Annotated in this window: 39 protein-coding genes and 1 riboswitch (2 of these 40 only partly in view); of the genes, 25 read left to right on the top strand and 14 right to left on the bottom strand. The window is 71.8% G+C overall.

All coding sequences use genetic code 11. The features are described from left to right. Positions 1 to 165: the 3' end of a GMC oxidoreductase gene (locus ACZ42X_RS26200; RefSeq protein ID WP_468294797.1), read on the top strand. It extends 1632 nt beyond the left edge of the window; the window shows 165 of its 1797 coding nt (coding positions 1633-1797); its start codon lies beyond the left edge, outside the window; it ends in the stop codon at positions 163 to 165. Positions 166 to 231: 66 nt separating this feature from the next. Here the strand turns inward: ACZ42X_RS26200 and ACZ42X_RS26195 are convergent, their stop codons facing one another. Further along, on the bottom strand, positions 232 to 1368 hold the full coding sequence (locus tag ACZ42X_RS26195; RefSeq protein ID WP_468294794.1) for an LAETG motif-containing sortase-dependent surface protein: 1137 nt from the start codon (positions 1366 to 1368) through the stop codon (positions 232 to 234). A gap of 893 nt (positions 1369 to 2261) precedes the next feature. After that, on the bottom strand, positions 2262 to 9266 hold the full coding sequence (locus tag ACZ42X_RS26190) for a polymorphic toxin-type HINT domain-containing protein (protein ID WP_468294791.1): 7005 nt from the start codon (positions 9264 to 9266) through the stop codon (positions 2262 to 2264). A 431-nt stretch (positions 9267 to 9697) separates the two neighbouring features. On the opposite strand from ACZ42X_RS26190, the gene ACZ42X_RS26185 reads away from it, so the two are divergent. Beyond that, positions 9698 to 14470 (top strand): FG-GAP-like repeat-containing protein, encoded by a 4773-nt coding sequence (locus ACZ42X_RS26185; protein WP_468294789.1) that lies wholly within the window; start codon positions 9698 to 9700, stop codon positions 14468 to 14470. Positions 14471 to 14851: 381 nt separating this feature from the next. Here the strand turns inward: ACZ42X_RS26185 and ACZ42X_RS26180 are convergent, their stop codons facing one another. After that, positions 14852 to 15142 carry a chorismate mutase gene (locus ACZ42X_RS26180; protein ID WP_361421181.1) on the bottom strand — a complete coding sequence of 97 codons (291 nt, stop codon included), beginning with the start codon at positions 15140 to 15142 and terminating at the stop codon, positions 14852 to 14854. A gap of 310 nt (positions 15143 to 15452) precedes the next feature. On the opposite strand from ACZ42X_RS26180, the gene guaA reads away from it, so the two are divergent. Together guaA and ACZ42X_RS26170 are read left to right on the top strand one after the other, a co-directional pair. After that, positions 15453 to 17036, top strand: a complete 1584-nt coding sequence (guaA, locus tag ACZ42X_RS26175; protein ID WP_361421179.1) for a glutamine-hydrolyzing GMP synthase — start codon at positions 15453 to 15455, stop codon at positions 17034 to 17036. 182 nt (positions 17037 to 17218) lie between these two features. After that, positions 17219 to 17731 (top strand): DoxX family protein, encoded by a 513-nt coding sequence (locus ACZ42X_RS26170; protein ID WP_468295214.1) that lies wholly within the window; start codon positions 17219 to 17221, stop codon positions 17729 to 17731. Between the two features lie 156 nt (positions 17732 to 17887). Here the strand turns inward: ACZ42X_RS26170 and ACZ42X_RS26165 are convergent, their stop codons facing one another. Continuing rightward, the gene (locus ACZ42X_RS26165; protein ID WP_468294786.1) at positions 17888 to 19237 is read right to left on the bottom strand and encodes a PspC domain-containing protein; all 1350 of its coding nucleotides are present in this window, start codon (positions 19235 to 19237) and stop codon (positions 17888 to 17890) included. 153 nt (positions 19238 to 19390) lie between these two features. On the opposite strand from ACZ42X_RS26165, the gene ACZ42X_RS26160 reads away from it, so the two are divergent. From ACZ42X_RS26160 to ACZ42X_RS26150, 3 genes are all read left to right on the top strand, one after another. Then, positions 19391 to 20668 carry a PspC domain-containing protein gene (locus tag ACZ42X_RS26160; RefSeq protein ID WP_468294783.1) on the top strand — a complete coding sequence of 426 codons (1278 nt, stop codon included), beginning with the start codon at positions 19391 to 19393 and terminating at the stop codon, positions 20666 to 20668. After that, positions 20665 to 21471: a LuxR C-terminal-related transcriptional regulator gene (locus ACZ42X_RS26155; protein WP_468294780.1), complete on the top strand. Its 807-nt coding sequence runs from the start codon at positions 20665 to 20667 to the stop codon at positions 21469 to 21471. Before ACZ42X_RS26160 ends, ACZ42X_RS26155 begins: the two co-directional genes overlap by 4 nt. 93 nt (positions 21472 to 21564) lie before the next feature. Beyond that, the gene (locus tag ACZ42X_RS26150; RefSeq protein ID WP_468295211.1) at positions 21565 to 22740 is read left to right on the top strand and encodes an alpha/beta hydrolase; all 1176 of its coding nucleotides are present in this window, start codon (positions 21565 to 21567) and stop codon (positions 22738 to 22740) included. Here the strand turns inward: ACZ42X_RS26150 and ACZ42X_RS26145 are convergent. Beyond that, the gene (locus ACZ42X_RS26145; protein ID WP_468294777.1) at positions 22695 to 23531 is read right to left on the bottom strand and encodes a GNAT family N-acetyltransferase; all 837 of its coding nucleotides are present in this window, start codon (positions 23529 to 23531) and stop codon (positions 22695 to 22697) included. The two genes, ACZ42X_RS26150 and ACZ42X_RS26145, sit on opposite strands and share 46 nt — an antisense overlap. A 12-nt stretch (positions 23532 to 23543) precedes the next feature. Next, complete coding sequence (locus ACZ42X_RS26140; RefSeq protein WP_468294774.1) at positions 23544 to 24623, bottom strand: C40 family peptidase; 1080 nt, start codon at positions 24621 to 24623, stop codon at positions 23544 to 23546. A gap of 291 nt (positions 24624 to 24914) precedes the next feature. Between ACZ42X_RS26140 and ACZ42X_RS26135 the strand changes: the two genes are divergently transcribed. Continuing rightward, positions 24915 to 25268 (top strand): hypothetical protein, encoded by a 354-nt coding sequence (locus ACZ42X_RS26135; RefSeq protein WP_361421155.1) that lies wholly within the window; start codon positions 24915 to 24917, stop codon positions 25266 to 25268. Positions 25269 to 25323: 55 nt separating this feature from the next. Here the strand turns inward: ACZ42X_RS26135 and ACZ42X_RS26130 are convergent, their stop codons facing one another. After that, a complete protein-coding gene (locus tag ACZ42X_RS26130; protein ID WP_468294771.1) occupies positions 25324 to 26328 on the bottom strand; it encodes a C40 family peptidase in 1005 nt (334 codons plus the stop codon). Next, a riboswitch (cyclic di-AMP (ydaO/yuaA leader) is annotated at positions 26327 to 26483 on the bottom strand. (Overlaps the previous gene by 2 nt.) 198 nt (positions 26484 to 26681) lie before the next feature. Here ACZ42X_RS26130 and pcrA point away from each other — a divergent pair. Beyond that, on the top strand, positions 26682 to 29135 hold the full coding sequence (gene pcrA / locus ACZ42X_RS26125; protein WP_468294768.1) for a DNA helicase PcrA: 2454 nt from the start codon (positions 26682 to 26684) through the stop codon (positions 29133 to 29135). 12 nt (positions 29136 to 29147) lie between these two features. Here pcrA and ACZ42X_RS26120 read toward each other — a convergent pair whose 3' ends face one another. Together ACZ42X_RS26120 and ACZ42X_RS26115 are read right to left on the bottom strand one after the other, a co-directional pair. After that, entirely contained in the window at positions 29148 to 30488 is a 1341-nt protein-coding gene (locus tag ACZ42X_RS26120; RefSeq protein WP_468294764.1) for a M23 family metallopeptidase, read from the bottom strand. A 229-nt stretch (positions 30489 to 30717) separates the two neighbouring features. Continuing rightward, positions 30718 to 31485, bottom strand: coding sequence for a lipase family alpha/beta hydrolase (locus ACZ42X_RS26115; protein WP_468294761.1), 768 nt, complete (start codon positions 31483 to 31485; stop codon positions 30718 to 30720). A 198-nt stretch (positions 31486 to 31683) separates the two neighbouring features. Between ACZ42X_RS26115 and ACZ42X_RS26110 the strand changes: the two genes are divergently transcribed. Beyond that, positions 31684 to 32091 (top strand): cobalamin B12-binding domain-containing protein, encoded by a 408-nt coding sequence (locus ACZ42X_RS26110; RefSeq protein WP_468294758.1) that lies wholly within the window; start codon positions 31684 to 31686, stop codon positions 32089 to 32091. A gap of 547 nt (positions 32092 to 32638) precedes the next feature. Here the strand turns inward: ACZ42X_RS26110 and ACZ42X_RS26105 are convergent. Next, a complete protein-coding gene (locus ACZ42X_RS26105; RefSeq protein ID WP_468294755.1) occupies positions 32639 to 34213 on the bottom strand; it encodes a DUF5691 domain-containing protein in 1575 nt (524 codons plus the stop codon). Positions 34214 to 34238: 25 nt separating this feature from the next. Beyond that, positions 34239 to 35696, bottom strand: a complete 1458-nt coding sequence (locus ACZ42X_RS26100; protein ID WP_468294752.1) for an SWIM zinc finger family protein — start codon at positions 35694 to 35696, stop codon at positions 34239 to 34241. A gap of 119 nt (positions 35697 to 35815) precedes the next feature. On the opposite strand from ACZ42X_RS26100, the gene ACZ42X_RS26095 reads away from it, so the two are divergent. The 7 genes from ACZ42X_RS26095 (at position 35816) to sucD (ending at position 45105) form a co-directional block, all read left to right on the top strand. Next, positions 35816 to 36985, top strand: a complete 1170-nt coding sequence (locus ACZ42X_RS26095) for an ATP-binding protein (protein ID WP_468294749.1) — start codon at positions 35816 to 35818, stop codon at positions 36983 to 36985. Then, complete coding sequence (locus tag ACZ42X_RS26090) at positions 36982 to 39426, top strand: DUF5682 family protein (RefSeq protein ID WP_468294746.1); 2445 nt, start codon at positions 36982 to 36984, stop codon at positions 39424 to 39426. The genes ACZ42X_RS26095 and ACZ42X_RS26090 overlap by 4 nt, the downstream gene beginning before the upstream one ends. After that, positions 39423 to 40610, top strand: coding sequence for a VWA domain-containing protein (locus tag ACZ42X_RS26085; protein WP_468294743.1), 1188 nt, complete (start codon positions 39423 to 39425; stop codon positions 40608 to 40610). The genes ACZ42X_RS26090 and ACZ42X_RS26085 overlap by 4 nt, the downstream gene beginning before the upstream one ends. Before the next feature lie 101 nt (positions 40611 to 40711). After that, positions 40712 to 41650, top strand: coding sequence for a hypothetical protein (locus ACZ42X_RS26080; RefSeq protein ID WP_468294740.1), 939 nt, complete (start codon positions 40712 to 40714; stop codon positions 41648 to 41650). A 118-nt stretch (positions 41651 to 41768) separates the two neighbouring features. Beyond that, complete coding sequence (locus ACZ42X_RS26075; RefSeq protein WP_468294738.1) at positions 41769 to 42680, top strand: hypothetical protein; 912 nt, start codon at positions 41769 to 41771, stop codon at positions 42678 to 42680. A gap of 341 nt (positions 42681 to 43021) precedes the next feature. After that, positions 43022 to 44200 (top strand): ADP-forming succinate--CoA ligase subunit beta, encoded by a 1179-nt coding sequence (sucC, locus tag ACZ42X_RS26070; protein WP_361421118.1) that lies wholly within the window; start codon positions 43022 to 43024, stop codon positions 44198 to 44200. Between the two features lie 20 nt (positions 44201 to 44220). After that, positions 44221 to 45105 carry a succinate--CoA ligase subunit alpha gene (gene sucD, locus ACZ42X_RS26065; RefSeq protein WP_361421115.1) on the top strand — a complete coding sequence of 295 codons (885 nt, stop codon included), beginning with the start codon at positions 44221 to 44223 and terminating at the stop codon, positions 45103 to 45105. Positions 45106 to 45212: 107 nt separating this feature from the next. On the opposite strand, the gene ACZ42X_RS26060 is transcribed toward sucD, so the two are convergent. Then, a complete protein-coding gene (locus ACZ42X_RS26060) occupies positions 45213 to 46640 on the bottom strand; it encodes a helix-turn-helix domain-containing protein (protein WP_468294735.1) in 1428 nt (475 codons plus the stop codon). A 116-nt stretch (positions 46641 to 46756) separates the two neighbouring features. On the opposite strand from ACZ42X_RS26060, the gene ACZ42X_RS26055 reads away from it, so the two are divergent. Then, entirely contained in the window at positions 46757 to 48325 is a 1569-nt protein-coding gene (locus ACZ42X_RS26055) for a cell division protein PerM (protein WP_468294733.1), read from the top strand. Positions 48326 to 48337: 12 nt separating this feature from the next. Here ACZ42X_RS26055 and ACZ42X_RS26050 read toward each other — a convergent pair whose 3' ends face one another. Beyond that, complete coding sequence (locus tag ACZ42X_RS26050; protein ID WP_468294730.1) at positions 48338 to 49162, bottom strand: hypothetical protein; 825 nt, start codon at positions 49160 to 49162, stop codon at positions 48338 to 48340. Positions 49163 to 49390: 228 nt separating this feature from the next. Between ACZ42X_RS26050 and purN the strand changes: the two genes are divergently transcribed. Both purN and purH read left to right on the top strand, forming a co-directional pair. Continuing rightward, positions 49391 to 50008, top strand: coding sequence for a phosphoribosylglycinamide formyltransferase (purN, locus tag ACZ42X_RS26045; RefSeq protein WP_468294727.1), 618 nt, complete (start codon positions 49391 to 49393; stop codon positions 50006 to 50008). Next, the gene (gene purH, locus ACZ42X_RS26040; protein WP_468294724.1) at positions 49995 to 51572 is read left to right on the top strand and encodes a bifunctional phosphoribosylaminoimidazolecarboxamide formyltransferase/IMP cyclohydrolase; all 1578 of its coding nucleotides are present in this window, start codon (positions 49995 to 49997) and stop codon (positions 51570 to 51572) included. The genes purN and purH overlap by 14 nt, the downstream gene beginning before the upstream one ends. A gap of 71 nt (positions 51573 to 51643) precedes the next feature. Here the strand turns inward: purH and ACZ42X_RS26035 are convergent, their stop codons facing one another. Then, complete coding sequence (locus tag ACZ42X_RS26035) at positions 51644 to 52231, bottom strand: hypothetical protein (protein ID WP_468294721.1); 588 nt, start codon at positions 52229 to 52231, stop codon at positions 51644 to 51646. Between the two features lie 238 nt (positions 52232 to 52469). Here ACZ42X_RS26035 and ACZ42X_RS26030 point away from each other — a divergent pair, with 238 nt between their 5' ends. The 5 genes from ACZ42X_RS26030 to ACZ42X_RS26010 form a co-directional block, all read left to right on the top strand. Beyond that, positions 52470 to 53333 (top strand): bifunctional methylenetetrahydrofolate dehydrogenase/methenyltetrahydrofolate cyclohydrolase, encoded by an 864-nt coding sequence (locus ACZ42X_RS26030; protein ID WP_468294718.1) that lies wholly within the window; start codon positions 52470 to 52472, stop codon positions 53331 to 53333. Positions 53334 to 53356: 23 nt separating this feature from the next. Further along, the gene (locus ACZ42X_RS26025) at positions 53357 to 54346 is read left to right on the top strand and encodes a DUF3017 domain-containing protein (RefSeq protein WP_468294716.1); all 990 of its coding nucleotides are present in this window, start codon (positions 53357 to 53359) and stop codon (positions 54344 to 54346) included. 71 nt (positions 54347 to 54417) lie between these two features. Further along, positions 54418 to 55641: an NADP-dependent isocitrate dehydrogenase gene (locus ACZ42X_RS26020; RefSeq protein ID WP_468294714.1), complete on the top strand. Its 1224-nt coding sequence runs from the start codon at positions 54418 to 54420 to the stop codon at positions 55639 to 55641. A 353-nt stretch (positions 55642 to 55994) separates the two neighbouring features. After that, positions 55995 to 57101, top strand: a complete 1107-nt coding sequence (locus ACZ42X_RS26015) for an XRE family transcriptional regulator (protein ID WP_468294712.1) — start codon at positions 55995 to 55997, stop codon at positions 57099 to 57101. A 229-nt stretch (positions 57102 to 57330) separates the two neighbouring features. After that, positions 57331 to 57671, top strand: the 5' portion of a protein-coding gene (locus ACZ42X_RS26010) for a malate dehydrogenase (protein ID WP_468294710.1). 649 nt of this gene lie beyond the right edge of the window; only the first 341 of its 990 coding nucleotides appear in the window; the start codon lies at positions 57331 to 57333; its stop codon lies off the right edge, out of view.

Here is a 57671-nt window from a genome sequence, read left to right as displayed (position 1 = left end):
TCCTTCTGGCCCAACAAGGGCGAACCGGACCCCCGCCCCCGCCAGGGCGCCGCCTACGAACGCCTCACCCCGGTCGAACCCACGTCCCCGGCGGTCCCGGCGGACGCCTTCGCGGCGCTGAAGCTCCCGTTCCTGGGCATCCCCACGGTCCCGCCGAAGGCATAACCGGACACACGAGAGGCGCTGCACCCCCCTCCGAGTGCAGCGCCTCTCTTGTCTGTGTGGTGCTGGTTACGCGGTGGCGCCGCTGTTGCGACGACGCATCGCGAAGACGACACCGGCACCGGCGACGATGGTGATACCACCGGCGATACCGATCACCGGCAGCATCGACGACGAACCGGTCTCGGCGAGGTTGCCGGTGACGGGCAGCGGCTTGGCCTCACCCTGCGGCTTCACGTCGGTCTTCGGCTTCTCGCCGGAAGGCTTGGCGTCCTCGACCTCACCCGGGGTCTTGCCGGCCGCGAGGACCTGGAACGGGTACATGTCGCCGTTCTCGAAGCACTTGTACGACTCGTCCTCGGCGCCGTTGTCGTAGGCACCGACGGCGATCGCCAGGCCGTCGCCGGCCGGCGCGCCCTTGTCGATCTTCACGCGGAGGTCGATGGTGACCTGCTTGCCGGCGTCCAGGTCGAACTGGCCGAAGAAGACGCCGTTGTTGACGCCGCTGCCCTCGAAGTCGTTGATCCACTCGCCGGACTCGGGGTCCTTGTACTCGAAGTGGGCGTACTCGTCGACCAGCTTGTTCGTCTCCTCGCTCTCCATCTCGTCCGCGTAGGTGGCGGCGGTGAAGACGTTGAGGTCGCGGATGTCCTGCTTGCCGGTGTTCTTCACGTTGAACGTGAAGTTCTTCCAGCCGCTACCCGCGGTGATCTTGTTCGGGAAGCCGCCGAGCGAGACCGAGACGGAGCCCTCCTCGCACGCGAAGTCCTCGTCACCCTCGCCCTCGCCCTCCTCTTCCTCGGCGGGCTTCTCGGCGGGCTTGTCGCCGGTGGCGGGCTTCTCGCCCTCCGCGGGCTTCTCCGCGGGCTTCTCGCCGGTGGCCGGCTTCTCACCCTCGGCCGGCTTCTCGCCCTCGGCGGCGGGCTTCTCGTCCTCCGTGGCCGGCTTCTCACCCTCCGCGGCGGGCTTCTCGCCCTCGGTGGTGTCCGCGTCGTCCGGGGTCGTCGAGCCCGGCGTCGTGGTGTCGTCGTCCGCCGTGTCCGGCGTCGTCGTGTCGGGCGTGGTGGTGCCCTGCTCCCCGGCGCCGCCGGTAGAGGTCGTGCTGGTGGTGCCGTCCGTCGCGTACGCGGCCGGAGCCGCCAGGAAGGCGGCAGGGGCGATGACGGCGGTCGCGGCGGCGACCGCCATGGCGCGGCGAAGCTTCATTCAAGACCTCGTGGTCTGGCGTACCGCATCACGCGGCACGGAGTCTGGCGGGCCGCCTCCCGAGGTGGGGGTGTCACGGGTGTGGCCGTTGTTTCGCATGCATGACCCGTGACGGGTGGGGATGGTTGTGCGCCAACTGGCGAAAACTTTATGTGGCCTGCGTCACACGAATGGCCCAGCGTCCGGCCGCCGGACTTCGTACCAGTACACCTTGTCGGCATTGGTCTCGAAGCAGGGAAGGGGTTCGTCGCCGCCGCGCAGCTCTTGCAGGACCGCTGATACCCCTCTGTGAAGAAGTCCCCGGCGCCCATCTGGAGACTGACCGCAGGACTGCGCTCCTTGACGTCTCGGCGACCATGTGCCGCTCCCTTTGGCCGCTGAGGCCCGGCAGCTTGGCCCGTCAAGGAGGGCACGCATTCGGCGAGGTCGCTGTCCTTCTACCCTGCATCGCCTCTGTTCTCCTTCCCTGGCGTTCCGTGAGCTTCTTCTCCAGTGTCAAGCCATTGGCGACCTCGTCCGACCCATGACGAACCCCGAGATTCACCCGCCGCAGCCGTTGACGTTGTCGTCAGTGTTGCCGCCAAGAGCTGCCAAAAAGCCCCACCAGCATTCCGCAGGTGGGGCTTTCGGTAATTTGGAGGGTTTATTCTAATTACTCTCCGCGCCGCCTGGGGGGCGCGCTATCTCCTTCGCATAATCGATCGCTACGGCCACGACATGCGCGTCGGCCATCCTGGATGTCGGCATGAGGTAGAGGCCGTCCGCAGCGTCTATGCGGATTTCGCAAACGCAATCTCCGGTATCCATGGCGCGGCATTCGACATACTTGGCATCTTCATGAATGCTGGCCACAAGGAAGAGGCGATACCTTTGCCCTGCGATTTCTACTACCCTCACCCGAGGAACCCTTCGAATGTGAGCCCGCCTCCGCGCATACTCCAGCGTGCGCCGTAGCTACCGTCTGGATGCCATATGTCGCGAACCGTGCCGCCATAGTGCGCTGATGCAGAACCCACCGTGTCTGTGCTGCCTGGATTGGTCAGCAGCTCGAGGATCATATTGTCGCCTACTTCAGTCCGCTCCGCATCCGAGGCGAGGGTCGGGAACTTGCTTGCGTGAATCGGTCCCCGGCTCGGGTCTGCATGCTTCTGAAGTGCGCGCCCCGCATTGCTTTGACCGCGAGCAATTTTACCTGTGCGTGTGTCGATTTTGGCCTTTTTGTAAGGCCCGGTCGCAGCAGCAGCCAGCTCATCAACTGAGGCAGACCCGCAGTTGTGAACGAGGACCGGAGCAGCCCCGGCCAGCACGTAGTACGTGTGGATGTCGGCGACAGTGAGGTTGTGAACCGTCGCCTGCTGGGTCCAGCGCTGCACAGCCGTGATCTGGACGTGCGTGCCGGCGCTGGTGCGGAGCCACTGGCCTGACTTCAGGTCGGTGGCGTCGATCCATTCGCGGAGCTCGGGGACCCAGAAGGGATGCCCGTCGGTGGCCGTAATGGTCGCCGACTTGTCGCCCTTCTCGCCGTCGATGTCGACGGTGACCTCGACCAGGTTCTTGGACCCCTTGCCGATGATGGTGGCGGAGACATCCTTGGCCGACGTCTCGCCGGTCTCGGGATCCGTCGCGATGACCTTGTCGCCGGGCTTCAGGTCCTTGATGGCCTTCTTGCTGCCGTCGGCCATGAGAACGAGGGTCTCGGGCGTGAAGCTGTTGACGGTGCAGGACTCACCGGCGCCGCCACCCCCTCCGCTGTCGCCTCCGCCTCCGCCATCACCACTGTCAGCCTTCTTCGCGGCTATCGCCGCCGCTTCGTCGGCTTCGGCTTTCTTCGCCGCTATGGCCGCATCCGCTTTCTTGTTCCACGCGGCCATCTCTTCCGTGTACTTGGCCATGGCGACGGCGTCGGAGTCGGCGCGCTTGATGATGCCGACGGCCCATCGGACGTCGTCCTCCCATCTGCGGTAGGCGTCCCATGCCTTGTCGAGGGCCTTGAAGACGCGCTTTCCGCTACCCGCCATCGGAACCGCGGCCTCAAAGGCCAGCATCGCGCAGGTGCCCACGTCTCCACCGAGACAGTCGGCGATGTCATCCCACCCGGTAAGCCCCTTCAGGGCCTCCTTGGCCACTTGGAGAGCGACATCGGTTTTGCTCTGTTGCTTGAACGCGCGAGCGCGTTCGACGTCGCTCTTACTGACGCTTGCCACCGGCCGGGCAGGCGCGGGAGGGACGCCGGCGCCGGCGGCAGCGCGGGCCTTTCGCTCATGGATGATTTTTGGCAGGCTGAACCACAGGCCGGTGGGGTCGCTGTAGGTGATCGGGCTGTTGTTGGCGTACGCGTACGGGTTCATCGTCTGCGACTCGGCCATGTCCATCATCGGATCGACCGAGATGAACCGCCCCACCGCCGGGTCGTATTCGCGTGCCCCGAGATGGGTGAGCCCCGTGGACTCGTCGACCGTCCCGCCGACGAAGCCCTTCTCGCCTGGCCAGATCGAGGGCTTCTCGCCCCGCGCCTCCCCGAAGGGTGTGAACTTGCGCCGCGTGACCGCCTGGGTGGTGGCATCCACTGACGTGGTCGCCGTGCCGTTGCGGTCGCCGAGCAGGTACGAGGTAGTGATCGTGCCGGCTTGGGCGACCTTGACCATGCCGGGGCCCGCCGGGTGGGAGAAATAGCGCGTGCCCTTGGCGATGTTGCCGGCCTTGTCGAGCTTGAGCTCGGTGCCCGGCAGGTAGAGCGTCGTCCCGGTGGGGTCGCGTCGTATGAGGCGGTTGCCACCCGCGTCGTAGACGTATGACGTGCTCTCCGTGCCCTTGGTCACGCTCTGCAGGTGGCCTTCGACGTCCCACTCGAGGGTCTGGGTGTTGCCCTGGACGACACGCTTCGTGGTGTTGCCGGCCGTGTCGTACGCGAAGAGGTCCTCCCGCTCGCCCTGCGGCCCCTTGGTGTGGACCTTGGACAGGCGGCTGGTGGTGGTGCCCCCGGTCTCGTAGGTGTAGGTGCGGATGACGTCCTTGGCGGTGTCGCCGACGGTGTCGTGCTTGACCTCGGTCTTGCGGTTGCCGACAGCGTCGAAGGTGTACGACGTCCAGTACGGGTCCGGACCGCCCACCTTCGGCGCCGATCCCGGGCCTGCGCTGCCGGGCTTGGCCGCGCAGTCGTCCGTCGCCGTCCAGGCGTCGGTCATGCGCCGCAGGTAGTCGTAGGCGAAGCACTGGGTGTCGGTCGTGGCCTGCGCCGGGTTGGCACCCTGTGCATCCGTGATCTTCAGGACGTTGCCGACGTCGTCGTAGGCCGTACGCACATCACTGATGCGTGCAGTGCTGGTCAGCCCGACTTCCTGGTCGTACACGGAACGGGTCGACCGGCGGGTCTGCTCGTCGAACTCGTGGCTGGAGATCAGCTGCTTGCCGGCCGGTCCCACCCTCGTACGCACCACGTCGCCCAGGGGCGTGTACTGCGTCTGCGCGACGAAGGTCCTGCCCGCGACCGACATCGTGTCGACCACGTCGAAGCCGTTGTAGCCGAGGCTGACACGCTCGGAGGGCAAGCCGCCCGCCGCCGGATGCGTGACCGTCTGCGGGAGGCCGGTCGTCTTGCTGTACGTGTTGGTGTAGAGGTAGTCGCCCGCCAGCTTCCCCTCGGACGCGGGGATAGTGACCTTGTTACCCAGCGGGCGGTACTCCGCGTCGTACGCCGTGACCGCCTGGGTGTAGGCGTTCCCGTTGACGTAACGCGTCGAGCTCACCGGCAGACCGAGCGCGCCCGGCAGGGTGTCGTACGTCTGCTCGGTGATCTTCGGTCCGGTGAGCGCGCCCTCGTGGGTGGCGGTGACGCGGCCGAGGGCGTCGTAGGCGAAGGCGACCGTCTTCGCCGGGACACGGCCGTCGGTGACGGTCAGGACACGATCGCCCTGGTCGTACGTCGTCTTCGACGTCCCCTTGTCGGGGTCCACCGTCTCGTACGCGCGGCCGCGGATGTCGTACTTGTACGACCACCTGTTGCCCGCCTGGTCGGTGACCGACTCCAGCAGCCCCCGCCGTTCGTACGTGTAGTCGATCTTGTCGAACGTTCCCGAAGGGCTGTCGCCCTTGAACTGCTGGAGCTGGGTCTTACGACCCTTGGCGTCGATCAGCGCCTTGGTCGGGGTGTCGCCCTTGGGCGGGTCGACCGCTATCCAGTCGCCGCCGTACGACGTCGTCGTTCGCCAGGTCTCCGCGCCGAGCTTCCGGGCGATCGTCGCCACCGGGCGCCCCATGCCGTCGTACTCCATGCGCGTGGACGCCGGCACCTTGTTGTCGTCCGAGATCCACAGACCGGCCGACGGGGCCTGGTCATTGAAGTGGGCGCCGTTCTCCTTCCAGATCAGCCCGCGGCTGTCGTAGAAGGTGTCCGTGATGACCCGGCCGCCGTCGAGCGCGGGCTGCTGGGTCTGACGAAGACGGAGCGCACCGTCGTAGATGTCGTAGCTGGTGCGGTAGGTGCCTCTCTCCAGAAGCCGCTTGGTGGTGATGACCACCGGAGCGTCCGGGGTCACGCTGTAGCCGAACTCGGCGTCCGGGATCGTCGTCGCCGGGTCGCGGTCCGGTGACCACACCTTGAGCAGACGGCCGAGCGCGTCGTACTCCATCACGGAGCGGCGCTTGTTCGCGTCCTCCTGCGCCACCGGCAGGCCACGACCAGGATCCAACTCGGTGGAACTCACGTGACCGAGCGCATTCGTCGTCGTGATCTTCGTGACGACCGAGCCTGACGCGGGGGTGTACGACGTCTTCGTGACGTTGCCGTACACATCCGTCGCCGACATGGGGCGTCCGTACGCGTCGAAGGTCGTGGACCCGTTGAGCGTGTAGACCGGCTGGCCGTCCTTGTACCCCGACAGCGACTCGGCCTTGATGACGTTGCCGACGGTGTCGTAATGGACGAGCTTGTCCGACGCGACATCCTGCGGACGCTGGATCGTGGTCGCGTCACACGCCTTGGTGAGCGACTCCACCCGCTTCTGGAGCGACATGAGCCACTTGGACAAGTCCTCGACGTACTCGTAACGGACACACGTGTCGTCGTCCGGCTTACCCGTGTTGCCGCGGTCGGTGGTGCTGAGCACCCGGCCCCGGGTGTCGTACGTGTGCTCGACCGCCGTACGGATCATGCCCCGGCCGTCCGAGAGCACCGTGCGCGAGGCGATGGTCGTGGTGCCCTGCACCCATGCCTGCAGCGGCTGCGCACCCTCGTCGCCGCGTTTGCGGGACGCGGTCGGGCCGTGGACCCATGGTGTGTAGAGCGTCGCCGACTCGAGAGCCCCGCCCTCGCCGTTGTAGTAGAGGGTTTCGCGCGTCTGCCCGGCGTACAGCTCGTGGTCGGCGACCTCGCCGCCCTCGCTGTCCTTCACCTTCACCGACCGCCGAGTACCGCCGGCGAGCTTGTCGCCGTCCATGCCTCGGAAGTAGAGGTTCTCCACCATCGTGCGCTTGTCCGGCGCGACGCCCACCAGGGTCCGTACGCGCTCGTAACCGCGCCACTGCGACCACGTGCGCGCACGCTCGCTCAGGACCTCCGACTCGTCGTCATAGGCCCAGGCCGGCGTACCCAGGTAGACGTAATTGGTCTCCTTGGTCGGCGACGTGCCGTTCTTGTCCTCCTCGCGCACCTGGTCCACGCGGTGCTTGTGGAACCAGTCGGTGGAGTACACCTTCTTCATGCCGGTCGGGTCGGTGGGGTCCGGGACCTCTCTGACGACCGGATAACAGCGGAGCGTGTTCGTATCGGGAGTGGCAGGGAGCTTCTTCGGCTCCACGCTGCTGCACTCGGGCGCGGCGTACTTCACCGCGATCCGCGCACCGGTCTCCGTCTGGATCGTCTCCACACGCCAGCGCAGGAAGGGCGGGTTGCCGTCGGTGTCGTTGTCCACCCGGTTGGGCAACTGCTTGCCCCCGAAGACGACCGGTGGCATCGCGATGGGCGTGCCGTTCTTGCCCGTGTGCTGGATCTTCGCGAGCCACAGCGGGTAGTCTCCCGCCACGCCGCCGTCACCGGTGGACTTGAAGTCCTGCGTCAGGGTCCAGGTATCGACCGGCTCGTGCTTACCGGCCTTGAGTACCCAGGTGTTGACGGCGGTCAGCCGCTTGCGGGAGAAGAACGTCGGCGAGTAGCGGTCCTTGCACTCCTTGCCCGACTCGCACAGCATGTCGGCGGGTACGTCGGGCCAGTTGCGCGTGGTCTCCCACTGCGCCTCCGAGGTCAGCTTGGCCTCGGCGCAGTCGAAGGTATCCGTCTTGATGCAGCGCTCGACCACATCGAACGTGATCTGGGCGGGGGCCGCCGCGAAGAGGGCGTCGCTCCGCAGACCGTACGAGACGCGGGTCAGCCAGCCGCCCCGGTCGTAGCCACGGGCGGTGGACTTGCCCAGCTCCGTGACGTTGGAGCCGTAGTGGTTGCGCTCCTTGGCGTACCAGTAGGTCATCGCGTTGCCGCGGGGGTCGACCACGTAGTCGAGGTTCCAACGCCAGGCCTGATCGCACACCGACTCTGCGTACGCCGTCTGGTGGCAGTCCTCGCCCGGGTGGTTGCCGTACACCGGCACGGTCCACGCGGAGTTCGTCTCCGCGTTCCCGGCGGCCCAGCCGGGGAGCCGGTGCAGGCCGAAGTAGAACTGGACGCCCTGCATGTTGGTGACGCGCCAGTACTCCTTCTCCGTGTCGCCGTTGACCGCTCCCTTGACCAGCTCGACGCGGGAGCCGTCGTCCCCCTGCGGACGCCACTTCTTGGTCGCGTCGTCCAGGACGAGCTGCGTGGAGGAGCCGTTGAGCGACATCGTCACCATCGGCGGGCCCTGGCAGAGGTCACCGGTCGGGTTCTTCGGGTTGTTGTGGCCCGAACCCTCCTTCCGGTCCTCCGAACACGGCAGGTAGGTCCGCTCGATGAAGTTCGAGGCGAGGTCCCAGCCGTCGCCGACCCAGCTGGGCTGCTGGGACGTCGCCGAGGAACGCCCGTCCACACTCGCCGAGGAGTAGCTCAGCCCCAGGGACGGACCGGGACCGCCCAGCGACGCCGGGATCTCCATCGGGTACGACCAGGAGAAGTCACCGGATGCACCGCCACCCTGCCAGGAACCGGAAGGGCTCAACGACGTCGCGCGGTAGTCGCCGTTGGCTCCGCTCGCGCCGGCTGTGGCAGCCAGGACCATGGGGGCGGGTTTCGCCGGCGCGGCCTTGGTCCCGGAGGCCTTGGCCGCGGACGGCTTGGCCTGCGGCTGGATCGTCGCGGTGACGGTTCCCGCAGCCGCGTTGTTCGTCGTGGCGAGCGGCGTGCGTGTCTGACATTCCGGCTTCTGCGGAGTCGTCAGGGCACACTCGGGGAGCGCCACGAACGTCAGACGCGAACCCCAATCGCCGCCATAGGCATTGCGGAAGCCCCGGTAGTCCAGCTCCACGGCCAGCGGGCTCGGCGACACGCCCGTGTCCGTCCGCTGCACCTTCAGCAGGAGCCCGTCCACCCCCGCACGCTGGGCGGACGCCCGGTCCTTGACCTCGACCCTGGCCCGTACGGGTGGCGTGGCGGCGTTTGGCTTGGCGACGGCGAGTCGTACGGGGACTGTGCCGGCCTTCACCGCCGTTCCGGCCACGGACCCGGTGAGGCGGGACTTCGCGGGAGCCGTCGTGGACGGCAGTGTGACATCGGCGGTGCCGGGTTTCGGCCAGGCCACCGTCGGCGCGGCCTTCCAGGTCCGTTCCCCGGAGAGCGCCTTGCTGGATGCGCCCTTGGCGGGCTTACCGGGAACATTGGTGAGTTTCTGCAGCCCCGGCAGAAGATTTTCCGGCGCTGCCACGGCGACCGGAGTCGACGGCAGTCCGGTAACGAGGATGGTGGACGCAAGCGCCGGGACTGCCCAGCGCGTCATCGGCCGAAAACGTATGCGCCGTCTTATCTGCCCAGCGCGTAAACGTGATCTCAAGATCCCCCCTGTATTTGCGAAAACGCACAACCGGCCGGAGAACGTATCACTACCTCCAGGGCTCGTCTGGGCTTTTCAGGGACAGGTAAAACAATCAAGCCAGTTGTCGGAGAGTTGACGTGTCGGAGCGGGACAAGGGGGGGATCAATGGTTACTTGTCGTATTGCTTGGCTCTTCTCGCGCAGCCACCCCTTCGCCTGGTAGAAACGGGATTCGCCGCAGGGGGGACGTCACGCTGAGTAAGTATCGGCCGGGGGTTCCGGGTCCTCTGCGGAGCGCTTCACAGGCTCGCAGAAAGCAGCGAATAACCAGGGGGGATTTTGAGAAGACGAACATCCGCTGTCGCCGCTGGGGCGATGCTCGCGGGAATTATCACTATGCAACCTGAGGTCGCGGCCGCTGACGGTGCGGAATTACGCGCCCCCGGCGGTACCGTATCCGCGGTTACGCTGACGGAAAAGCAGCAGGCGGAAAGCGCGGCCGCTGAAAAGTCTGCAGTAAAGGCCGGAAAGCGGGTCGAGATCATCTCGATGCGCACCGAGACGGATGAGACATATGCGAATCCGGATGGCACGTTCAGTGTGGACCGCGCCATTGTTCCGGTGAGGGTCCGACAGCAGGGCAGGCTCGTGCCCGTCGACCCCGAACTCGCGGTCGCGGGGGACGGGCGTATCGCCCCCGGAGCGACCGCGCTCCAGGTGTCGTTCTCGGGCGGAGGTGATGGCACCTTCGCGACCATGAGGGACAACGGCCGCGAGCTGTCCTTGTCCTGGCCAGGCAAGCTGCCCAAGCCATCCTTGAACGGCAACACGGCGACGTACGCGGAGGTGCTGCCCGGCGTCGACCTCACGGCCACGACGACCGTGGACTCGTTCTCGCATGCTCTCGTCGTCAAGAACGCCGAGGCCGCCAAGAACCCGGCGCTGGCCGCGGTCACCTTCGGCCTGAAGACGAAGGGCCTCGACATGAAGCCCGGTTCCGAGGGAGGGCTCCGCGCCGTCACACCCAACGGCGATGCCGCGTTCTCGGCGCCGAAGCCTCGCATGTGGGACTCGGCCGGGTCCGAGGCCGTCAAGGCCGCGCCGACGGCGAAGCGCCCCCTCGCAGCGGTGCTCACAGGTGCGACGGAGGGATCGCGCCAGGCGCCTATGGGCATGAAGCTGACGAAGAACGCGCTCACGCTGACGCCGGACAGGAAGCTCCTCAGCAACCCCGGCACCGTCTTCCCCATCGTCATCGATCCGGTGTGGGGGAAGGACGCCTGGAAGAACGCCTGGTCGATCGCGTACAAGCACACCGGCTACGCGGGCACCGAGAACACCGTGTACTGGAACGGCGGCACCATCTCCGACTTCGCCCGAGTCGGCGTCGCCAACGACCCCAACGGCGGCACGGTCAGCGCGAACACGTACTTCCGCGTCGCCACGGGGGACGTCCGGGACAAGCAGATCCTCAAGTCGACGTTGCGCATCAAGCAGACGCACGCAGGTTCGTGGTCGTGTAAGTCCGGTGACATTCTTGTGAAGGACATCGGGAAGAGTCTTCCCTCGAACATCACGTGGAACAACCAGCCCACCTGGCTCTCCACCATCGATTCCTCCGGAGAGTCGTTCGGCGGTCGCAACTGTCCCGCCGATACGGCAGGGCTGGTCGAATTCGACGTCACCTCGGCGATCAGCAAGGCTGCCAAGGGCAAGTACCCCGCGTGGGCGTTCGCTCTGACAGCCCGGAGCTCCACGGTCGATCATTCCTGGCGCAAGTTCGATCCCCACTCGGTACGCGTTTCGACCTACATGAACACGCTGCCGGTCAAGCCGGCCGACCTGTCCACGAACCCGTCGGTGCCCTGCTCCGGCGGCACGTTCGGCGTCACCGACTACGTGACTCTCCGTGCCAAGGTGGACGACGCGGAGGACAACAACCTCACGGTCCAGTTCCAGTACGCGGTGGTGGGCTCTTCCGCCGCTCCCATCCGGCCTGCCAAGGTCAACGCGAGCCGGGGCACGGTCGCCTCCCTGCGCATCGACACGCGGAACCTGGCCAGCGGTACCTACTGGTGGAACGTGGTGGCCAGCGACGGCACGGCCAACAGCCCGGTGAGCGACACCTGCCGTTTCACCTTCGACAAGAACGCCCCGTCCGCCCTCCCCGGCATCAGCTCGAAGGAGTTCCCGGCCGACACGGATGGAAACCCGGCCCGTACGAAGGGGCAGTTCCTCCTCACCAACGGCGGCGTCAGCGACGTCACCCACTGGATGTGGTGGACCGACTCCGACGCCACGGAGCGCTTCGTGTACGCCAAGGACTTCCCGGATCCGCTGAAGCCGCCGAAGATCGAGTACACGCCGCTCAGCGCGGGGCCGCAGTACCTGTACGTCCGCAGCATCGACGCGGCGGGCAACCGCTCGGCACTGCGCGCCTATCTCTTCATCGCGACTCGTGCGCCCGCGCGCGACAAGCCGGGCGACCTCAACGGCGACGGCACCGTCGACCTGTGGAGCGTCGACCCCGGCGGCGGGGCGCTATGGGCGCACCCGGGCCAGGGCAACGGAAAGTTCGGCGTGGGCCAGCAGGCCGACGACGAGTCGTTCGGCGAGGCGGTCACCGCCCATCGCGGCAGCTGGAACGAGGATTACTACGAGGACCTGGTGGCGCTGCGCCCCGGTGCCGAGGACCCGGCGCGCAAGGAACTGTGGGTCTACAGCAACGAGGGCAACGGCCAGTTGGCCGGCACGGAGGTCGGACGCCGTGAGCTGCAGGTGTTCTCCGATGACGCCAACCACTGGCACAACGCCGACCAGATCCTCTCGGTCGGCAGTATGAACGACGACAACGGCGACGGCACGCTCACCGATGTCGACACACCTGACCTGCTGGTCAAGGCGGGCGGCCAGCTCTGGCTGTACCTCGGCGCCCAGGGAAGCTCCTTCCTGGACGAGTTCTCCGAGCCCATCCCGCTCGGCAACGCCGACTGGCAGAACATGACGCTGCTGGCGCCCGGTGACCTCAACAAGGACGGCCTGCCGGAGCTGTGGGTCCGCGACACCAAAGCGGGCGCCGTTCACCAGTACACGAGCCGCCCCAATCCCGTGACGGGTGACCTCACCGCCGCCGACCTGACCGTCTACGGCGACCCAGCCGCCCGCACCGCGTCCATCGGTACGGGCTTCACATCGGCGGCGTACCCGCATCTGTCCACCGAGGGCGACTTCGAGGGCGACGGGTTCGCGGACCTGTGGGCGCGTGACGGCGTGGGGGCCTCGGTCGAGTTCCCAGGCAGGGCGCTCGCGAACAGCTCCGCCTTCGGCGCGGCGCGGCCGCTCGTCACGGGCGGCACCCCTTGGGGCACGTGCGAGGTCTTCGAATCCACGGCCACTGGCAAGCGTTCCCTGTGCGGGCCGATCCTGGCCAAGTACAAGGCCATCGGCGGCCCGGCCAAGTTCGGTTACCCGACCAGCGACGTCAAGACCGCCGGAGACGGCGTGGGCCGCTACGTCCACTTCCATCAGCCGGGTACGACGACGGAGAACCGCTCCATCTTCTGGAGCCCGGACACCGGCGCCTGGCCGGTCCACGGCAGCATCTGGGCCAAATGGAACGAGATGGGCCGCGACACCAGTGTCCTCGGCTACCCGACCTCGGACGAGCGTCCTACCAGTGACGGCATCGGCCGGGTTACCACCTTCAGCAAGGGCGGCAAGACGGGTGCGATCTACTACGCGTCCGGCGTCGGTGCCTTCTCCATCCACGGACCTGTCTATACGAAGTACCTGGAGCTCGGCGCCACGGCCGCCCTGGGATATCCGACGACCGACGTGCGGGCCACCAACCCGAAGGCCGGTTCTTTCCAGCGGTACCGCTTCCGCCACGAGACGGCGGACAGCGCATCCATTTACTGGAGCAGCGCGACGGGCGCCTGGCCTGTGTCCGGGCAGATCCGGGCGAAGTGGAACTCCCTGCAGTCGGAGAACAGCTGGCTGGGCTTCCCGACGTCCGACGAGTACGAGGTCACCGGAGGGACGCGGACCGACTTCGAGGACGGGTACGTGCGCTGGAACCGGGCGAGTGATATCGCCACCGAGTACAAGCCGAACGCGATGACCGGCGGTCTGCGCACGGAACTCGGAGGGGACGTCAACGGTGACGGCCGTAGCGACATGATCACCATCTACAACTACGGCGGCGCCACCACAGGCTTCCATGTCCTGTCCGCCAACACCGAAGGCGGGTTCGGCCCGCCGAAGGAGGCTTGGACCAGCGCCAAGGGAGGGTTCGACTACACGCGGAGCAAGTGGATCTCCGGCGACTTCAACGCCGACGGCCGTGCCGATGTCGCCGCCTTCTACGGCTATGCCGACGGCTCCGTCGCCACGTGGACCTTCTTGGGAGAGCCGGACGGCACCTTCAAGCGCACCCTCAAGAGCACGACGAACCCAAGCGGCTGGTCATGGGATGCCAGCCAGGTGCGCAGTGGCGACTTCAACGGGGACAAACGCGATGACTTCGCGATCCTCTACGACTACGGCAACGCCACTTCCGGCCTTCACACCTTCCTCGCGAAGGCGGACGGTACGTTCAATTCTCCGCTGGCCAGTTGGAAGTCCGGTGTTGGGGGCTGGGATGCCACCAGGGCCCAGATGGTCCCCGGCGATTTCAACGGGGACGGGCGTGCCGAGCTTGCTGGCTTGTACCAGTACGAGAGCGGAACGGCAGCTCTCTGGCGCTTCAACACCGCGGTCACCGGAGCATTCTCCAGTAATGGCAAGGCCTGGGATTCGGGTGCAGAAGCATGGATCGCCGCCGGTCGCTTGACCAGCGGTGACTTCAACGGTGACAAGAGGGCGGACCTCGCGGTGCTCAAGGGCAAGGGGAGCACAGCCAAGAAGTTGGAGACCTTCACTGCCACTCCAGACGGTGGGTTCAGCGCACCACGTGTCAGCTGGGAGACTCCTGCTTGGAGCGGCAGATGGGCATTCGGCAACCCCGGCGATGCGGTTTCCGGTGATGCGAACGCCGACGGAGTCGGAGACTTGGCTGTGATCTACGAACAGATGAGTGGAGACAGCCGCGCCTACACCTTCATAGGTAAGAGCGACGGCGACTTCGACAATCCCCAACCCTCCTGGCACGGCGAAGGTGGCACCTGGTAGCGAAAGGAATTCCAGAGTCACACTCTGACTGACACGCCAAGGCCCCGCGGTCATCCCCACCGCGGGGCCTTGGTCGTCGGCGTACTGCATGGGTGCACGTGCGGGGACCGGGAGAGGGACTGGCTGCGGTCCGGGGCGGATGCGGTCGGCTCCGGGCGTCCCCGGAGCCGACCGCTTTTTCGGGTGACCGGGCTGCTGTCCCCTGCCGTCCGGTCACGCACGCTGGAGCGAGGTCCCACGACGTACCCGAGGGGTACGCCACACGCTCCAGCGGAGCCACGCGTGGTTTCTTCGGCCCGCCCCTGGCTGACACGGACAACCGATCCAACGAAGGCCGGTACCGTGCGGTCACGCGCCGTACGGGTGAGGGTGGGACCGAACTCAGATACGGCCCCGGCACAACTCCAGCATCGTCATCGCCAGCGCGGTGCCCGGCTTGCCCAGCGCGGAGCGGTAGTGGGCGAGGACCTCCATCTCGCGGGCCAGGTTCACGCGGCGGCCGCCGGAAGTGATGCGGGCCTCCTGGATGACGGCCGAGATGGCCACCCGTTCCTGGATCAGGCCGATGATCCGGTCGTCGAGCGCGTCGATGCGCTCGCGCGCGTCGGTGATCAGCTCCGCGGCGTCGTCCGTGCGGGCGCCGGTCTTGTCGAGCGAGTCGAGTGCGGTCATGGCGGGGCTCCTCGGTCGGTGAGCGGTGCCCCGAGCGGCATGGCCCGGAAACGACAGACGCCCCGGACCTTGTCGGCCCGGGGCGCCTGGGGAAGTCGCTTGTCAGTGGCTCAAGCAGCACGACCATGGCAGCCGGACGGGCCCGGTGCCATAGGTAAAGACGTAGGTCAGGTGCTTGTGCATGGAGGCCAGTATGGTGCATCCGCACATCACGGCAAGCTCGGGTTCGGATGGTGAGACGAAAGGTCGCGCGGGCGCGCCGGTAGAATTGGCGTACAGCCCCTCCTCCCACCGCCGGAAGGCCGCCGTAGTGTCATCAGCGAATCCCGCTGCCGCGCCCGACGCCGTACTGGTCGTCGACTTCGGCGCGCAGTACGCCCAGCTCATCGCCCGACGCGTCCGTGAGGCGCGGGTCTACAGCGAGATCGTCCCGTCCACCATGCCGGTGGCCGAGATGCTGGCCAAGAACCCCAAGGCGATCATCCTCTCCGGCGGCCCGTCCTCCGTGTACGAAGAAGGCGCCCCTACCCTCGACCGCGAGATCTTCGAGGCCGGCGTCCCCGTCTTCGGTATGTGCTACGGCTTCCAGCTGATGGCCACCACCCTCGGCGGCACGGTCGACAACACCGGCGCGCGCGAGTACGGCCGTACGCCGCTGCACGTCAGCAAGGTCTCCTCGACCCTCTTCGAGGGCACCCCGGCCGAGCAGCCGGTGTGGATGTCGCACGGCGACGCCTGCTCCGCCGCGCCCGAGGGCTTCACCGTCACCGCGTCCACGGACGTCGTACCGGTCGCCGCCTTCGAGAACGACGAGAAGAAGCTGTACGGCGTGCAGTACCACCCCGAGGTGATGCACTCCACGCACGGCCAGCAGATCCTGGAGCACTTCCTCTACCGCGGCGCCGGCCTGCGCCCCGACTGGACCACCGGGAACGTCATCGAGGAGCAGATCGAGGCGATCCGCGCCCAGGTCGGCGACAAGCGCGCCATCTGCGGCCTCTCCGGCGGCGTCGACTCGGCCGTCGCGGCCGCGCTCGTCCAGAAGGCCATCGGCTCGCAGCTGACCTGCGTGTACGTCGACCACGGCCTGATGCGCAAGGGCGAGACGGAGCAGGTCGAGAAGGACTTCGTGGCGGCGACCGGCGTCCAGCTCAAGGTCGTCGACGCACAGGAGCGGTTCCTCGCCGCGCTCGCCGGGGTCTCCGACCCCGAAGAGAAGCGGAAGATCATCGGCCGTGAGTTCATCCGGGTCTTCGAGCAGGCCCAGGCCGAGATCGTGGCCGAGGCGCCGGACGACCAGCCGGTCGAGTTCCTCGTCCAGGGCACCCTCTACCCCGACGTCGTCGAGTCCGGCGGCGGTACGGGCACGGCGAACATCAAGTCCCACCACAACGTGGGCGGGCTCCCCGAGGACCTCGAGTTCAAGCTGATCGAGCCGCTGCGCAAGCTGTTCAAGGACGAGGTCCGGATGGTCGGCCAGGAGCTCGGCCTGCCGGAGGAGATCGTCCAGCGCCAGCCCTTCCCGGGCCCCGGCCTCGGCATCCGCATCGTCGGCGAGGTCACCAAGGAGCGCCTGGACCTGCTGCGCGAGGCCGACGCCATCGCCCGCGAGGAGCTCACCGCGGCCGGCCTGGACGGCGAGATCTGGCAGTGCCCGGTCGTTCTCCTCGCCGACGTGCGCAGCGTGGGCGTCCAGGGTGACGGGCGTACCTACGGCCACCCGATCGTCCTGCGGCCCGTCTCGTCCGAGGACGCGATGACCGCGGACTGGACGCGGATGCCGTACGACGTGCTCGCGCGGATCTCGACGCGCATCACCAACGAGGTGCGCGACGTCAACCGCGTCGTGCTGGACGTGACCAGCAAGCCCCCGGGCACCATCGAGTGGGAGTGACCCCACCCCCACCCGCACTCCCGGCGTAGCCGGATGAAGCCGCCGTTCACCCTCGTGGGCGGCGGCTTCGTCGCACCTCGCTGAAGCCTGAAGCCTGAAGCGCTGAACCGGCGGCCCTTCCGTCGCGTATCCATCGGATGGGGCCGGACAATCGGTTCATGCGGTGGAGAGGCGGGTCGGCGATGGGCGGGCACACGTACCGGACGTACCGGACAGCGGGGGAGCCCCGGGGGCTGCGGGCGGCGGCCTCGCGCTACGCGCTGCTGCCGCTGCGGATCTTCCTCGGCGTCACGTTCGTCTACGCCGGGCTCGACAAGCTCACCGACGGCCGGTTCCTGGCCGCGTCCGGAGCGGGCTCGGTCGGCGAGCTGATGCGGTCCGTGCGGGACTCCTCCGCCGTGCCGTGGCTGGTCGACCTGGCGCTGAAGAACCCGGAGGCGTTCGGGCAGGCCATCGCCTTCGGCGAGCTGGCCGTCGGGGCCGGGACGCTGCTCGGGCTGTTCGCGCGGCTCGCCGCCGCCGGTGGGGCGCTCATCTCGCTGAGCCTGTGGCTGACCGTGAGCTGGCAGTCCGACCCGTACTACTACGGCAACGACCTCGCCTACCTCATGGCGTGGCTCCCGCTGGTGCTGGCCGGTGCGTCCGTCCTCTCCGCCGACGCGGTCCTCGCCGCGCGGCGGCGGCGCAGCCGGTAGGCGGCCCAGGCGGCGGCGCCCGCCAGCCCCAGCCCGCCGCAGAGCAGCGGTATCACCGCGTACCAGGGCGTGTGCCAGGAACCGGCGGCGTCACCCCCGTACAGGACGGCGATCGTCATGCCCGTGGCGCCCGCGATCAGCCGGCCCGGGCGGAACTCATGCAGCGGCACGGGTGACCTCCACCAGTCCTAGCGCGGCGTTCAGCGTGAGGTGCAGGGTGCCGGCTGGGGGCACCCCTCGGGGCGGGGGGATCGTACGGACGGTGTCCTGGTCCGGCGCGATGTCGATCTCACCGGACGGGTCGGCCGGAAGCCGCACGTCACCGAGGCCCACCTGGGCGTGCACCGTCACGGTCACGTTCCGGGGGACGACCACTTCCACGCGGCCGGCGCCCACCTCCGCCGAGGTGCGCAGGGTCCGCTCCGGGGGGACGGCCACCTTGGAGAGGTCCACCGTGCCGACGCCGCTGCCCACGGCGTAGCGCGGCTGGACGTCCGCCACGGTGGCCGGTCGCCATGTCGTACGGGTCCACTCGGTGTCGATCTGCCGCGGTATCAGCGAGGCGCCCGCCAGCAGCAGGGCCATGACGACCGTCATGAAGACCGTGCCCAAGCCGGTGCGGCCCACGAACGAGCTGACCGCCAGGCCGAGGGCGAGGACGCCCAGCGCGCACGCGAGCCCCGTCTGCAGGCACGTACCGAGCGGCTGCGACCCCCAGGGCAGGGCCGTGCCGAGCGCTCCCGCCAGCAGCGCGAGCAGGAAGACCGCGCCGCCGATCGAACGCGGGCCGCGCGGGGCCGGGGCGGCGGGCGGCGACGGGGCCCAGGCGCGCCTGTGGGCGCGGGCGCGGATCGCGTCCTCGACGCCCACCGCGTCCTCGGGGCCCCACAGGTAGCCGAGGGCCAGCGGCCCCGTCGTACCGTCCTTGATGATCGGGTCCCGCCACCATGACGGTGCCGCGGGCGGCGGCGGGGCCTGCGTCTCGGGCGGCGCCTCCGCGACCGCGTGCGCAGCCGCCGGGTCCAGCGGCACCTCCGCCTCGACCGTCAGCCGGCGCCGCTGCGACCAGACGGCCGCGCCGCTCACCGCTATGACGAGCAGCAGCGAGAAGGAGATGGTGCTGCTGTTGCCCAGCATCGACAGGAACAGCCCGCAGCCGACGAGCGCCAGCAGCACGGCGGTCAGCGAGGCGCCGTCGACACGGCCCGACAGCAGCCGGCGCGCTTCGTTCTCCTCCTCGCCGTCGGCGGTGATCAGCAGCCAGGCGAAGCCGTAGAAGAGCAGGCCGAGGCCGCCGGTGACGGCGAGCACGCCGACCGCCACCCGGAAGACCACCGGGTCGAGGTCGTAGTGACGGCCGAGACCGCCGCACACCCCGGCCACCACCTTGTGCCGGCGCGCGCGGCGCAGCGGCGGAGGGGCGGCGGGCGCGGGCGCTCCCGAGGGGGCGGGGCCGGCCGCGCCCTCGGGAACCTCCTCGGGCGGCGCGGGAGTCGTGCTGGTCATACGTCCATGGTGGCGGTCCGCGCGCCCCGGCGGCACCGGGGCCGACCCTGGCCCGTCCCTGATATCGCCGCCGGGCCCCGGGGAGCCGTCTCAGGGCCGCGTAGGGGATCGACCCTGATGTGGGCGGGCCCGGTGCCGTGTGACGATCGGACCATGCCCGTCGCCACCCGTCCGCCCGAGACCGACGAACCGCCCGTGCGCAAGCTGTACCGCAGCGCCGACGGGCGGATGCTCGGCGGTGTCGCGCGGGGCCTCGCCGGGCACCTGGGTCTGCCCGTCATCTGGGTGCGCTTCGTCTTCCTCGCCCTCTTCATGGCCGACGGCCTGGGCGTGCTGCTGTACGCCGTCTTCTGGATCGTCGTCCCGCTCGGCGTCGGGGGCAGGGCCAGGACCGCCGAGCCGCGTTCCGTGTTCGAGACCACCCCCGACGGGCGCCGCCGCCTCCGCAAGCCCGACAAGGGACAGATCGTCGCCCTCGTCGCGCTGATGATCGGCGCCGGTGCCTTCGTCAGCAGCGTCAACCTGGGCGGCCAGGCCAACCGGTACGTCTGGCCGATCCTGCTCGTCGGCGTCGGCGTCGTCCTGGTGTGGCGCCAGGCGGACAACGCGCGCCGGGCCCAGTGGTCCCGCTCCGGCCGTCGTAAGCGCCTCTTCCAGCTCGCGCGCGGCGTGGCCGGGGTGGCTCTCGTCGGCATGGGCCTGACCGTGTTCATGGTGGTGCGCGGCTCGGCGGCCCAGCTGGGTACGGCGCTCACCGCAGCCATAGCGGTGCTGGCCGGCATAGCGCTGCTCGCCGGCCCCTGGCTGGTGCGGATGTCGCAGGACCTCTCCGAGGAGCGGACCATGCGCATCCGCGCCCAGGAGCGCGCCGAGGTCGCCGCCCACGTCCACGACTCCGTCCTGCACACCCTCACCCTCATCCAGCGCAACGCCGACGACCCGGGCGAGGTCCGCCGCCTCGCCCGCGCCCAGGAGCGCGAGCTGCGCGAGTGGCTGTACAAGCCGGAGGGCACCGGCAAGGACGCGGACGAGGAGCCCGAGACCCTCGCCGAGGCCGTGAAGCGGACCGCGGCCGAGGTCGAGGACACCCACGGCGTCCCCATCGAGGTCGTGGTCGTCGGCGACTGCCCGCTGGACGAGAAACTGGCCGCCCAGGCGCAGGCCGCGCGCGAGGCGATGGTCAACGCCGCCAAGTACGGTGGCGAGGGCGGGGCCGTACAGGTGTACGCCGAGGTCGAGGGCCGTACCGTCTTCGTCTCCGTACGGGACCGGGGGCCCGGCTTCGACCTGGACGCGGTGCCCGCCGACCGGATGGGCGTACGAGAATCGATCATCGGCCGGATGCAGCGCAACGGCGGCACCGCGCGGCTGCGGTCGGTGCCGGGGGACGGCACCGAAGTGGAGCTCGAGATGGAGAGGGCGGACGCATGACCGAGGAGACGACGGCTTCCGTAGGGCCCGGGGAGTCCCGGCAGTCCATGGAGCCCGGGGAGTCGCGGCAGTCCGGGGCGCCCGGGCAGCCCGTGGAGTCCGTGGCGCCCGGGCAGTCCGGGGAGTCCGGGCAGCCGGTGGGGCGGCGCGCACGGGTGGTGCTCGTCGACGACCACCGGATGTTCCGCACCGGCGTCCGGGCCGAGATCGGCCGGACCGAGACGACCGGCGTCGAGGTGGTCGGCGAGGCCGCCGACGTCGACGAGGCCGTCTCCGTGATCACCGAGACCCGCCCCGAGGTCGTCCTCCTCGACGTCCACCTGCCGGGCGGCGGCGGCGTCGAGGTGCTGCGCCGCTGCGCGCCGCTGATGGCCGACCCCCGGAACCCGGTCCGCTTCCTCGCGCTGTCGGTCTCGGACGCCGCCGAGGACGTCATCGGCGTCATCCGCGGAGGGGCCCGCGGGTACGTCACCAAGACCATCACCGGGAGCGATCTGGTCGACTCGATCTTCCGGGTGCAGGACGGCGACGCCGTGTTCTCGCCCCGGCTGGCCGGGTTCGTGCTGGACGCCTTCGCCTCGACCGACGCCCCGCCCGTCGACGAGGACCTCGACCGGCTCACGCAGCGGGAGCGCGAGGTGCTGCGGCTGATCGCCCGCGGGTACGCGTACAAGGAGATCGCCAAGCAGCTGTTCATCTCGGTCAAGACGGTCGAGTCGCACGTCTCGGCGGTGCTCCGGAAGCTCCAGCTGTCCAACCGGCACGAGCTGACCCGCTGGGCGACGGCCCGCCGCCTCGTCTGAGGGCCACCCGTCCCCGGCCGCTCATCGCTCATGACGTAACCGGGACATAACCGGGGCAACCCGCACGGTTCCGGGCCCCTCCTACAGACCGTGATGAGCCTGACGGGTACGCCCTTCCTCGTGACCGCGATCGTGCTGGCCGTGATCGCGGTCCTGCTGCCGCTGGTGCTGTGGACCCGACTGCGCGGACCGGCGGTCGTGCGGGGCGCACTCCGGCTCGGCATGGTCGCTTTCGCCCAGCTCACCGCGATCGTGGTGGTCTTCGTCGCGGTCAACAACGCCAACCGCCTGTACGACAGCTGGGGCGACCTCCTCGGCACCAGCGACCACGTCGACGCGGCGATCGACCTCGGCCCCGACGGCACGGGCGGCAAGCGCGTCACCGACCTGCCGAAGGTGCGGCAGACGTTCGAGCCGGTCGACGACCCGGGCATGGGCGAGGGCATCCGGCGCACCACCCTCAAGGGCCGGATCTCCGGGGTGGAGGCCGAGGTGTACGTATGGCTGCCGCCGCAGTACGACGACCCGGCGTACAAGGACCGGAGGTTCCCGGTGGTCGAGCTGCTCTCCGGCTTCCCCGGCTCCCCGAAGTCCTGGTTCGGCAGCCTGCATGCGAGCAGGCAGCTGGAGCCGCTGATGCGGCAGGGCAAGGTCGCGCCGTTCATCCTGGTGTCGCCGCGGACCACCCTGCTCGGCGACACCGACACCGGCTGCGCCAACATCCCCGGCAAGGTGAACGCCGACTCGTGGCTCAGCATCGACGTACGCCGGATGGTCACCGACAACTTCCGCGCCCTCGACACACCCGACGGCTGGGCCGTCGCCGGGTACTCGGCGGGCGCCCACTGCGCCGCGAAGCTGACCGTCGCGCACCCCGACCGGTACGGGTACGCGATCAGCATGTCCGGCTACAACGACCCCGCCGCGGAGCCGTCCTCGCTCACCGGCCGGGACCCGGAGCTGCGGCACCGGCACAACCCGCTCACCCTCCTGAAGACCGCCGCGAGCCCGCCCGGGATCACGATGCTGTTCACCGGGAACGGGCAGGACGGCTTCCAGCAGGGCCTGGACCTGCGCGCCGTCTCCCGGCCGCCGACCCGGATCGACGTCCGCCAGGTCGCGGGCGGCCACCGCACGGCCTCCTGGATGCGGGAGGTGCCGGCGGTCTTCGAGTGGCTGACGGAGCGCATGGGGACGGGTCCCGGGGCGGGGACCGCCGGGGGTCACGGAGCCAGCGAGACGTCCACCTTCTCCGCCACCCGCCGGTAACCGATCCCCGCGTAGATCCGCTCGATCGCCGCGTCGGCCGGCTCCAGCCACACCAGCCGGCAACCGCGCCCGAACGCCGTCGCCGTCAGGAACGCCGAGAGGCCCGCGCCGACGCCCCGCCGCCGGTGGCTCGCCGCGACCGCCAGCCCGGCGAGCTCGCTCAGCCCGTCCACCGGCACCGAGCAGCCGCCCGCCCCCACCGTCGTACCGTCGGTGGTGTCCGTGGCGATGCCGGCGACACCGCCGCCGGCCGCCGCCGTGCGCAGCCAGCGGATCGCGCCCTCGTCCGCCTCGCCGGTCCCGCCGTACGCGAGGTTCTGCACCGCGGCGGCGGCCGCGTACGCGGCGTCGTCCGCCGGTTCGCCGAACGCGATGCCGTCGACGGGCCCCGGATCCCGCAGCCCGCCCGGCGCGCACGCCATCAGCGGCGCCCGACGCTCGACGGTGAACCCGGCGGCGAGCAGCGCAGGTTCCAGCTCCGGCGCGCAGGCGGGCTGGAACTCCAGGCGCGGCAACCGCTCCAGCTCCCGGAAGGCCGCCACCAGTTCGTCGATCTCCGCCTTCGTGGGCGCGGCGCCCGCGTCGGGGATGGCGTAGTTGGCGGGCGGGATGTCCCAGTCGGGGTTGTAGCGCAGGGTGAAGGGGCCCACGCGGCGGTGGTCGGGGGACCGCTGCGCCAGGGTGCGGACGCAGTCCTGGAGGTCGGCGGCGATGCCGTCGGGAACGGCTCCGGGGGTCCCGTTGGGGCTGCCGTCGGGGATTCCTTCGGGGGTATCGCGATCCATGGTCATGGATCCCGGACCCTATGCGACCCGGGTCGCTCCCGCCCACGGCATTTCGTCGATCGGCGCGATCCGTACGGGCGCGCCGGGGCGCGGCGCGTGGATCATCTTGCCGTCGCCGATGTAGAGCCCGACGTGGCTGACGCCGGAGTAGAAGAACACCAGGTCACCGGGGGCGAGCGCGGAGCGCGGTACGCGTTGTCCGGCGTTGATCTGGGTGTACGTGGTGCGCGGCAGGGACACTCCCGCGGAGCGCCACGCGGCCTGGGTGAGGCCCGAGCAGTCGAAGGCCGACGGCCCGGTCGCGCCCCATACGTACGGCTTGCCGAGGGCCCCGTACGCGTACGCGATGGCCTGCGCGGCGCGCGGGTTGGGTGCCTGCGGCGCTCGCGCCGGCGGGAGGCTTCCGGCCGACGGGCCTGGGTTCTCGTACCGGGCGCGTTCGGGGGCGGACAGCCGGCCCAGGAGGCGCTCGGCGGCGGCGAGCTTCTGCCGGATGGTGGTCTTGTGGCGGCGCAGCTCGGCCTGGCGGGCCTCCAGTTCCCGCAGATGGCCGCCGGATTCGGCGCGCAGCTGCGCGAGCCCGGCGAGTTCGCGGCGCAGGGCGGCGATGGCGTCGGTCTGGCGGGTCCCGGCGCGCTCGGCGAGGGCGGCGCCCTCCAGGTACGCGTCGGGGTCGCTGGAGAGGGCGAGCTGGAGGGCGGGGTCGAGGCCCCTGTGCCGGTACTGGGCGGTGGCCACGGAACCGAGCGCGTGGCGGGTGGCGGCGAGCCGCTCCGTCCGGCGGGCGGCCTCGTCCCGCAGGGCGTCCAGGGAGGAGCGGGCCTTGTCGGCCTGCTCCTTGGCGCCGTTGTACCGCTCGGTGGCCTCCTCGGCCTCCCGGTGCAGCCGGTCCACCTCGCTCCTGACCTGGGCGGGGGAGAGGCGGGGCTCCGCGTGCCCGGCGCCGCTGAGGGCGGTGGCGGTCGCCGCCCCGGCGAGTACGAAGCCGACGGCGGTGCGCCCGGCCGCCCGCCCGGCCGCAGATGCGTTCAGGGAGCGCTGCCGGGGCTTGCGGTGCTTGCCGCGCTGCGGAGGTTCTGGTTCTGGGTGAGCTGCCACGAGGGCGGGTCACTTCCCTTCCCTGTCGCGTGTGGGTGGGGTGGCCGGCCGCCGCCCGGGAGTCGGAAGACGGCGGTGGGAGAACCGGCCACCTGGGGGAGGACGCTAAACCCGCCGGTCACGGTGGTGAGGGGGAGTGACCGCAATTGCCCGCAGGTGAGAGTTCGGGAACGGCTTCCGTGGGCGGCGACACGCCTGGAATCTCTCATTCCGTATCAGCTGTGACCGAGGCGATGAATGAGGCAACCCTGACCGGCGACCGGTGCTATGGCCCCGGTTAGGCTCCGGCCCATGGACGTACTCATCAATGTCTTCGTCGCGCTGCACATCATCGGTATCGGCGCCCTGCTGGGCGGCTTCCTGTCCCAGATGAAGGCGATGGGCGCGGGCACGGCGCGCTTCAGCCCCGGCATGCTGCACGGCGCGCTGACCATGCTGGTGACGGGTGTGGCCCTGGTCGGGCTCAACCAGGCCGACGACCAGACCGTGAACAACATCAAGATCGGCGTGAAGCTGGCGATCCTGGTCGTCATTCTCGGCCTGGTGTACGTCAAGCGGGACGAGGAGACGGTCGACAAGGCGCTGTTCGGCGCCGTGGGCGGCCTCACCGTCGCCAACATCTTCATCGCGACGCTCTGGACCTGATGTGACCTGAGCGGCCCGCTTCCCACGGGCGGGCCGCCCCCCTCAGGCCGCCCCCTCAGGCGGGGCGCACGCAGCCGTACAGCGGCATGGAGTGGACCGCGTCCTCGCGGACGTTCATCCCAGGGCGCGGGGCGTGGATCATCACGCCGTCGCCCTGGTAGACGCCGACGTGGCTGATGTCGTCGTAGAAGAACACCAGATCGCCGGGGCGCAGCTCGTCCATGGAGACGCGCGTGCCGACGTGGGCCTGCTCCCAGGTGGTCCGCGGCAGGTCGACGCCCGCCGCCTTCCAGGCCGCCTGGGTCAGGCCGGAGCAGTCGTACGAGCTCGGGCCGGCCGCGCCCCAGACGTACGGCTTGCCGAGCTGGGCGCGGGCGAAGGCCAGCACCTTGTCGGCTTCGGCCGCGGTGCGGTCGGGACCGTGACCGGTTCCGCTCTCGGTCCCGCGGGCTTCCGGCCCGTACGCCGGGGCCTCCGCCCGCGTCCCGGCCGGGGCCTCTGCCTGCGTCCGGTCCGGCGCCTCCGTCCGCGTCTCCTCCCGCGCCAGCAGGGCGCGCGCCTCCGCGAGCTTGCGCTGCACCGTCCGCTTGCCGGCGCGCAGCGCCTCGGGGGTCTTCGCGGGCTCGGCCCGCGGGGTCGGGATCTCCGCCTTCCACGCCTCGGCGGGCTCGACGGCCTCGACGGCATCGTTGTCGGGCTTCGCGGTCGGCTCCGCCTCGACGTGCGGGACGTGCGGGATGAGCGGGGCGGGCTGGACGGGCTGGACGGGCCGCACGGGCTGCGCTGGCTGGGCGGGCCGCACGGGCTGGGCGTACCGCTGCGCCTGCGTCCCCGTGCCTCCGGCCTGCCGGTAGAGGTCGTCGACCTTTCTCTGCACCTCCTCCACCGTCGGCCGGCCCGGCGCGGCCTCGGCCGACTGGGCGGACAGCAGGGTCGTGAACGAGGCGATGGCGGCCGTCGTGACCCCGACGGCGGGGGAATTGGTGCCAAACGAACCGAACGTACCGAACGTGCGGGTGGTGCTGCTGCGCGGCTTGCGATGCGACGCCAAGGCCGGCATCTCCTTCCGTAGACCGCCTACCGGGTCAACCGGCGGGTTCGGGCGAACGGAAGGTGCCCTACGGCCTGCGGAAGCGGCCGATTCACCCCATGGTGCATGGTGGGTCCCCGGTTCCAACTCCCGAGCGGGGAGAGTGGATTCGGCGTGGGCGGTCCGATCGGCGTGGTTCGCCGATGAGGGAACGGTCCGCTTGTGCGGCACGCTAGCCAACGTGTGGTGGTGCTGTGAAGGATGATGTTCGATATGCCGGATACATTTTCGTGACCTTTACGCGCCGCTTATGTGTCATCGCGCTCTGCGACGAAGCCGGTTCGGCCCCGGCTGTCAGTGGGGCGGCCTAGACTCGATAGGCGATGAGCAGCCTCTTTGACGACAGCTTCCTGGCGGACCTGCGGAACCACACCTCCGAGGAACCGCCGCCGCCCCCCGAGGACTCCGAGGGCCACGCCCCGGCCCCGGAGGAGGTCCCGCACGACCTCTTCGGGGACCGCTTCGACGTGCCCCCGGCCCGGGACGCGTACCACCGCGACGGCGCGCCGCGCACCGTCGTGGACCCCGCCGCGCTGCTGGAGGGGCTGAACGACCAGCAGCGCGCCGCCGTCGTCCACACCGGCTCGCCGCTGCTCATCGTGGCCGGTGCGGGCTCCGGCAAGACCCGGGTGCTCACCCACCGCATCGCCCACCTGCTGGCCACCCGGCACGTCCACCCGGGCCAGATACTGGCGATCACCTTCACCAACAAGGCCGCCGGCGAGATGAAGGAGCGCGTCGAGCAGCTCGTCGGCCCGCGCGCCAACGCCATGTGGGTGATGACCTTCCACAGCGCGTGCGTCCGCATCCTGCGCCGCGAGTCGAAGAGGCTCGGCTTCACGTCGTCCTTCTCGATCTACGACGCCGCCGACTCCAAGCGGCTCATGGCGCTGGTCTGCCGCGACCTGGACCTCGACCCGAAGAAGTTCCCGCCGAAGTCCTTCAGCGCCAAGATCTCCAACCTCAAGAACGAGCTGATCGACGAGGAGACCTTCGCCGACCAGGCCGCCGACGGTTTTGAGAAGACGCTCGCCGAGGCGTACCGGATGTACCAGGCGCGGCTGCGCGAGGCCAACGCCCTGGACTTCGACGACATCATCATGACGACGGTCCACCTGCTCCAGGCGTTCCCGGACGTCGCCGAGCACTACCGCCGCCGCTTCCGCCACGTCCTCGTCGACGAGTACCAGGACACCAACCACGCCCAGTACACGCTCGTACGCGAACTGGTGGGGACGGGTTACGACGACCTCGGCCCGGCCGAGCTGTGCGTCGTCGGTGACGCCGACCAGTCGATCTACGCCTTCCGCGGCGCCACCATCCGCAACATCCTCCAGTTCGAGGAGGACTACCCGGACGCGACGACGATCCTGCTGGAGCAGAACTACCGCTCCACCCAGACCATCCTCTCCGCCGCCAACGCCGTGATCGAGCGCAACGAGAGCCGCCGCCCCAAGAACCTGTGGACGAACGCCGGCCCCGGCTCGCGCATCACCGGGTACGTCGCGGACACCGAGCACGACGAGGCGCAGTTCGTCGCCGACGAGATCGACCGGCTGACGGACGCGGGCGAGGCGAAGGCCGGCGACGTCGCGATCTTCTACCGGACGAACGCCCAGTCCCGTGTCTTCGAGGAGATCTTCATCCGCGTCGGCCTGCCGTACAAGGTCGTCGGCGGCGTCCGCTTCTACGAGCGCAAGGAGGTCCGGGACGTCCTGGCGTACCTGCGCGTGCTGGCGAACCCGGAGGACAGCGTCCCGCTGCGCCGCATCCTCAACGTGCCCAAGCGGGGCATCGGCGACCGCGCCGAGGCGATGATCGAGGCGCTGGCCCTCCGCGAGAAGATCACCTTCCCGCAGGCGCTGCGCCGCGTCGACGAGGCGTACGGCATGGCGGCCCGCTCCGCGAACGCCGTGAAGCGCTTCAACACCCTCCTCGACGAGCTGCGCACCATCGCCGAATCCGGCGCCGGTCCGGCCGTGGTCCTGGAGGCGGTCCTGGAGCGCACCGGGTACCTCGCCGAGCTGCAGGCCTCCACCGACCCGCAGGACGAGACCCGCATCGAGAACCTCCAGGAGCTCGCCGCCGTGGCCCTGGAGTTCGAGCAGGAGCGCGGCGAGAACCCCGGCACGCTCGCCGAGTTCCTGGAGCAGGTGGCGCTCGTCGCCGACTCCGACCAGATCCCGGACGAGGACGAGGAGGGCTCCGGCGTCATCACGCTGATGACGCTGCACACCGCCAAGGGCCTGGAGTTCCCGGTGGTGTTCCTGACGGGCATGGAGGACGGCGTCTTCCCGCACATGCGCGCCCTCGGCCAGACCAAGGAGCTGGAGGAGGAGCGGCGCCTCGCGTACGTCGGCATCACGCGCGCCCGCGAACGGCTCTACCTGACGCGGTCGTCGATGCGCAGCGCCTGGGGCCAGCCCTCGTACAACCCGCCCTCGCGGTTCCTGGAGGAGATCCCGGCCCAGCACCTGGAGTGGAAGCGCACGGGCGCGATGGCCAAGCCGTCGTCCGGCGGCCCGGCCTCCGGGATCACCGCGTCGCTGTCGTCCTCGCGTTCCCGCTCCGGCCCGTCGGGCTTCGCCACGCGGCGTACGACCGACAAGCCGGTGATCGCGCTGGCGGTCGGGGACCGGGTGACGCACGACCAGTTCGGGCTCGGGACCGTGATGGCGGTGACGGGCGCGGGCGCCGACGCGCAGGCGACGATCGACTTCGGGGACGAGAAGCCGAAGCGGCTGCTGCTGCGGTACGCGCCGGTCGAGAAGCTGTAGTCCGTGTTCTGATCAGCCGGTCGGGTCGAGGCCGTGGCTGCGCAGCCACGGCAGCGGGTCGATCGCGGAGCCGCCGCCGGGCCGTACCTCGAAGTGCAGGTGCGGTCCGGTGGAGTTGCCGGAGTTGCCGGAGTACGCGATGACGTCACCGGCCTTGACCTCGCCGGACCGGATCTTGGTGCTGCTGAGGTGGCAGTACCAGGTCTCGGTGCCGTCCTTGGCGGTCACGATGGCCATGTTGCCGTAGGCGCTGTTCCACTGGGTGCGCACGGTGCCGTCGGTGGCGGCCATCACGGGCGTGCCGTACTGCACGGGGAAGTCGATCCCGGTGTGCAGGGACATCCAGTTGACGCCGGCCTGCCCGTAGTACGCGCTGAGCTGGTGCAGCTTGACGGGGAGAGCGAACTTGGGGCGCAGCGCCTCGCGGCGCGCGGCCTCCTCCTCGCGCTTCTTGCGCTCGGCCTCCTGACGGGCCTTGAGGTCGATGCGCTCCTGGGTGCGGCTGGCGCGGTCACCGAAGTCGCGGGCGTCGGCGCTGAGCGCGGCGAGCTGGGTGTCCAGGGCACTGTTGGCGGCGGCGACGGTCTTGACGGAGGACGGGTCCTCGGCGGTCACCGGTTTGGCCTCGGCCTTCTCCTCGCCGCCGGTGAGGCCGCTGACGGAGGCCGCCGCGATCCCGGCGACACCCATGACGCACGCGGAGGGCACGGCGACGGTCAGAAGCGCGGAGCGTTTCGCGGGGGTACGCCGCCGGCCACGGCCGCCGCCTCCGCCGGAGCGGCGGGCGGGGCGGGGGATGACGGCCGCGGCCACGGGCTCGGCTTCGGCCTCGGGCGTCGCCTCGGGCTCCGGATCCCGCTCCTCCGGCGCCTGCTCCTGCTCGTGCTCCGGCTCGGGGGCTTCGGCGTGCGGGGCCTCCGGGTGGAGGGCCTCCGCCGAGGCGTAGTCGTACTGCTCCGGCACGAACGTCTCGGTGGGCGCGGAGTGCCAGGCGGTGGCGTCGTAGGCGCCGGTGTCGTACTGCGTCTGGTTGTTCCAGGCGCCGGCGTCCCACTGGCCGGTGTACTCGGAGTACTCGACGTAACCGGTGGTGGCGCCGTCCCACTGCGTGGTGTCGTACTGGCCGCTGTGCCCGGCGTCGTAGCCGCTCTGGTGGCCGGCGGTGTCGTAACTCGCCTGGTAGCCGCCGTCGTAGGACCCGGGGAGGGCGCCGAAGAGCGGGTCGGTCGCGAAGGCGCCGGTGTCGTAGGTCCCGGTCTCGTACGTGCCCGTGGTGTAACTGCCAGTGCTGTAGCTGCCCGTGGTGTAGGCGTCGTCTCCGACGTACCCGGCGTGGGGGTGCTGGTCGTTCACCAACTTCTCTCTCGCCTCGGCAGCAGGACCAGGTCTGGGGGCGGCCCCCGGGATGGGGAACCCCAGAGGGGAAAGCAGTGGGCGCGACTGTACCCGGCGGTACGCGCAAGCGACAATCTTCCGAGAGTTTTGGGCCCGGGGGAAACGGGCATTCAGCCGCCTTTCGGCGGAGTGCACACAGAGCCTTGGCCGTACGTTCGAAATCCGTTCGACGGTTGTGGCGTTGCCTTCACGCCACCGACACGGAATCCACCGTTCCGGCGGTCGGCTCCTCGGACTCCAGCACCCGGCGGACCGCGGCGGCGACCGCCGGGTGGACCGGGAGCGCCAGGTGGCCGATCCCGGTGACCCGGACGTTCTCCGCGATCAGGTCCGGGTGGCGCAGGCACGCCGTCTCGGCGGGGATCATCACCTGGTCGAGATCGCTCCAGAAGCTCACGAACCGCGTACGGCACTGGGGCGCGGGCTCGCTCAACTCCCGCAGCACGGACGAACCGGGACGCATCTGGCGGACGAGCGGGTGGGCACCGGCCAGCGGGGCGAAGGTGGTGCCCGCATGCGGTGTGCCGAGCGTGACCAGCGTGCGTACGCGCCGGTCGCCGCCGAGTCGCTGCACGTAGTAGCGGGCGATCAGACCGCCGAGGCTGTGCCCGACGACGTCCACCTCGGGGTGGCCGGTGCGGGAGCAGAGGTCCTCGACATGGCGGCCGAGCAGCGCGGCGGCGGTGCGCAGATCGCAGGTGAGAGGGGAGTAGTTGAGCGACTCCAGGTGCTGAGGCGGTCGGCCGGAGCGGACGAGGGAGCGGCGCAGCAGCACGAAGACGGAACGGTTGTCGATGAACCCGTGCAGCAGCACGACGGGCGGCCGCCCGTCGACGGCCGTGACGGGAGCGCGGCGGCGGCGTTCCGGAGCGACACCGGTGGGGTAGAGCACCAGATGGCAGGCGAGGATGGCCAGCTCCAGGGTTGTGGCCTTGAACAGCGCGATGACCCTCATGGCCGACCTCGCCCTCCCGCACCGGCACCCGAGGCACCGCGCCACGCCGCGCCGACGTGAGGTTTTCCCTCGCGAGCATGTCCCACGTGTGATTTCCCCCTCGGTATTCACCGTGAAACGGCCGCTTGCGGGATGCTGTAGATAACGTTCGTTCACCTCCCCGGGATAGAGCTACGGGGGACGCATGTGGAGGCAGTGATGGGTGTGACCGGTCCGATCCGCGTGGTGGTGGCCAAGCCGGGTCTCGACGGCCACGATCGCGGGGCCAAGGTGATCGCGCGGGCCCTGCGTGACGCCGGTATGGAGGTCATCTACACCGGCCTGCACCAGACGCCGGAGCAGATCGTGGACACCGCGATCCAGGAGGACGCGGACGCGATCGGCCTCTCGATCCTCTCGGGCGCGCACAACACGCTGTTCGCGAAGGTGCTGGAGCTGCTGAAGGAGCGGGACGCGGAGGACATCAAGGTCTTCGGGGGCGGGATCATTCCGGAGGCGGACATCCCGCCGCTGAAGGAGCAGGGCGTCGCGGAGATCTTCACGCCGGGCGCGACGACGGCGTCGATCGTCGACTGGGTCAACGCCAACGTCCGCGTCGCCGCGTAGCGGCACGGCCCCTGCGGGGCGTGGCCCGGAGTTCTTTCCCCCCACCCCTCCCCCTACGCCCTGCGGGCGTGGGGGGACCCCCACTTCCCGTAACTGGGGGCTGCGCCCCCAGCCCCCCGGCCGGGGCCACTCCGCGGCAGCTTCGCGCCGCGGAGGTTTCGGCGTTGGAGTGCGGCGGGTTGGCGCGATGGCGCGGGCGCTCCAGGTGCATGGGACAGCACGCCGCAGGACGGCTAGGTCCCCGCTACGGGGCTTCGCACCCGCGGAAGGGCACGTGGGGCCACGGAACGGGCCCTTGGGACACCGCCGGAGGATGGACGCACCGGCGGCGGGGACGCCCACGCACGTGAGGGGGTCGGGGGTGGAGTGTGGGGGGTGGTCGGACGTAAAACGACTGAACTCGCGCGAAGCGCGGTGAACGAGAGTCCGACCACCCCCCACCGGAACCCCCGGCACCCGACCCACGCCCACCGGCGCAAGCCACGGCGCGCCGGAATGCCGCCCACCGGGCAAGAGCACCGCCCCGCCGCCCCCGGCGCACGCCTGGCTACCGCGTGAGTTCCGCGTGCATCGTCGCGCGGAGCCTCAGCGTGGACACCAGGCGTTGGAAGGCCTCCGACCAGTAGCCGCCCGCGCCGGGGGACGCGTCCTCCGGTTCGTCGGGGACGGCGGTGAGGACCTCGAGCCGGGCCGCTTCGACGGGGTCGAGGCAGCGTTCCGCGAGGCCCATCACGCCGCTGAAGCTCCACGGATAGCTCCCGGCGTCGCGGGCGATGTCGAGCGCATCGACGACGGCACGGCCCAGCGGCTCCGCCCAGGGCACGGCGCAGACGCCGAGGAGCTGGAACGCCTCCGACAGGCCGTGCGCGGCGATGAAGTCGGCGACCCAAAGGGCCCGTTCGCCCGCGGGCAGGGTGGACAGCAGCTTGGACCGCTCCGCCAGCGAGTCGGGCGGCGTCGCGGGCGGGCCCAGCAGGGCGCGCGACCAGGCCGCATCGCGCTGCCGGACGGCCGCCCGGCACCACGCGGCGTGGAGCTCGTCCCGCCAGTCGTCGGCGACGGGCAGGGCGACGATCTCCTCAGGTGTGCGCCCGCCGAGCCGCGCGGGCCAGGCGGCGAGCGGCGTGGCCTCGACCAGCTGGCCGAGCCACCAGGACCGCTCGCCCCGTCCGACGGGCGGGTTCGGCAGGACACCGTCGCGCTGCATGCCGGCGTCGCACTCGTGCGGCGCCTCGACGGAGATCACGGCCGTGTCGCCGGTGCGGTCGAGGCTGACGCAGGTCGCCGCCCGCTCGGCCATGCGCGCGGCCAGCGCCGAGTGCGGGAGCGCGGACAGCAGCTCGGCGGCCGTGGCGCGCACGTTACGGCTGCGGTCGGAGAGCGCGTCCTCCAGGAAGGGCTCGTCCGCGTCGGACAGGCCGGTGCGCAGGGAGTCGAGGAACATGAGCCGGTCCTCGGCCCGTTCGGCGGACCAGGTCGAGCGCAGCAGTGCGAGCGCGGCGCCGGGCTCGTGGGCCCGTACGGCCGCGAGGAGGGCGACGCGCTCGGCGAAGAGGCCCTCCTCCCACAGGCTCCGCACCGCCGGGGTGTCGTCGGGCGCGGGGAGCGCGGCCACTCCCGAGGGGCCGCGCAGGGCGAATCGCCACTCGGGGTTGAACCGGGCGAGCCACAGCCCGCGCGGCCCGGCGAAGGTGAGGGCCTGGGGCCGCAGGTCGGTGCGGGCGCGGGCGGCGTCCAGCAGGGCGGGGAGGACGGAGGCGGGCGCCCGGTAGCCGTGTTCGTTCGCGGTCGCGAGCCACTGGGGCAGCAGCTCGGTGAGGTCGGGTGCCGCCCCGCGCCGGCCGCCGCCCTGTGACGGCCCGGCCCGGTCGGCGAGCAGCTGGGTGAGCCGGCGGCGGGCCGCTTCGGGGACGGGTGGCCGCGGATCGTGCGGCGCCGGTTCGGGTGGGGCGGCGGCGGGCGCGGGCAGCAGGCCCGCCCTGCGCCGCACGGTGTGCAGGGCGGCGGCGTCCAGGAGCGCGACCGGCGCGTCCTTCTCGCCCGAACCGGCGCCGGGCGGCCGCCGCTCGGTTCCGAGCAGTGCCGAGGTCACGAGGTCTTCCCAGGATGTGGCGGTGGTCATGGCATCGTCCTTCCGTAGCCCGGCGTCAGGTGAGCGGAACGGTCTCGAGCGACTCGAACGACTCGAGCGGCTTCGCAGTCTCGGTCGTCCCGACCGCTCCCGGCTTCCCGGTCGTCTCGACCGTCCCCGGCTTCCCGGCCGTCTCCGCCGCCGTCTCCGTCGACCAGGCGGCGAGCGGGGTGAAGCCCCGGTGCCCGCATTCGCCGAAGACGGTGACGGGGCCGCCGCCGGAGAGGGCGACGAGCCGCCACAGGCCCGTACGGCCGAGTGCGGCGGGGGCCACCGGCAGCGCGGACGTGCCGTCGGCCGCGGCCAGTTGCCAGGTGCCGTCCTGCGACGGCACGGGTATGACGTCGGCGAGCGTCACCGGCCAGGCGTCCAGCCAGGGATCCTCGCGGAGCGCGCGCCCGTACGCGGCGAGGGCCTCCGTGGCCGTCCCGCCGGGCGGCGGCCCCTCGGCGGGGACCGGCGGCGAGAACTGCGGCCCGAGCTCGGCCCGCAGCTGTCCGGCGCCCGCGTACGGGGTGACCTCGGCGTCGATGGCCACGCCGACGGGCAGGGCCAGCTGCGGCGCCCGCCCCGCGGCGCCGAAGGAGAGGAGCAGGGCCGTGCGCCCGCTGTCCCGCCCGTACAGCCAGATGCGGCGCGTGGTCAGCTTGCCGTCCGAGGTGTCGTACTGGGCGAGGACCGTCCAGTGGTCGCGTACGGCCGGGCCGTCGGCGGGTGCGGTGAGCCCGACGCGGGTGCGTACGGTCGCGGCCAGTGGCTCGGGCAGCCGGTCGACGCCCAGCCACGCCTGGTCGAGGAGGTGCGTCAGGGCGCACTCCTCCAGCAGCCGTACGGGCCAGCCGGGGCCCGAGCCCGGTATCGCGCCCAGCTCCCGCACGCGGCCGGCCAGCCCGGGGGCCTGCGCGTCGACCATGCGGGCGGCCGTCTCCTCCCACAGCCCGTACCCCGCCTGGTCGGCGGAGGCGAGCCCGCCGCGCAGGAGGTCGGCGAGCCGCTGCTCCAACTCCCGCGCGCCCGCGGTGATCCGGGCCGAGCGGCGTTCGGCGCGGCGCCGGGCCGCCTCGGGGTCGGCGGTTCTCGGGGCGGGGGAGCCGGCCGCGTCCCCTCCGTCGCGGCCGGCAGCCCGTTCTCTGCGCCCGGCGAGCCACTGCTCGGCCCACTCCGGCGCGGCGTCGGCGTCCGGTACGGCCCGTCCGTCCGACGCCCAAAGCAGCAGCAGCCCGAGCGCGTGCTTGCACGGGAACTTCCGGCTCGGGCAACTGCAGCTGTACGCCGGGCCGGTGGTGTCCACGATCGTCTGATACGGCTTGCTCCCGCTTCCCTTGCACAGACCCCAGACGGCCCCCGCGCCGCTGCAGCCGGTGTCGGACCACGGTCCGGCCGTGCCGAGTTTGCTTCCCGCTTTGCGTGAGGCGTCGTCAGGAGCCAGAGCCAGCACCTGTTCAGCCGTCCAGCGCACCCCCTGCTGATTCATGTCCTCGACCGTAGGCCCCACCACTGACAATCGGCTCTGACCTGCGCAGACGATCGATTGTCAGTGGCATGGTGCACGGTGGATCCCACACCCGGTCGCAACGATCTGGAGGGGGATCCATGACCGTGCCCGAAACCACCGAAGCCACCGCGCCCACCGGCGCCGAGGCCAGCGCGCCCACCGGCGCAGAGTCCGCCCCGGTCACCGGCGCCGAGCCTCTGCGGCCGCACGCCGAGGACGCGTTCGCGCACGAGCTCAAGGCGCTGGCGGCGGCCGACGACCGGCCCCGCCCCGCCCGCTGGCGGCTCTCGCCGTGGGCCGTCGCCACCTATCTGCTCGGCGGCACCCTCCCCGACGGCACCGTCATCACACCGAAGTACGTCGGCCCGCGCCGCATCGTCGAGGTCGCCGTCACCACACTCGCCACCGACCGCGCCCTGCTGCTGCTCGGCGTGCCCGGCACCGCCAAGACCTGGGTCTCCGAGCACCTCGCCGCGGCGGTCAGCGGCGACTCCACGCTCCTCGTCCAGGGCACGGCGGGCACACCCGAGGAAGCCATCCGGTACGGCTGGAACTACGCGCAGCTGCTGGCCCACGGTCCCAGCCGGGACGCGCTGGTGCCCAGCCCGGTGATGCGCGCCATGGCCGAGGGCATGACGGCCCGGGTGGAGGAGCTCACCCGCATCCCGGCCGATGTGCAGGACACGCTGATCACCATCCTGTCCGAGAAGACGCTCCCCATCCCGGAGCTGGGCCAAGAGGTCCAGGCGGTACGGGGATTCAACCTGATCGCCACCGCCAACGACCGCGACCGCGGGGTCAACGACCTGTCCAGCGCCCTGCGCCGCCGGTTCAACACCGTCGTCCTGCCGCTGCCGGCGACGCCGGAGGCCGAGGTCGAGATCGTCTCGCGGCGCGTCGACCAGATAGGGCGCTCGCTCGACCTGCCCGCGACGCCGGAGGGCGTCGACGAGATCCGCCGGGTCGTCACCGTCTTCCGCGAGCTGCGCGACGGCGTCACCACCGACGGCCGCACCAAGCTCAAGTCCCCGTCGGGGACGCTCTCCACGGCCGAGGCGATCTCCGTCGTCACCGGCGGCCTCGCGCTCGCCGCGCACTTCGGCGACGGCGTGCTCCGCCCCGGCGACGTGGCCGCCGGCATCCTCGGCGCGGTCGTCCGCGACCCGGCGGCCGACCGCGTCATCTGGCAGGAGTACCTGGAGACGGTCGTCCGCGAACGGGACGGCTGGAAGGACTTCTACCGCGCCTGCCGGGAGGTCTCGGCATGACGGCGAAGGCTACGGCGACGGCGACAGCACGCGCGACCGCCACGAAGCCGCTGCTGCTCGGCGTGCGGCACCACGGCCCGGGGTCCGCCCGTGCGGTCCGGGCAGCCCTGGACGCCGCGAAGCCCCCGGCCGTGCTGATCGAGGGCCCGCCCGAGGGGGACGCGCTGCTCCCGCTCGCCGCCGACGAGCGGATGCGCCCGCCCGTCGCCCTGCTGGCGCACGCGGTGGACGACCCGTCCCGGGCGGCCTTCTGGCCGCTGGCGGAGTTCTCACCGGAGTGGGTCGCCGTCCGCTGGGCGCTCGACCACGGCGTACCCGTCCGCTTCATCGACCTGCCGGCCACCCACTCGCTGGCCATGGCCGCGGACCCCACCTGGGGCGACGGGGACGAGGAGGAGGCCGACGGCGTCCGCGTCGACCCGCTCGCCGTGCTCGCCGAGACCGCCGGCTACGACGACCCGGAGCGCTGGTGGGAGGACGTCGTCGAGCACCGCGGGCCGCGCGGCCCGGTCGGGGCCCGCCACGGGCCCCCGAGCAACGACGAAGGCACGGACGACGAAGGCACGGACGACGGAGGCACCGACCCCGTCGCCGTCTTCGACGGGCTCGCGGAGGCCATGTCCGCACTGCGCGAGGCGTACGGACACGGCGGCCACCGCCGGGACCTGATCCGCGAGGCGTACATGCGGCTCCAGCTGCGCGCCGAGCGGAAGACGTACGGCGACGGCGTGGCCGTCGTGTGCGGCGCCTGGCACGTGCCGGCGCTCGCGGCGAAGAGCACCGTCACCGCCGACCGCGCCCTCCTCAAGGGCCTGCCCAAGGTCAAGACCGAGATCACCTGGGTGCCGTGGACCCACCGCCGCCTCGCCCGCCACACCGGCTACGGCGCGGGCATCGACTCCCCCGGCTGGTACGGGCACCTGTTCAGCGCACGCGACCGGCCCGTCGAGCGCTGGCTGACGAAGGTCGCCGGGCTGCTGCGCGACGAGGACCGGATCGTCTCCTCGGCCCATGTCATCGAGGCCGTACGCCTCGCCGGCACGCTCGCCGCCCTGCGCGGCCGCCCGCTCGCCGGGCTCACCGAGACCATGGACGCCGTACGGGCGGTGATGTGCGACGGCTCCGACGTGCCGCTGGACCTCATCAGGGACCGGCTGATCGTCGGCGACGTGCTCGGCGAGGTGCCGGACAGCGCGCCCGCCGTCCCGCTGCAACGGGACCTGACCCGGCTTCAGCGCACTTTGCGCCTCAAGCCGGAGGCCCTGGAGCGCGAGCTCGACCTCGACCTGCGCAAGGAGACGGACGCGGAGCGCAGCCGGCTGCTGCACCGCCTGCGGCTGCTCGGCATCGACTGGGGCGATCCGGCCGGCGGGCGCGGCTCCACCGGCACGTTCCGGGAGGGCTGGCGGCTGCGCTGGCAGCCGGAGCTGCACGTGCGCGTGGCGGAGGCGGGCGTGTGGGGCACCACGGTGCTTGCCGCCGCCACCGCCAAGGCCGAGTCGCTCGCGGTGTCGGCCACCGCGCTGGCCGACGTGACCGCGCTCGCCGAGCGGTGTCTCCTGGCCGGGCTGCCCGACGCGCTGCCCGTGGTGATGAAGGCGCTCGCCGACCGGGCCGCGCTCGACGCGGACGTCGGCCACCTCGCCCAGGCGCTGCCCGCGCTGGCCCGCTCCCTGCGGTACGGCGACGTGCGGGCCACGGACACGGCCGCGCTCGGCGAGGTCGCCACCGGCCTCGCACTGCGCGTCTGCGTCGGGCTGCCGCCCGCCTGCGCGGGGCTCGACGCGGACGGCGCCGCCGAGATGCGCGGCCACCTCGACGGCGTCCACACCGCCATCCGGCTCCTGCCGGAGGCCGAGGCCGAGGAGGTCACCGCCCGCTGGGGCACCGTCCTGCGCGGCCTCGCCGGCCGGGACACCGTGCCCGGAGTGATACGCGGCCGAGCCGCCCGGCTGCTGCTGGACGACGGGCGGCTCGCCGAGGAGGAGGCGGCCCGGCTGATGGCCCTCGCCCTCTCGCCCGGCACGCCGCCCGCTGAGGCGGCGGCCTGGATCGAGGGGTTCGTCGGCGGCGGCCCGGGAGCCGGTTCCTCCGGCGGGGGCATGCTCCTCGTCCACGACGAGCGGCTGCTGGGCCTGGTCGACGCCTGGCTGACCGGGGTCCCTGCGGAGGCGTTCACCGACGTACTGCCGCTGCTGCGGCGCACGTTCGGAGCGTACGAACCGGGTGTGCGGCGCACGCTCGGCGAGCTGGTGCGGCGCGGCCCGGCGGCGCCCGGCGCAACGGCGGCGGGCCGCGCCGCCGAGCCCGGCGCACCGGGCTTCGGCCCGGGCCTGGACGAGGAGCGCGCGGACGCCGTCGTGCCGCTGGTTCGACTGCTGCTCGACGGCGCGCGGGACGCGCACGGCATGGACGACGACCTGGTGGGGGCGGGACGATGAACGAGGTCAAGGCCAAGGCCAAGGCCAATGACGAGGACGAGCGGCTGCGGCGCTGGCGGCTGGTGCTCGGCGGCGGAGCGGCCGACGGGACCGGCCGCGCGCTCGCCGGGACCGACGCCGCCATGGACGGCGCCCTGGCCGCCCTCTACGGCGAGAGCGGCGGCCGGGGCAGGACCGGGCGGGACCGTTCGGCCGGGCTGGGAGCGTCGGCGCCGTCCGTCGCCCGCTGGCTCGGCGACATCCGCACGTACTTCCCGAGCTCCGTCGTCCAGGTCATGCAGCGCGACGCGATCGACCGTCTCGGTCTGTCGACGCTGCTGCTGGAGCCGGAGATGCTCGAGGCGGTCGAGGCCGACGTCCACCTCGTCGGCACGCTCCTCTCCCTCAACAAGGCGATGCCCGAGACGACGAAGGAGACCGCGCGGGCCGTCGTCCGCAAGGTCGTCGAGGACCTGGAGAAGCGGCTCGCCACCCGCACCCGCGCCACGCTCACCGGCGCGCTCGACCGGAGCGCGCGCGTCAGCCGCCCCCGTCACCGGGACATCGACTGGGACCGGACGATCCGGGCGAACCTCAAGAATTACCTCCCCGAGTACCGCACCGTGGTGCCCGAGCGGCTCATCGGCTACGGCCGCGCCTCGCAGTCCGTCAAGAAGGACGTCATCCTGTGCATCGACCAGTCGGGGTCGATGGCGGCGTCCGTCGTCTACGCCTCCGTCTTCGGCGCGGTGCTGGCCTCCATGCGGTCCATCGCCACCCGGCTCGTCGTCTTCGACACCGCCGTCGTGGACCTCACGGACCAGCTCGACGACCCGGTCGACGTCCTCTTCGGCACCCAGCTCGGCGGCGGCACGGACATCAACAGGGCGCTGGCCTACTGCCAGTCGCAGATCACCCGCCCCGCCGAGACCGTGGTCGTCCTCATCAGCGACCTCTACGAAGGCGGCATCCGCGACGAGATGCTCAAGCGGGTGGCCGCGATGAAGGCGTCCGGCGTGCAGTTCGTGGCGCTCCTCGCGCTCTCCGACGAGGGCACACCGGCGTACGACCGCGAGCACGCGGCGGCGCTCGCGGCACTGGGAGCCCCGGCGTTCGCCTGTACCCCGGACCTCTTCCCCGAGGTGATGGCCGCCGCGATCGAGAAGCGCCCCCTGCCCATACCGGACATGGTGACCCATCAGTAACACCCGACTTGCGTGACCCCCCGAGGCTCGTGCAAGCATCAGCGCGCCGTATGCGGAGTCCGAACCTCGACTTCCGCCGCCCTGGAAGGACTCCGAACGCCGTGACCGCCGCAGCAGCCGTGCCGGTTGCCGCCCTGCGCCTGGTGCGCGGAGCGGCCCGGCGGCACGCGCCGCGGCACCACACGTTCGGCGCGCGGGCGCTGACCGCCGTGCTGTTCCTCGGCGGCCTGCTCGCACTGGGCTTCCTCTGCGGCGGCCAGGCGTACGCGGCGGAGCCCACGCCGGGCGCAGCGCCGGGCACACCGGTCACGCAGGCCACGCACGTCACGCAGGCCCCTGCCGAGCGGCTCCGCGCCGCCGAGCCGGAGACCGCCGCGCCCCGCGCCACGGAAGCCGTCCGCGAGGCCGCCGACCGTACCGCCATAGCCACCGAGGCCACCGAAGCCGCCGAGGCCGCCGACGCGGCCCAAGCCGTCGAGCCCGTCGGCGGGGCCGTCGCCGTCGCCACCGGAGCGGTGCGGGACCTCGGCTCGGGTCTCACCGGAGCCCTTCCGGCGGGTCCCGTCGAGCGCCCCTCGGCGCCCGGCCTGCCCGGCCTCCCGGTGGCGCCCGAGCTGCCGCAGGCCCCGGCACCCGCGGAGGCCGAAAGCCCCGGCGTTCGAACCGTCGCCGGGACCGCGACCGCCACGACCGGCGCCGCTGCCCCGGCCGCCTCGCACGCGGACACCGCCACCCTGGCGAGCGGCGCGCGCATACCCGCGTACGGCCAGGACCACCGGGCCACCACACTCACCACACCCGCCATCGCCGTCGCGCTTCCCGCGGCGGTGCCCGCCGCCCCGGAGCCGTGCTCCGGCGGCGTGTGCCTCCCGACCGCCGGTGTCGGCGCCGGTGACAGCGGTTCGCCGCGCGGCGCCGACCAGCACGCCGCGCAGTCGGCGTCGGTCCCGTACCCCGGGCCCGTACGCGGCGCCGGACTGCCGGCGACCGTCTCCCCGGTCCACGACCGACCGCACGACATCCTCGAATTCCCCGGCTAGGGCAGACCGTCCCCCGTCCAGGACGCCCAAGACCTGCCGCGCGGGGGCGGGACAGGTCTGCCCGCCGTCACCCCATCGGTGACACCACACACGGAATTCGAAGGAACCGACGCACCCCATGAACAAGAACATCCGCCGTTCCATAGCCGTCGCCGCCACCGCCACCGGCATGTGGGCCATCGGCACCGCGGCCGCCAGCGCGGCCGAGGTCAACGTCTCCGTGCCGCTGTCGACCCCGGACAAGGTCGTCGACGCGGTGGAGGACACGGCCCAGGACACCGCCCAGGACGTCACGCAGGACGCCAAGACCGATGTGAACACCGTCGCGTCGGCCACCACCCCCACCGTCCAGAACGTCCAGGGCGTCACCCAGGACGTCCAGGCCGATGTCCAGCAGGTGCAGGGCGCCGTCACCCCGGCCGTGGACACCACCGTCGACACCGCCACGGGCGAGATCGACTACCTCTTCGGCCCCCTCGCCTCCTTCGCCCACGAGGTCCACGGCGACCCGGTCGGCACCGCGACCCCGATCCTCGACGGCGTCGCCCAGGACGCCCTGCCGCCCATCGCCGACCGCGCCGTCGACGGAGCCGTCCCGGTCGCGGGCCAGGCCGTCGGTGACGCCGGCACCCTCGCCCAGGGCGTCGTCTCCGGCGTGCAGCCCTTCGCGGGCGGTGTCGTCGCGGACGTCCCGCCGCTGGCGTACGGCGTGACGGGCGAGGTCCAGCCGTTCGCGTACGGGGTGACGGGCGCCGTGCAGCCGTTCGTCCAGGCGGTCGTCGACACCGTGTCCGACCACGTCCAGCCGGTCGTCGACGGCGTCGGCGGCAGCGCGACCGGTCTGGCGTACGGCGTGACGGGCGAGGTGCAGCCGTTCACGCAGGGCGTCACCGGCGACGCGCAGACGTTCGGTCAGTCCGTCGTCTCGCACGTCACCGCCGACGTCCAGCCGCTCTCCGCCAACGCGGTCTCCGGCGTCCAGTCCACCGTCCAGTCGGTCACCCCGGACTACCTCCCCTACGGCGGCTGATCACCGAGCCGGATCACCGAGCCGGATCACCGAGCCGGATCACCGACCCGGCTCACCACGTCTGGTCCGCTACGAAATCCGTAGCTACGGGCGGTCTCACAACCCGTGAGGCCGCCCGTTTGAGGTCTGTGCCTGTGACAGGTATCACCGCGCGGGTGTGACCTGTGATTTAGGGACCCAGCTCCTACGGGGATAACCTGCGAGACGGACATGCCGCGTCCACGGACACCGTGTACGCCTCCCTTGTGACAGCGCAGTCACGTTGCCCTCCGCCCGGTCCGGGCGCGCGGCACGCCCACGCAGACAACGAACCGCGATCACCAGAAAAGGGACGGACGCGCGTGGACCTGTTCGAGTACCAGGCGAGGGACCTCTTCGCCAAGCACGGTGTACCGGTGCTGGCCGGTGAAGTCATCGACACGCCTGAGGCGGCGCGCGAGGCGACCGAGCGACTGGGCGGCCGTTCGGTCGTCAAGGCGCAGGTGAAGGTCGGCGGCCGCGGCAAGGCCGGCGGCGTCAAGCTGGCCGCCAGCCCCGACGAGGCCGTCGCCCGCGCGACGGACATTCTCGGCATGGACATCAAGGGCCACACGGTCCACAAGGTGATGATCGCCGAGACGGCACCCGAGATCGCCGAGGAGTACTACGTCTCGTACCTCCTCGACCGCACCAACCGCACCTTCCTCGCCATGGCCTCCGTCGAGGGGGGCATGGACATCGAGGAAGTCGCGGCCACCAAGCCCGAGGCCCTGGCGAAGATCCCGGTCGACGCCAACGAGGGCGTCACCGAGGCCAAGGCCCGCGAGATCGTCGAGGCCGCGAAGTTCCCGGCCGAGGTCAAGGACCAGGTCGCCGAGATCCTCGTGACCCTGTGGAAGACCTTCGTCGCCGAGGACGCGCTCCTCGTCGAGGTCAACCCGCTGGCCAAGGTCGCCGACGGCCGGGTCATCGCCCTCGACGGCAAGGTGTCCCTGGACGCCAACGCCGACTTCCGCCACCCCGAGCACGCCGAGCTCGAGGACAAGGCCGCAGCCAACCCGCTCGAGGCTGCAGCCAAGGCCAAGGGTCTCAACTACGTCAAGCTGGACGGCGAGGTCGGCATCATCGGCAACGGCGCCGGCCTGGTCATGTCGACGCTCGACGTCGTCGCGTACGCCGGTGAGGCGCACGGCGGCGTCAAGCCCGCCAACTTCCTCGACATCGGCGGCGGCGCGTCCGCCCAGGTGATGGCGAACGGCCTGGAGATCATCCTCGGCGACCCGGACGTCAAGTCCGTCTTCGTCAACGTCTTCGGTGGCATCACCGCCTGCGACGAGGTCGCCAACGGCATCGTCCAGGCGCTGCAGCTGCTCGCCGACAAGGGCGAGGAGGTCACCAAGCCGCTGGTCGTGCGCCTCGACGGCAACAACGCGGAGCTGGGTCGCAAGATCCTGTCGGACGCCAACCACCCGCTCGTGCAGCGCGTGGACACCATGGACGGCGCGGCCGACAAGGCCGCCGAGCTCGCGGCTGCGAAGTAAGGGACGAGGTCAGAAACACCATGGCTATCTTCCTGACCAAGGAAAGCAAGGTCATCGTCCAGGGCATGACCGGTGCCACGGGCATGAAGCACACCAAGCTCATGCTGGGTGACGGCACCAACATCGTCGGTGGCGTGAACCCGCGCAAGGCGGGCACGACCGTCGACTTCGACGGCACCGAGGTACCCGTCTTCGGCACGGTCGCCGAGGCGATGGAGAAGACCGGGGCCGACGTCTCCGTCCTCTTCGTCCCGCCGGCCTTCGCCAAGTCCGCCGTCGTCGAGGCCATCGACGCCGAGATCCCGCTGGCCGTCGTCATCACCGAGGGCATCGCGGTCCACGACTCCGCCGCCTTCTACGCGTACGCCGTCGAGAAGGGCAACAAGACCCGGATCATCGGCCCGAACTGCCCCGGCCTCATCACGCCGGGCCAGTCCAACGCGGGCATCATCCCCGGCGACATCACCAAGCCCGGCAAGATCGGCCTGGTGTCCAAGTCCGGCACGCTGACGTACCAGATGATGTACGAGCTGCGCGACATCGGCTTCACGTCGTGCGTCGGCATCGGCGGCGACCCGGTCATCGGCACCACCCACATCGACGCGCTCGCGGCCTTCGAGGCCGACCCCGAGACCGAGCTGATCGTGATGATCGGTGAGATCGGCGGCGACGCGGAGGAGCGGGCGGCCGACTTCATCAAGGCCAACGTCACCAAGCCGGTCGTCGGCTACGTCGCGGGCTTCACCGCCCCCGAGGGCAAGACGATGGGCCACGCCGGTGCGATCGTGTCCGGCTCGTCCGGCACCGCGCAGGCGAAGAAGGAGGCCCTCGAGGCCGCGGGCGTCAAGGTCGGCAAGACCCCGACCGAGACGGCCAAGCTGGCGCGCGCCATCCTCGCCGGCTGAACAGCCTGAACAGCTGAACAGCCTGAACAGCTGAACAGGCTGCACCGCACCGCCGCACAGCGGATGGGCCCGCTCCCGGATCTCCGGGGGCGGGCCCATCCGCGTGTTCAGCGCGGGTCCGGGAGGAGACGCGGCGGGCCGGCGAACGGCAGGCCGCGCAGCGCGTCGCGCAGCTCCTCGTCCTCCGCCGTCAGCCGCTGCGGCCCGCTCAGCACCGGTACGCCGGCGATCGCCTCGCCCGGCGCGAGCGGCGGCTCGTACGCGGTCGGCGCCGTGGCCAGCGTGAACGCGGTCGCGCCGACGATGAGCGTGGTCAGGCCGATGGCCGCCCGTGTCCAGACCCTGGCGCGGCGCTCGCTGCCCGTACGGACGGCGCGGGGCAGGGCCAGCACCATGGTCGGGCCCTTGGCGAGCAGCTCCGCGAGGCGTTCGTGGAGCGCGTCCGGGTCGGCCAGCTCGGGCAGCCGCTCGGCGACGGCTTCCCGCGCACCCAGGATGCGGTGCGCGGCGGCCGGGGTGCTCGCCTCCAGCTCGGCGGCGGTCTCGGGCAGGTCGATGCCGAGGCCGTCGTAGAGCAGCAGGGCGCGGCGGTACGGCGGCGGCAGGTCGAGCACCGCGCCGCGCAGCGCCCGGGCGGCGCGGTCGGTGGTCGGCGGGTCGGGGTGCCGGTGGGTGGGGCGCAGCCGGTGCCAGGGGGAGAGGGCGTACGCGTGCGCCGCCGCGCGCACCCACCCGGCCGGGTCCGGGTCGACGGCGACCTCCGGCCAGCGCTCCCAGGCGAGGTGGAAGGCGTACTCGACGGCCTCGCGCGCCAGCCTGCGCCGCCCGGTGAGCAGGTACGCCTGCTGGAGGACGGCGGGGGCGGCGCAGGCGTACAGCGCGTCGAACGCGTCGGAGGCGGTGGCGGGTGCCTCGGAGGTCTCGGAGGTCTCGGGTGTCTCGTCCGCCTCCGGAGTCTCCTCCGCCTCCTCCGCCTCCTCCGCCACCTCCGAGTCGGATGCCTCAGGCGTCTCGGCGGCGTCGGCGGCGTCGAGGGCGACGGGACCGGACTTCTCCGCGCTCTGCGGCGCCGCGGCTGCTTCCGGGGCTTCCTTCGCGGGCTCTGGACCAGAAGCCAGCCCCGGCTCCGCCTTCTCCGCCTCCTCCGGCCCGGGCTCCGGTTCCGGCCTCTGCGCGTGTGAGGCGTCGGGCGCCGTGGTGCTCTGCGGACGCCGGCGCTCGGCACGCGGCGCCTGCTTGGAGGTGCGCGGCCGGGTCTGGCCCTTCGCGGCGGACTTCGCCGACTGCGCGGACTTGTTGGCCGGCTTCGCCCCCGCCGTGGCGGCCTCGTGCGCGCGCAGCAGCTTCACGTACGCCTCGCGCTTGCGCCCGCGCGGGCTCGACCGCCCCGTCTCCCAGGAGCGCACGGTCGCCTTGGTGACCCCGAGGACCTCGGCGACCTGGCTCTCGCTCAACGATCTCGCCTCACGCAGTCGTCGCCGCTCCTTGGGGGACGGGAGCGGCGGCGCGGAGCGGGTCGTGGTGCTCTGGGTCATGGGAGGCTCCCCGCGGCGCTGCACGCGACGAAAAAGTACATAACCGTATATTGGGCGACACAGCGGGCAATCTCCCGTTACGCAGAGAAAGCGCGTGTCGTTGGCAGCATGGCGCCGTGACTCGCGCGACGGCCGTGACGGCCATGACCAGGATCACCGTGAGCGGTGTGCGCGGCGCGCTCGCCGCGGGGCTCGGGCTCGGCTCCGTCACCGTCCTGGTGATGGTGATGTGGATCAGCTCGCCCTACCCGGACCGGGGCCCGGACGGGGCGTTGCACGTCGCCGCCGCGGTGTGGCTGCTGGCTCATGGGACGGAGCTGGTGCGGGAGGCCGGAGCGCCACCGGCCGGGGCGCCGGCGCCCGTCGGCGTCGTACCGCTGCTGCTGCTCGCGCTGCCGGGCTGGCTGGCGTACCGCACCACGCGCGACGCGTCGCCCGGACCGGCGGTGAGCGTCGTCGGCGGGGTGACCGCGGGGTACGCGGTCGTCGGCGCGGGCGCCGTGGCGTATGCGCTCGGCGGCCCGCTGGCCCCGCAGCCGCTCAGCGCGGCGCTGCACCTGCCGCCGCTCGTCGCGCTCGCGGCGGCGGCCGGGGTGTGGACGGCGAACGGCCGCCCGGCCGGGCCGCTGCCGCGTCGGCTCCCGCAGTGGCTGCGCGTGGAGCTGGCCCGCTCCCGCACCGGAGTCGCGGCACGCGCCGCCGCGGCCGGTCTGCTGACGCTGGTGGGCGGCGGAGCGCTCGTGGTGGCGGTGTCGCTGGTGTGGCACCTGGGCGCCGTGCGGGACGGGTTCGTGGGCCTGTCCGACACGTGGGCCGGGCGGGCGGGGGTGCTGGTGCTGGCCGTCGCGCTCCTGCCCAACGCGGCGGTGTGGGGCTCGGCGTACGCGCTCGGCGCGGGCTTCGCCCTCGGCACGGGCGCGGTGGCCACGCCGCTCGCGCTCACGGGCGACCCGGCGGTGCCGCTCTTCCCCCTCCTCGCCGCGGTACCGGGGGAGGGGCGCGGAACCTGGCCGCACTGGGCGGCCGCGGCGGTGCCGGCGGTGGCGGGCCTGGTGGTCGCCTGGTTCGCGGGGCGGGCGGAGACGGTACGGGGCGTACGGGACACGGTGCTCGCGGCGTGCGCGGCGGCGGCGCTGTGCGGCGCGGGCGCGGCGGTACTCGGCGCGGCGGCGGGCGGGCCGCTGGGGGCGGGGCGGCTGGCGGAGTTCGGGCCCGTGGGGTGGCGCGTGGGTGCGGCGGCCCTGGCGTGGACGGCGGTGCTCGGCGTCCCGGGAGCGCTCGCGGTACGCGCCTGGCGCCTGCGGGGCGCCACCGCCGTACCGCCCGCGGTTCCTCTCCCCGCCCCGGCTCAGGCCCCTGCCCTGGTGGCGGCGTCCGCGCCCGCCGAGCAGGAGCGGGCGGACGAGGACTCCGCCGAGCCGTACGGCGTGCTCCCGGCGGCCTGGGAGACACCGGATGTCGCCGCCCAGGCCCCTGACGCCGCCCTCGACACCGAAGAGCCGGATATGGAGGAGGGCCCGCCGGAAGAGGCCCCGGAGGATGAGGGCCCGCCGGAAGAGGCCCCGGAGGATGAGGACCCGCCGGAGGAGGTCCCGGAGGAGGAGGACCCGCCGGAAGCGGTCCCGCCGGAACAGGCCCCGGCGGAAGAGGTCCCCGCGAGTGAGGACCCGCCGGTCAGCCCGTGAGGGCCGAAGCGGCTACTCCTGTACGCCGAAGACGTCGCGCAGCGGCGTCGGGAGCAGTTCGTTGCAGGAGAGCTGGCCCGTCTTCGTCAGGGCGTCGTCCACGCAGCTGTAGTAGTCGCGGTAGACCAGCTGGACCGTGAAGGTGGCCGCCACGATCGCCAGGGCCAGCGCCGCCGTCACCAGGCCGCTGAGCGCGGCCGTGCGCTGGGGGCGGGTCCCGGGGCGCGGGCTTCCGGAGCCGGCCGGGGCTCCCGGAGCGGCGACCGGAGCCGGCGCCGGGGCGGGGGGCGCGGGAGCCGTCGGGGCGGGGGAGCCCTCGGTGGAGGCGGCCGGTGCCGTGGCGGGCTTGGCGCGCAGGGAGCTGATGCCCCAGTAGAGGGCCAGCGCGCCGAGCAGCAGGGCGATCTCCGGGAAGTCGAAGAGCGCGAAGAAGAACGCCCACATGCCCGACAGGAGCGCGTAGCGGGCGCGCCGCTGGGCCGGGTCCGTCGGGTCCCAGCGCAGCGCCGGGCCCTGCTGGGTGCCGCCGGGGCCGCCGCCGGAGCCGCCGCCCTGCTGGTCGCCGTTCGGGCGGCTGCCGAAGCCGCCGGAGGAGCGGCCCGGCTGCCGCGGGCTCCACTGGCTGCCCCAGGCGGGCCGCTCGGACCGGTCGTCCCCCGAGTCGTCGTCGCCGCCCTCGGGACGGCGCGGCTGCCACGGCTGGTCCGGCCGGCCCTCGGGGGGCGGCGCGAACGGATTGTTCTCGTCCCCGGACGTCCCGGAGGTCCCGGGCGTCGACGCGGACGTGGACGCGGGCGTGGACGTGGACTCCGTGGACGGGCGGTGGCGGTCCGGCATGTGGTGAACGTCTTCCCCTCAGACCCGGTGTGCGCAAAGGGCCTTGTGTTGTCGTGTCCGTCCGTTCGGGACGGCTCCCTCCCAGACGCTACCCCCCGGCTCCGCCCCCGTCCCGTGGGGGCGGCTCGGTGTGCCGGTATCGTTGCTGACGGTCGACTCGTTCGTAGGGTTCCCCGTGTCGAGGGGCGCGATTCATTCGTACGACCACACAAACAAGGAGTTTCCCCCGTGGCTGCCGCCCGCCTCGTCGTCCTGGTCTCCGGGTCGGGGACGAACCTGCAAGCCCTGCTCGACGCCATCGGTGACGATCCCGAGGCGTACGGCGCCGAGATCGTCGCCGTCGGCGCCGACCGCGACGGCATCGCCGGTCTCGAGCGGGCGGAGCGCTCCGGGCTGCCGGCCTTCGTGTGCCGGGTCAAGGACCACGCTTCGCGCGAGGACTGGGACCGCGCGCTCACCGAGGCGACCGCCGCGTACGCACCGGACCTGATCGTCTCGGCCGGGTTCATGAAGATCCTCGGCAAGGAGTTCCTGTCCCGGTTCGGCGGGCGGATCGTCAACACGCACCCGGCCCTGCTGCCCAGTTTTCCCGGTGCCCACGGAGTGCGGGACGCGCTCGCGCACGGCGTGAAGGTCACCGGATGCACCGTCCACTTCGTCGACGACGGCGTCGACACCGGCCCGATCATCGCCCAGGGTGTGGTCCAGGTCCGGGACGAGGACGACGAAGCCGCTCTCCACGAGCGCATCAAGGAAGTCGAGCGCACGCTGCTCGTCGAGGTCGTGGGGCGTCTGGCCCGGCACGGCTACCGCATTGAGGGACGAAAGGTTCATGTCGGTGAATAAGCCCATCCGTCGCGCGTTGATCAGTGTCTACGACAAGACGGGGCTGGAGGAGCTCGCCCGCGGGCTGCACGAGAACGGCGTCGAGCTGGTCTCCACCGGCTCCACCGCCGCGAAGATCGCCGCGGCCGGGGTCCCGGTCACCAAGGTCGAGGAGCTCACCGGCTTCCCCGAGTGCCTGGACGGCCGCGTCAAGACCCTGCACCCGCGCGTGCACGCCGGAATCCTCGCCGACCTGCGCCTGGACGCGCACCGCGAGCAGCTCGCCGAGCTGGGCGTCGAGCCGTTCGAGCTGGTCGTCGTGAACCTCTACCCGTTCCGGGAGACGGTCGCCTCCGGCGCCACGGCCGACGAGTGCGTCGAGCAGATCGACATCGGCGGCCCCTCCATGGTCCGCGCCGCCGCCAAGAACCACCCCTCCGTCGCCGTCGTCACCTCCCCGGCGCGCTACGGCGACGTCCTCGCCGCCGTCCAGGCGGGCGGCTTCGACATGGCCGCCCGCAAGCGCCTGGCCGCCGAGGCGTTCCAGCACACCGCCGCGTACGACGTCGCCGTCGCCTCCTGGTTCGCCGACGACTACGCCGCCGCCGACACTGCGTCTGATAGCGGCTCCGCCGCGGGCGGCTTCCCCGACTTCCTCGGCGCCACGTACACCCGCGAGAACGTCCTGCGCTACGGCGAGAACCCGCACCAGGGCGCCGCGTTGTACGTCGACGGCACCGGCGGTCTGGCCGAGGCGGAGCAGCTGCACGGCAAGGAGATGTCGTACAACAACTACACGGACACCGACGCCGCGCGCCGGGCCGCATACGACCACACCGAGCCGTGCGTCGCGATCATCAAGCACGCGAACCCCTGCGGCATCGCGGTCGGCGCGGACGTCGCCGAGGCGCACCGCAAGGCACACGCGTGCGACCCGCTGTCGGCCTTCGGCGGCGTGATCGCCGTCAACCGCCCGGTCTCCGTGGCCATGGCGGAGCAGGTCGCCGAGATCTTCACCGAGGTCATCGTCGCGCCCGACTACGAGGACGGCGCGGTCGAGGTGCTCGCCCGCAAGAAGAACATCCGCGTGCTGCGCGCCCCCGGCACCCCGTCCGCCCCGGTCGAGGTCAAGCCCATCGACGGCGGCGCGCTGCTCCAGGTCACCGACCGCCTCCAGGCGGACGGCGACGACCCGGCCAACTGGACCCTCGCCACCGGCGAGGCGCTCTCCGCCGACGAGCTGGCCGAGCTGGCCTTCGCCTGGCGCGCCTGCCGCGCCGTCAAGTCCAACGCCATCCTGCTCGCCAAGGACGGCGCGAGCGTCGGCGTGGGCATGGGCCAGGTCAACCGCGTCGACTCCGCGAAGCTCGCCGTCGAGCGGGCGGGCGAGGAGCGGGCACGCGGCTCGTACGCCGCGTCGGACGCGTTCTTCCCGTTCCCCGACGGCCTGGAGATCCTCACCGCGGCGGGCGTCAAGGCCGTGGTCCAGCCGGGCGGTTCGGTCCGCGACGAGCAGGTCGTCGAGGCGGCGAAGAAGGCGGGCGTGACGATGTACTTCACGGGCACGCGCCACTTCTTCCACTAGATGCCGCATGAAACAGGCCGCGGCCCCACTGCTGTCGAGCAGTGGGGCCGCGGCCCGGGTGTGGCGTCGCCTCAGTACCGCGGGCGCTTGAACCACGCCGCACCGTCCGCCTTCGAGACGAAGACGATGACGAGGATCAGCAGCACGATGTGGACGATGCTGAGCGGGAAGAACGGGTAGATGCTCAGCAGGAGGCCGATCGACGCGTACACGATGATGCCGACGCGCGCGCCGTTGCCGCCCTTGCGGCACTGGAGCGCGAGTGCGATCGACGCGATGAGGTAGACCACCGCGAGGGCGATCAGCGCGTAGAGCACACCGGAGGAGAAGTCGGCGAAGGCGTCGAAGCCCTCGGTCGTCTGCAGCTGCTGGTCTTCCTTGAGCTTGTTCACCGCGGCGACGCCCAGGCCCAGCAGGATGATGCCCACGACCTGGAGCCCGGCGATCACCCACATCATGACCTGCGCGGCCTTGACGCCGCCGGGCATGTCCATCGGCGCGCCGGCGTAGCCGCCGCCGTACGCCGGGGCCGGCGGCGGCGCGGCCGGGTAGCCGTAGCCCGGCTGCTGGGGCTGGCCCTGCTGCGGGTAGCCGTAACCGGGCTGCTGCGGCTGGCCCTGCGGCTGGCCGTAGGGGTTGTTCGGGTCGCCGAAACTCATGGCGTGTTCCTCCGTTGATGGGTGCGGGGACGGCGCGGCCCGCGCGGAGGAACGAACTTTCACATGTATTGAGCGGTTTGGCCCCCCGGCACTGCCCGCGGCACTGCGCGGATCATCGTGGTCGTACCATCTCCTTTTTGTCCAGTCGGAATCTGTACGTGTTGTGCAAGTGCAACCTGGCGTTCCGCCGGGGTGCGCGAATTGGAACCCGGGCGGGTTCATCCGCGAGGATGGGGCCATGACCGCCCAGATTCTCGATGGCAAGGCCACCGCAGCAGCGATCAAGTCCGACCTGGCCGCCCGCGTGGCGGCCCTGAAGACCAAGGGCATCACGCCCGGCCTCGGCACCATCCTGGTCGGTGACGACCCGGGCAGCCAGAAGTACGTCGCGGGCAAGCACCGCGACTGCGCCGAGGTCGGCATCGCCTCCATCCAGCGGGAACTGCCCGCCACCGCCACGCAGGACGAGATCGAGGCGGTCGTACGCGAACTGAACGAGGACCCCGACTGCACCGGGTACATCGTGCAGCTGCCGCTCCCCAAGGGCATCGACGAGAACCGCATCCTCGAGCTCATGGACCCGTCCAAGGACGCCGACGGCCTCCACCCGATGAACCTCGGGCGCCTCGTGCTGAACGAGCCCGCCCCGCTGCCCTGCACCCCGAACGGCATCATCGCGCTGCTGCGCGCGCACGGCGTCGAGATCAGCGGCGCGGAGGTCGTCGTCGTCGGCCGCGGCACGACCATCGGGCGCCCGATGCCGCTGCTGCTCACGCGCAAGTCCGAGAACGCGACGGTCACGCAGTGCCACACGGGTACGCGCGACCTCGCCGCGCACCTGCGCCGCGCCGACATCATCGTGGCCGCGGCGGGCGTACCGCACCTGATCAAGCCCGAGGACGTCAAGCCGGGCGCCGCCGTCCTGGACGTGGGCGTCAGCCGGGACGAGAGCGGCAAGATCGTCGGTGACGTCCACCCCGGCGTCGCCGAGGTGGCCGGGTGGCGCGCCCCGAACCCGGGCGGCGTGGGCCCGATGACCCGGGCGCAGCTGCTGGTCAACGTCGTCGAGGCGGCGGAGCGCGCCGCCGCCACCGCGAGCTGAGCCGGACCGGAGAGGGCGACCCCATGGGCGTACGGGCGAACGAGGACCCCGCGACCGCGAACGCTGCCGCCGCGGCGGCGCCGGTCGGCACCGATGCGGCCGCGGCCGACGGCTCCACGGCACCCGGGCCCGCGGGGCGCGAAGCCGCCGAGGACGAGGCGCCGGCCGGCGCCTCGGGCCCCGGCGGGGCACCCGCTGACGGCGTCACCCCGGACGCGGGCGCCGACAGCCCCGCGAGCCCCGCACTGGAGCCCCAGCCGGAGGGCGAGCCCCCGGCTGCAGGCACCGCGCCCGAGGCCGCGGAAGGCCAGAGCAGCCCGGCTGCAGGCACCGCGCCCGAGGCCGCGTCCGGCCCGTCGGCAGGCACCGCGTCCGAGGCGCAGCGGGCTGAGACCGGCAACGCCGCAGGCACCGCGCCCGAGGCCGCGGAAGGGCAGAGCAGCCCGGCTGCAGGCACCGCGCCCGAGGCCCAGTCGGGCCCGTCGGCAGGCACCGCGCCCGAGGCGCAGGCTGGGACCGACAAGGGCGGCACGGACGCGGGCACCGCGTCCGAGGCGTCTCAGGCGCAGGGCGGCACGGACGCCGGTACCGCGCAGGAGGACGCGCCCGCGCCGCGGCACACGCGGCGGCCGCCCGCCATGACGCGGGACACCGCGCGGCCCGAGGGCGGCGGGCGGGCGGCGCCCGGGGACGCGCCCGCGCCCGCGCGGCAGTGGCCGCTGCTGACCGTGCTCGGGGTCGCCACGCTCGGGCTGGTCGTCGTCGGGCTCGACCCCTTCCCGCAGGCGCCGCGGATCGGGGCCATCCTCATCGGCCTCGCCCTGCTCACCGGCGCCGCACTGCGCCGCGCCGTGCCGTCCGTCGGCATGCTCGCCGTACGGTCGCGCTTCACCGACATGGTCACGTACGGCCTGCTCGGCGTGGTGATCGTGCTGCTGGCGTTGATGACGCAGCCCAACCCGTGGCTGGAGATCCCGTTCCTGGAGAAAGCCGTCCGGTTCACGGTGCGTTAGAGGCGCGTACCTTCCGTGCACACATGGGGTGACAGACCGACCCAGCCCCGCGCGAGAGGGACGTTCGCCCCATGGTCAAGATCAAGGTGGCCACCCCCGTCGTCGAACTCGACGGCGACGAGATGGCCCGCATCGTTTGGCGGTTCATCAAGGAGCGGCTGATCCTGCCGTACGTGGATGTCGAGCTGCGCTCCTTCGACCTCGGCATCCAGCACCGCGACGCCACCCGCGACCAGGTGACGGCCGACGCCGCGCGGGCCGTCAAGGAGTACGGCGTCGGCGTCAAGTGCCCCACGATCACACCGGACGAGGCGCGCGTCGCCGAGTTCGGTCTCAAGGCGAGGTACCGCCCGCCCGGCGCGACCCTGTGGGAGGCGCTCGGCGGCGCGGTCTTCCGCGAGCCGGTCCTGGTGGGCGCCGCGCCGCGCCCGGCCAGACCGGTCGTCATCGGCCGCCATCCCTTCGGGGACCAGTACCGGGCCACCGAGCTCAGGGTCCCCGGCCCCGGCACGCTCACCCTCACCTTCACCCCCGCCGCCACCAGCACCGGTCCCGCCGCCGACCCGGTCGAGCTGGAGGTGTACGCGTTCGAGGGCCCGGGCGTCGCGCTCGCGATGTACAACGTCGACGCGTCCATCCGCGACTTCGCGCGCGCCTCCTTCCGCTACGGGCTGGCCCGCGGCTACCCGGTGTACCTCTCGACGAAGAACACCGTCCTGAAGAAGTACGACGGCCGCTTCAAGGACCTCTTCCAGGAGGTCTTCGACACGGAGTTCACGGAGGACTTCGACGCCGCCGGGCTGACGTACGAGCACCGCCTCGTCGACGACATGGCCGCCTCGGCCCCGGCGGGCGAGGGCAGCTACGTCTGGGCGTGCAAGAACTACGACGGCGACGTCCAGTCCGACGCCCTGGTGCGGTGGGCCGGTTCGCCCGGGCTCATGAGCTCCGTGCTCATGGCCCCCGACGGCCGGACCGTCGTGACGGAGGCCGCGCACGGCACCGTCACCCGCCACTACCGCCGCCACCAGCAGGGCAAGGCGACGTCCACCAACCCGATCGCCTGCGTCCACGCCTGGACCCGGGGCCTGGCGCACCGGGGCCGGCTGGACGGCACGCCCGAGGTCGTCGACTTCGCCGAGGCGCTGGAAGAGGTCTGTGCCGAGACCGTCGAGGGCGGCCAGCTGACGAAGGACCTTGCCGCCCTGGTCTCCGGGGACCAGCCGTGGCTGACCACAGAACAGTTCCTGGAGACCCTCGACACGGGGCTGCAGAAGAAGATGGCGGCCCGCTGACGGCGGGGGCGACGGCGACCGTCCCCTCCCCCGAGCAGGACGGGCGCCGTCACCTGCGTAAAGAGTCATGGACGCGCCAAGAGAGGGCAAGGTGTGTCCGGTCCCTGTAGCGCGGAGGTGACCATTCCGGCATGGTGTGATCGACCCGCAACGGATGCGAAACTGGGGCGGCGACAGGACGACCCGGCGTGTGGGGGCACCCGGCCGTCCCGTTCGCGCCCCTGCGCCCCCGCCCGAGGAACTGACATCCTGGCTACGCGCATCCCCCTCGGTGACACCCGTTCCGGGGGGCGGCAAGGGGGCACGCGGAGCGGGGAGCACATCAGGCACGTACGGGGGACAAGGGGGAGGCAATGCCTCGTTGGAAGGCGCTACCGGAGGAGCTCGACCCACAGGTCAAGGAGTTCACCCATCAGCTGCGCCGGCTGGTGGACCGCAGCGGACTGAGCATCGCCGCGGTCTCGGACCGCACCGGTTACAGCAAGACGTCGTGGGAGCGCTATCTCAACGGGCGCCTGCTCGCGCCCAAGCGGGCGATCGTCGCCCTGGCCGAGGTCACCGGCACCAACCCGGTGCACCTGACCACCATGTGGGAGCTGGCGGAGCGGGCCTGGAGCCGCGCCGAGATGCGCCACGACATGACGATGGAAGCGATACGCATCTCCCAGGCGCGCGCCGCGCTCGGTGAGTTCGGCGGTGACGCCGGCCCCGGCGCCGACGGCTCGTCCCGTACGAAGACGGCGAAGCCGGCGCGGGAGGCGCAGGCGGCGACGTCCGCACAGGCGTCCCCGGGCGCCGACGGCGGCGCCGGGGGCGGCGCGGGCGCCGTCCGTCCGTCCGTCATACCGCCCGACGGAGGCCCCAACGGCCCCGCCCGGCGCGGCCCGGCGACCCGGCCCGCGCCCACGGACCAGGCGCCCGAGCCCGCACCCGCGCGGGCGCGCCGGCGGGGCGGCAAGAGCAAGGTGCCCATGGTCCTCGCGGGCGTGCTCGGCGTCCTGCTGGTGGCCGTCGGCGCCTATCTGGTCTCGGGCCTCGGCGGCGACGAGGACGGCCCGGGCGGCACACCCGTGGCGAAGTCGCCGTCCGCCTCGCCCAGCACCAGCGCGTCCGAGCCGGTGCCCGAGGGTGTCAAGTGCACCGGCGACGACTGCACGGGCCAGGACCCGGAGGCCATGGGCTGCGGCGGCCAGTACGCCACGACGGTCGCCTCCGCGACGGTCGGCACGGCGAAGGTCGAGGTCCGCTACAGCAAGACGTGCGGCGCCGCGTGGGCCCGGCTCACCCAGGCGAAGGCGGGCGACACCGTCCGGATCACGTCCGGCGACGCGACCCAGAACGGCGCCGTGAAGATCGACACGGACGCCTACACGCCGATGGTCGCGGCGGCCCAGGCCGCCGACGCGAAGGCGTGCGCCACACTGGCGACCGGCACCAAGGGCTGCACCACCGAGGAGTGAGCCCCAGGGGCGGTCGGGCCGCGGGTGATTCAGTGAGCCGCGACACAAGGGGGCGGGGGTTGAGGGGGGCCCGGGTCGGATAGCCTGACCGCTGGATATCTCTTCACGTCGAGACACCGATCGATCACCTGGTCGATCCACCGGCCGATCAGCCGGCCGGCTCAACGGAGAGGGGTGTCCAGCACCAGGGGCAGGGACCCCCACCGCCAGCTGTCTTACGGAGATCGCCATGACCCGCACTCCCGTGAATGTCACCGTGACCGGCGCGGCCGGCCAGATCGGTTACGCGCTGCTCTTCCGCATCGCCTCCGGCCATCTGCTCGGCGCGGACGTGCCGGTCAAGCTCCGCCTCCTGGAGATCCCGCAGGGCCTCAAGGCCGCCGAGGGCACCGCGATGGAGCTCGACGACTGCGCGTTCCCGCTGCTGCGCGGCATCGACATCACCGACGACCCGAACGTCGCCTTCGACGGCGCCAACGTCGCGCTGCTCGTCGGCGCCCGCCCGCGTACGAAGGGCATGGAGCGCGGCGACCTGCTGGAGGCCAACGGCGGCATCTTCAAGCCGCAGGG

The sequence above is a fragment of the Streptomyces sp. NPDC030862 genome (assembly GCF_055571835.1).
The sequence above is the reverse complement of the archived record's forward strand: the minus strand, read 5'-3'. Positions and strand labels throughout refer to the sequence as shown.

Coding starts and splice junctions, on each gene's coding strand:
- ACZ42X_RS26160 (WP_468294783.1), top strand. CDS start 19,391: ATGCCCGTCGCCACCCGTCCGCCCGAGACCGACGAACCGCCCGTGCGC.
- ACZ42X_RS26050 (WP_468294730.1), bottom strand. CDS start 49,162: ATGCCGGACCGCCACCGCCCGTCCACGGAGTCCACGTCCACGCCCGCG.
- ACZ42X_RS26135 (WP_361421155.1), top strand. CDS start 24,915: ATGGACGTACTCATCAATGTCTTCGTCGCGCTGCACATCATCGGTATC.
- ACZ42X_RS26185 (WP_468294789.1), top strand. CDS start 9,698: ATGCAACCTGAGGTCGCGGCCGCTGACGGTGCGGAATTACGCGCCCCC.
- ACZ42X_RS26165 (WP_468294786.1), bottom strand. CDS start 19,237: ATGACCAGCACGACTCCCGCGCCGCCCGAGGAGGTTCCCGAGGGCGCG.
- ACZ42X_RS26035 (WP_468294721.1), bottom strand. CDS start 52,231: ATGAGTTTCGGCGACCCGAACAACCCCTACGGCCAGCCGCAGGGCCAG.
- ACZ42X_RS26180 (WP_361421181.1), bottom strand. CDS start 15,142: ATGACCGCACTCGACTCGCTCGACAAGACCGGCGCCCGCACGGACGAC.
- ACZ42X_RS26100 (WP_468294752.1), bottom strand. CDS start 35,696: ATGAATCAGCAGGGGGTGCGCTGGACGGCTGAACAGGTGCTGGCTCTG.
- ACZ42X_RS26025 (WP_468294716.1), top strand. CDS start 53,357: ATGGGCGTACGGGCGAACGAGGACCCCGCGACCGCGAACGCTGCCGCC.
- ACZ42X_RS26190 (WP_468294791.1), bottom strand. CDS start 9,266: ATGACGCGCTGGGCAGTCCCGGCGCTTGCGTCCACCATCCTCGTTACC.
- ACZ42X_RS26170 (WP_468295214.1), top strand. CDS start 17,219: ATGGGCGGGCACACGTACCGGACGTACCGGACAGCGGGGGAGCCCCGG.
- ACZ42X_RS26085 (WP_468294743.1), top strand. CDS start 39,423: ATGAACGAGGTCAAGGCCAAGGCCAAGGCCAATGACGAGGACGAGCGG.
- ACZ42X_RS26150 (WP_468295211.1), top strand. CDS start 21,565: ATGAGCCTGACGGGTACGCCCTTCCTCGTGACCGCGATCGTGCTGGCC.
- pcrA (WP_468294768.1), top strand. CDS start 26,682: ATGAGCAGCCTCTTTGACGACAGCTTCCTGGCGGACCTGCGGAACCAC.
- ACZ42X_RS26075 (WP_468294738.1), top strand. CDS start 41,769: ATGAACAAGAACATCCGCCGTTCCATAGCCGTCGCCGCCACCGCCACC.
- sucD (WP_361421115.1), top strand. CDS start 44,221: ATGGCTATCTTCCTGACCAAGGAAAGCAAGGTCATCGTCCAGGGCATG.
- ACZ42X_RS26015 (WP_468294712.1), top strand. CDS start 55,995: ATGCCTCGTTGGAAGGCGCTACCGGAGGAGCTCGACCCACAGGTCAAG.
- ACZ42X_RS26195 (WP_468294794.1), bottom strand. CDS start 1,368: ATGAAGCTTCGCCGCGCCATGGCGGTCGCCGCCGCGACCGCCGTCATC.
- ACZ42X_RS26115 (WP_468294761.1), bottom strand. CDS start 31,485: ATGAGGGTCATCGCGCTGTTCAAGGCCACAACCCTGGAGCTGGCCATC.
- ACZ42X_RS26030 (WP_468294718.1), top strand. CDS start 52,470: ATGACCGCCCAGATTCTCGATGGCAAGGCCACCGCAGCAGCGATCAAG.
- ACZ42X_RS26145 (WP_468294777.1), bottom strand. CDS start 23,531: ATGACCATGGATCGCGATACCCCCGAAGGAATCCCCGACGGCAGCCCC.
- ACZ42X_RS26110 (WP_468294758.1), top strand. CDS start 31,684: ATGGGTGTGACCGGTCCGATCCGCGTGGTGGTGGCCAAGCCGGGTCTC.
- ACZ42X_RS26060 (WP_468294735.1), bottom strand. CDS start 46,640: ATGACCCAGAGCACCACGACCCGCTCCGCGCCGCCGCTCCCGTCCCCC.
- ACZ42X_RS26155 (WP_468294780.1), top strand. CDS start 20,665: ATGACCGAGGAGACGACGGCTTCCGTAGGGCCCGGGGAGTCCCGGCAG.
- purH (WP_468294724.1), top strand. CDS start 49,995: ATGTCGGTGAATAAGCCCATCCGTCGCGCGTTGATCAGTGTCTACGAC.
- ACZ42X_RS26105 (WP_468294755.1), bottom strand. CDS start 34,213: ATGACCACCGCCACATCCTGGGAAGACCTCGTGACCTCGGCACTGCTC.
- ACZ42X_RS26020 (WP_468294714.1), top strand. CDS start 54,418: ATGGTCAAGATCAAGGTGGCCACCCCCGTCGTCGAACTCGACGGCGAC.
- ACZ42X_RS26095 (WP_468294749.1), top strand. CDS start 35,816: ATGACCGTGCCCGAAACCACCGAAGCCACCGCGCCCACCGGCGCCGAG.
- ACZ42X_RS26090 (WP_468294746.1), top strand. CDS start 36,982: ATGACGGCGAAGGCTACGGCGACGGCGACAGCACGCGCGACCGCCACG.
- ACZ42X_RS26130 (WP_468294771.1), bottom strand. CDS start 26,328: ATGCCGGCCTTGGCGTCGCATCGCAAGCCGCGCAGCAGCACCACCCGC.